This is a genomic window from Gemmatimonas sp. UBA7669 (assembly GCF_002483225.1).
Taxonomy (GTDB): Bacteria; Gemmatimonadota; Gemmatimonadetes; order Gemmatimonadales; family Gemmatimonadaceae; genus Gemmatimonas.
Genome location: NZ_DLHL01000001.1, coordinates 57672 through 115342 on the forward strand (window position 1 = coordinate 57672; position 57671 = coordinate 115342).

The 57671-nt window shown below is 67.2% G+C and carries 53 protein-coding genes (2 of these 53 cut by a window edge); 24 read left to right on the forward strand and 29 right to left on the reverse strand.

Annotation, left to right across the window (positions count from 1 at the left end; all coding sequences use genetic code 11):
- On the reverse strand, nt 1-942 hold the 5' portion of the coding sequence (locus tag B2747_RS00260) for an efflux RND transporter periplasmic adaptor subunit (RefSeq protein WP_291155214.1). 429 nt of this gene lie to the left of the window's left edge; only the first 942 of its 1371 coding nucleotides appear in the window; it begins with the start codon at nt 940-942; its stop codon lies beyond the left edge, outside the window.
- Between the two features lie 396 nt (nt 943-1338).
- Here B2747_RS00260 and B2747_RS00265 point away from each other — a divergent pair, with 396 nt between their 5' ends.
- Nucleotides 1339-2625, forward strand: coding sequence for an MgtC/SapB family protein (locus tag B2747_RS00265; protein ID WP_291155216.1), 1287 nt, complete (start codon nt 1339-1341; stop codon nt 2623-2625).
- Nucleotides 2626-2831: 206 nt separating this feature from the next.
- On the opposite strand, the gene B2747_RS00270 is transcribed toward B2747_RS00265, so the two are convergent.
- Nucleotides 2832-3200, reverse strand: coding sequence for a four-helix bundle copper-binding protein (locus B2747_RS00270; RefSeq protein WP_291155218.1), 369 nt, complete (start codon nt 3198-3200; stop codon nt 2832-2834).
- 318 nt (nt 3201-3518) lie between these two features.
- Here B2747_RS00270 and B2747_RS00275 point away from each other — a divergent pair, with 318 nt between their 5' ends.
- Both B2747_RS00275 and B2747_RS00280 read left to right on the forward strand, forming a co-directional pair.
- Entirely contained in the window at nt 3519-4223 is a 705-nt protein-coding gene (locus B2747_RS00275; protein WP_291155220.1) for a DUF305 domain-containing protein, read from the forward strand.
- Between the two features lie 40 nt (nt 4224-4263).
- Nucleotides 4264-5226, forward strand: a complete 963-nt coding sequence (locus B2747_RS00280; protein ID WP_291155221.1) for a DUF4396 domain-containing protein — start codon at nt 4264-4266, stop codon at nt 5224-5226.
- 33 nt (nt 5227-5259) lie between these two features.
- Here B2747_RS00280 and B2747_RS00285 read toward each other — a convergent pair whose 3' ends face one another.
- The 4 genes from B2747_RS00285 to B2747_RS00300 form a co-directional block, all read right to left on the reverse strand.
- The gene (locus B2747_RS00285; protein WP_291155222.1) at nt 5260-6750 is read right to left on the reverse strand and encodes a copper resistance CopC/CopD family protein; all 1491 of its coding nucleotides are present in this window, start codon (nt 6748-6750) and stop codon (nt 5260-5262) included.
- 62 nt (nt 6751-6812) lie between these two features.
- Entirely contained in the window at nt 6813-7979 is a 1167-nt protein-coding gene (locus tag B2747_RS00290; RefSeq protein ID WP_291155223.1) for a hypothetical protein, read from the reverse strand.
- Nucleotides 7976-8800, reverse strand: coding sequence for a copper resistance protein B (locus tag B2747_RS00295; protein WP_291155225.1), 825 nt, complete (start codon nt 8798-8800; stop codon nt 7976-7978). The genes B2747_RS00290 and B2747_RS00295 overlap by 4 nt, the downstream gene beginning before the upstream one ends.
- The gene (locus B2747_RS00300; RefSeq protein WP_291155227.1) at nt 8797-10809 is read right to left on the reverse strand and encodes a copper resistance system multicopper oxidase; all 2013 of its coding nucleotides are present in this window, start codon (nt 10807-10809) and stop codon (nt 8797-8799) included. Before B2747_RS00300 ends, B2747_RS00295 begins: the two co-directional genes overlap by 4 nt.
- A 249-nt stretch (nt 10810-11058) precedes the next feature.
- Between B2747_RS00300 and B2747_RS00305 the strand changes: the two genes are divergently transcribed.
- Entirely contained in the window at nt 11059-11508 is a 450-nt protein-coding gene (locus B2747_RS00305) for a copper resistance CopC family protein (RefSeq protein WP_291155229.1), read from the forward strand.
- A 39-nt stretch (nt 11509-11547) separates the two neighbouring features.
- Here the strand turns inward: B2747_RS00305 and B2747_RS00310 are convergent, their stop codons facing one another.
- Nucleotides 11548-12627: a M56 family metallopeptidase gene (locus tag B2747_RS00310; RefSeq protein WP_291155231.1), complete on the reverse strand. Its 1080-nt coding sequence runs from the start codon at nt 12625-12627 to the stop codon at nt 11548-11550.
- A 68-nt stretch (nt 12628-12695) separates the two neighbouring features.
- Entirely contained in the window at nt 12696-13196 is a 501-nt protein-coding gene (locus B2747_RS00315; protein ID WP_291155233.1) for a BlaI/MecI/CopY family transcriptional regulator, read from the reverse strand.
- A 210-nt stretch (nt 13197-13406) separates the two neighbouring features.
- Here B2747_RS00315 and B2747_RS00320 point away from each other — a divergent pair, with 210 nt between their 5' ends.
- Nucleotides 13407-14681 carry a type II restriction endonuclease gene (locus B2747_RS00320; RefSeq protein ID WP_343125838.1) on the forward strand — a complete coding sequence of 425 codons (1275 nt, stop codon included), beginning with the start codon at nt 13407-13409 and terminating at the stop codon, nt 14679-14681.
- A gap of 70 nt (nt 14682-14751) precedes the next feature.
- Nucleotides 14752-15246 (forward strand): YybH family protein, encoded by a 495-nt coding sequence (locus B2747_RS00325; protein ID WP_291155237.1) that lies wholly within the window; start codon nt 14752-14754, stop codon nt 15244-15246.
- Nucleotides 15247-15369: 123 nt separating this feature from the next.
- Here B2747_RS00325 and B2747_RS00330 read toward each other — a convergent pair whose 3' ends face one another.
- Complete coding sequence (locus B2747_RS00330; RefSeq protein WP_291155238.1) at nt 15370-16242, reverse strand: DUF4198 domain-containing protein; 873 nt, start codon at nt 16240-16242, stop codon at nt 15370-15372.
- A gap of 219 nt (nt 16243-16461) precedes the next feature.
- Here B2747_RS00330 and B2747_RS00335 point away from each other — a divergent pair, with 219 nt between their 5' ends.
- The 5 genes from B2747_RS00335 (at nt 16462) to B2747_RS00355 (ending at nt 20432) form a co-directional block, all read left to right on the forward strand.
- A complete protein-coding gene (locus B2747_RS00335; RefSeq protein WP_291155239.1) occupies nt 16462-16929 on the forward strand; it encodes a nuclear transport factor 2 family protein in 468 nt (155 codons plus the stop codon).
- Nucleotides 16926-17831 carry a DUF4198 domain-containing protein gene (locus B2747_RS00340; protein ID WP_291155240.1) on the forward strand — a complete coding sequence of 302 codons (906 nt, stop codon included), beginning with the start codon at nt 16926-16928 and terminating at the stop codon, nt 17829-17831. The genes B2747_RS00335 and B2747_RS00340 overlap by 4 nt, the downstream gene beginning before the upstream one ends.
- 248 nt (nt 17832-18079) lie before the next feature.
- Nucleotides 18080-19159: a sialidase family protein gene (locus tag B2747_RS00345; RefSeq protein WP_291155241.1), complete on the forward strand. Its 1080-nt coding sequence runs from the start codon at nt 18080-18082 to the stop codon at nt 19157-19159.
- Nucleotides 19160-19206: 47 nt separating this feature from the next.
- Nucleotides 19207-19707 carry a peroxiredoxin family protein gene (locus B2747_RS00350; RefSeq protein ID WP_291155242.1) on the forward strand — a complete coding sequence of 167 codons (501 nt, stop codon included), beginning with the start codon at nt 19207-19209 and terminating at the stop codon, nt 19705-19707.
- Nucleotides 19707-20432, forward strand: a complete 726-nt coding sequence (locus tag B2747_RS00355; RefSeq protein ID WP_291155244.1) for a cytochrome c biogenesis CcdA family protein — start codon at nt 19707-19709, stop codon at nt 20430-20432. The genes B2747_RS00350 and B2747_RS00355 overlap by 1 nt, the downstream gene beginning before the upstream one ends.
- A gap of 63 nt (nt 20433-20495) precedes the next feature.
- Here B2747_RS00355 and B2747_RS00360 read toward each other — a convergent pair whose 3' ends face one another.
- Genes B2747_RS00360 through B2747_RS00370 form a run of 3 tightly spaced genes read right to left on the reverse strand, consistent with a single transcriptional unit; the run spans nt 20496 to nt 21497 of the window.
- On the reverse strand, nt 20496-20984 hold the full coding sequence (locus tag B2747_RS00360; RefSeq protein ID WP_291155248.1) for a hypothetical protein: 489 nt from the start codon (nt 20982-20984) through the stop codon (nt 20496-20498).
- Between the two features lie 53 nt (nt 20985-21037).
- Nucleotides 21038-21217: a hypothetical protein gene (locus tag B2747_RS00365; RefSeq protein ID WP_291155251.1), complete on the reverse strand. Its 180-nt coding sequence runs from the start codon at nt 21215-21217 to the stop codon at nt 21038-21040.
- A gap of 19 nt (nt 21218-21236) precedes the next feature.
- The gene (locus B2747_RS00370; protein WP_343125834.1) at nt 21237-21497 is read right to left on the reverse strand and encodes a GDCCVxC domain-containing (seleno)protein; all 261 of its coding nucleotides are present in this window, start codon (nt 21495-21497) and stop codon (nt 21237-21239) included.
- A 203-nt stretch (nt 21498-21700) separates the two neighbouring features.
- Between B2747_RS00370 and B2747_RS00375 the strand changes: the two genes are divergently transcribed.
- The 3 genes from B2747_RS00375 (at nt 21701) to B2747_RS00385 (ending at nt 24344) form a co-directional block, all read left to right on the forward strand.
- Nucleotides 21701-22678, forward strand: coding sequence for a restriction endonuclease (locus B2747_RS00375; protein WP_291155253.1), 978 nt, complete (start codon nt 21701-21703; stop codon nt 22676-22678).
- A gap of 550 nt (nt 22679-23228) precedes the next feature.
- Nucleotides 23229-23561, forward strand: coding sequence for a hypothetical protein (locus tag B2747_RS00380; protein WP_291155255.1), 333 nt, complete (start codon nt 23229-23231; stop codon nt 23559-23561).
- Between the two features lie 111 nt (nt 23562-23672).
- Nucleotides 23673-24344: a response regulator transcription factor gene (locus B2747_RS00385; protein WP_291155258.1), complete on the forward strand. Its 672-nt coding sequence runs from the start codon at nt 23673-23675 to the stop codon at nt 24342-24344.
- Nucleotides 24345-24379: 35 nt separating this feature from the next.
- Here B2747_RS00385 and B2747_RS00390 read toward each other — a convergent pair whose 3' ends face one another.
- A complete protein-coding gene (locus tag B2747_RS00390) occupies nt 24380-24649 on the reverse strand; it encodes a hypothetical protein (protein ID WP_291155261.1) in 270 nt (89 codons plus the stop codon).
- Entirely contained in the window at nt 24646-25035 is a 390-nt protein-coding gene (locus tag B2747_RS00395) for a RidA family protein (protein ID WP_291155264.1), read from the reverse strand. Before B2747_RS00395 ends, B2747_RS00390 begins: the two co-directional genes overlap by 4 nt.
- A 93-nt stretch (nt 25036-25128) precedes the next feature.
- Here B2747_RS00395 and B2747_RS00400 point away from each other — a divergent pair, with 93 nt between their 5' ends.
- The 3 genes from B2747_RS00400 (at nt 25129) to B2747_RS00410 (ending at nt 27924) form a co-directional block, all read left to right on the forward strand.
- A complete protein-coding gene (locus B2747_RS00400) occupies nt 25129-26265 on the forward strand; it encodes an alanine racemase (RefSeq protein WP_291155266.1) in 1137 nt (378 codons plus the stop codon).
- Nucleotides 26266-26300: 35 nt separating this feature from the next.
- The gene (locus B2747_RS00405) at nt 26301-27581 is read left to right on the forward strand and encodes a Y-family DNA polymerase (protein WP_291155269.1); all 1281 of its coding nucleotides are present in this window, start codon (nt 26301-26303) and stop codon (nt 27579-27581) included.
- Between the two features lie 88 nt (nt 27582-27669).
- Nucleotides 27670-27924: a hypothetical protein gene (locus B2747_RS00410; protein ID WP_291155271.1), complete on the forward strand. Its 255-nt coding sequence runs from the start codon at nt 27670-27672 to the stop codon at nt 27922-27924.
- A 281-nt stretch (nt 27925-28205) separates the two neighbouring features.
- Here the strand turns inward: B2747_RS00410 and B2747_RS00415 are convergent, their stop codons facing one another.
- On the reverse strand, nt 28206-29828 hold the full coding sequence (locus B2747_RS00415) for a sensor histidine kinase (protein ID WP_291155273.1): 1623 nt from the start codon (nt 29826-29828) through the stop codon (nt 28206-28208).
- 82 nt (nt 29829-29910) lie between these two features.
- On the opposite strand from B2747_RS00415, the gene B2747_RS00420 reads away from it, so the two are divergent.
- Nucleotides 29911-31776, forward strand: a complete 1866-nt coding sequence (locus B2747_RS00420; protein WP_291155276.1) for a heavy metal translocating P-type ATPase — start codon at nt 29911-29913, stop codon at nt 31774-31776.
- Between the two features lie 60 nt (nt 31777-31836).
- Here B2747_RS00420 and B2747_RS00425 read toward each other — a convergent pair whose 3' ends face one another.
- The 3 genes from B2747_RS00425 to B2747_RS00435 all read right to left on the reverse strand — a co-directional run bounded on the left by B2747_RS00425 (nt 31837) and on the right by B2747_RS00435 (nt 35957).
- A complete protein-coding gene (locus B2747_RS00425; RefSeq protein WP_291155279.1) occupies nt 31837-32523 on the reverse strand; it encodes a PEP-CTERM sorting domain-containing protein in 687 nt (228 codons plus the stop codon).
- Nucleotides 32524-32821: 298 nt separating this feature from the next.
- Nucleotides 32822-33883: a GGDEF domain-containing protein gene (locus B2747_RS00430; protein WP_291155281.1), complete on the reverse strand. Its 1062-nt coding sequence runs from the start codon at nt 33881-33883 to the stop codon at nt 32822-32824.
- Nucleotides 33884-34166: 283 nt separating this feature from the next.
- Entirely contained in the window at nt 34167-35957 is a 1791-nt protein-coding gene (locus B2747_RS00435) for an acyl-CoA dehydrogenase C-terminal domain-containing protein (RefSeq protein ID WP_291155283.1), read from the reverse strand.
- A gap of 196 nt (nt 35958-36153) precedes the next feature.
- On the opposite strand from B2747_RS00435, the gene sppA reads away from it, so the two are divergent.
- Nucleotides 36154-38064, forward strand: a complete 1911-nt coding sequence (gene sppA / locus B2747_RS00440) for a signal peptide peptidase SppA (protein WP_291155286.1) — start codon at nt 36154-36156, stop codon at nt 38062-38064.
- Nucleotides 38065-38086: 22 nt separating this feature from the next.
- On the opposite strand, the gene B2747_RS00445 is transcribed toward sppA, so the two are convergent.
- The 3 genes from B2747_RS00445 to B2747_RS00455 form a co-directional block, all read right to left on the reverse strand.
- Nucleotides 38087-40270 carry a TonB-dependent receptor family protein gene (locus tag B2747_RS00445; RefSeq protein WP_291155289.1) on the reverse strand — a complete coding sequence of 728 codons (2184 nt, stop codon included), beginning with the start codon at nt 40268-40270 and terminating at the stop codon, nt 38087-38089.
- Nucleotides 40271-40327: 57 nt separating this feature from the next.
- On the reverse strand, nt 40328-41125 hold the full coding sequence (locus B2747_RS00450; RefSeq protein ID WP_291155292.1) for a hypothetical protein: 798 nt from the start codon (nt 41123-41125) through the stop codon (nt 40328-40330).
- A 171-nt stretch (nt 41126-41296) separates the two neighbouring features.
- Complete coding sequence (locus B2747_RS00455) at nt 41297-41839, reverse strand: hypothetical protein (protein WP_291155294.1); 543 nt, start codon at nt 41837-41839, stop codon at nt 41297-41299.
- A gap of 265 nt (nt 41840-42104) precedes the next feature.
- On the opposite strand from B2747_RS00455, the gene argJ reads away from it, so the two are divergent.
- Nucleotides 42105-43283, forward strand: coding sequence for a bifunctional glutamate N-acetyltransferase/amino-acid acetyltransferase ArgJ (gene argJ / locus B2747_RS00460; RefSeq protein WP_291155296.1), 1179 nt, complete (start codon nt 42105-42107; stop codon nt 43281-43283).
- Between the two features lie 314 nt (nt 43284-43597).
- Here argJ and B2747_RS00465 read toward each other — a convergent pair whose 3' ends face one another.
- The 6 genes from B2747_RS00465 to B2747_RS00490 all read right to left on the reverse strand — a co-directional run bounded on the left by B2747_RS00465 (nt 43598) and on the right by B2747_RS00490 (nt 52586).
- Nucleotides 43598-45148 carry an amidase family protein gene (locus B2747_RS00465; protein ID WP_291155299.1) on the reverse strand — a complete coding sequence of 517 codons (1551 nt, stop codon included), beginning with the start codon at nt 45146-45148 and terminating at the stop codon, nt 43598-43600.
- Nucleotides 45149-45202: 54 nt separating this feature from the next.
- Complete coding sequence (locus B2747_RS00470; protein ID WP_291155302.1) at nt 45203-46399, reverse strand: hypothetical protein; 1197 nt, start codon at nt 46397-46399, stop codon at nt 45203-45205.
- A 156-nt stretch (nt 46400-46555) separates the two neighbouring features.
- Nucleotides 46556-47611, reverse strand: a complete 1056-nt coding sequence (locus B2747_RS00475) for an LLM class flavin-dependent oxidoreductase (protein WP_291155305.1) — start codon at nt 47609-47611, stop codon at nt 46556-46558.
- Nucleotides 47611-48597 carry an ATP-grasp domain-containing protein gene (locus B2747_RS00480; RefSeq protein WP_291155311.1) on the reverse strand — a complete coding sequence of 329 codons (987 nt, stop codon included), beginning with the start codon at nt 48595-48597 and terminating at the stop codon, nt 47611-47613. Before B2747_RS00480 ends, B2747_RS00475 begins: the two co-directional genes overlap by 1 nt.
- A gap of 214 nt (nt 48598-48811) precedes the next feature.
- A complete protein-coding gene (locus B2747_RS00485; RefSeq protein ID WP_291155314.1) occupies nt 48812-50386 on the reverse strand; it encodes a methyl-accepting chemotaxis protein in 1575 nt (524 codons plus the stop codon).
- A gap of 133 nt (nt 50387-50519) precedes the next feature.
- Nucleotides 50520-52586, reverse strand: coding sequence for a M1 family metallopeptidase (locus B2747_RS00490; protein WP_291155317.1), 2067 nt, complete (start codon nt 52584-52586; stop codon nt 50520-50522).
- Nucleotides 52587-52706: 120 nt separating this feature from the next.
- Between B2747_RS00490 and B2747_RS00495 the strand changes: the two genes are divergently transcribed.
- Nucleotides 52707-53507: a carbon-nitrogen hydrolase family protein gene (locus tag B2747_RS00495; protein ID WP_291155320.1), complete on the forward strand. Its 801-nt coding sequence runs from the start codon at nt 52707-52709 to the stop codon at nt 53505-53507.
- 345 nt (nt 53508-53852) lie between these two features.
- Here the strand turns inward: B2747_RS00495 and ytxJ are convergent, their stop codons facing one another.
- Complete coding sequence (gene ytxJ / locus B2747_RS00500; protein WP_291155322.1) at nt 53853-54626, reverse strand: bacillithiol system redox-active protein YtxJ; 774 nt, start codon at nt 54624-54626, stop codon at nt 53853-53855.
- Here ytxJ and B2747_RS00505 point away from each other — a divergent pair.
- Nucleotides 54625-55542: a 3'-5' exonuclease gene (locus B2747_RS00505; protein ID WP_291155325.1), complete on the forward strand. Its 918-nt coding sequence runs from the start codon at nt 54625-54627 to the stop codon at nt 55540-55542. The genes ytxJ and B2747_RS00505 overlap by 2 nt on opposite strands.
- Here the strand turns inward: B2747_RS00505 and B2747_RS00510 are convergent.
- Entirely contained in the window at nt 55518-56276 is a 759-nt protein-coding gene (locus tag B2747_RS00510) for a hypothetical protein (protein WP_291155327.1), read from the reverse strand. The genes B2747_RS00505 and B2747_RS00510 overlap by 25 nt on opposite strands.
- Nucleotides 56277-56547: 271 nt before the next feature.
- Between B2747_RS00510 and B2747_RS00515 the strand changes: the two genes are divergently transcribed.
- The gene (locus tag B2747_RS00515; RefSeq protein WP_291155330.1) at nt 56548-57348 is read left to right on the forward strand and encodes a LytR/AlgR family response regulator transcription factor; all 801 of its coding nucleotides are present in this window, start codon (nt 56548-56550) and stop codon (nt 57346-57348) included.
- Nucleotides 57349-57385: 37 nt separating this feature from the next.
- Nucleotides 57386-57671, forward strand: the 5' portion of a protein-coding gene (locus B2747_RS00520; protein WP_291155333.1) for a sensor histidine kinase. Its footprint extends 818 nt past the window's final position; 286 of the gene's 1104 nt are visible here — the first part of the coding sequence; the start codon lies at nt 57386-57388; the stop codon falls past the right edge of the window.

Below are 57671 nucleotides of genomic sequence, written 5' to 3' on the forward strand. Positions count from 1 at the left end.
CGATCGAGGCACCGTCACGGCCACCGCGGTGCCCTGCGTCGCCACGCGAATGGTGGCATACATCCCAGGCTTGAGTGTGCCGTCGCCGTTGGGCATCTGCACCCGGATCCGCGCGGTGCGCGTCTCGGCGTTGAGCGTCGGGTAGAGGTAGGTGATGCGCCCGCGCCGTGCCACCCCGGCGAGTGCCTGGAACTCGAGCGTGACCATCTGGCCCAGCCGAATCGCCGACAAGTCGCGCTCGAAGACCTCGCCTTCGATCCAGACGACGCTGAGGTCGGCGATGCGAAAGACCGGCTCGCCCGCCATGATGCGCTGCCCCTGAAGCACGTTCTTCTCGATCACGATGCCGCTCGTCGGAGCCCGCAGGGTGAGCGTCTTGCGGACTTCCCCACTGCGCTCCAGCTCTGCAATCTCTTCAGCCGGGATGTCCCAGTACATCAGTCGCCGGCGCGCCGACTCGACGAGTTCGCTCGCCCCGCGTGCGGCATCCGGCGTGCCCGCGGCAACCTCTCGCGCCAGTCGGCGGGCCAGCAGCAGCTCCTCCTGGGCCGTCACGAGCATCGGCGAATAGATCGCGAACAGTGGCGCGCCACGGCGCACTGGTGCCCCGCTGATGTTGACGTCCAGCCGCTCGATCCACCCGTCGAGCTTCGGTGCGACGGTCGTCACGCGTGTCTCATCGTAGACCACCATTCCGACCGTGCGCACTTCGCCGGCGAGCGACTCGCTGAGCACCGGCGCGAACGTGACGCCGATGCGACGCGCCGCATCGGCCGACAACGTCACCGGGCTCGCCTTGCTCACCGCGGGCCCGCCGCCACCGTGGCCCGTGTGTCCTGCCGCCGTTACCGGTTCGGGCTGCCGACTCGCGAGCACGACGCCCACGACCGCCGTGGCAAGCAGCCCCACGAAGCCGAGGAGCCAGAGGACGCGTCGATGCAACGACGCGGGCCTGCCGAACGGCGCCGAGTCCGGGGTCCACGCTGAAGAAGGAGGATCTACGGGGCCGCGCGATGGCTCCGGCGCGGCCGCGTCGGTTTCGGAATGCATGTTCATCGGTTTCCTCCCGCCCCTGGATCGGGCGCAACGTCGTTGGCATCGAACAGGGTGCGCCCGAGGAGCATCTCGAGCTCCGCCCAGGCCTTCCCCTGGTCGGACTCGAGCGCATACAGCAACTCTGCTGGGCTCAGCCGGCGTTCAGCGACCGCTCAGCTGCAGTGACGACGTTCGAGAGGAAGTGTGATCGGGAGCGGCGCGAGTACCGGCTGACGACACGATCCTCGCCGGACCGTGCACCGGTACCGAAGACGCGAAGATTCCACTGCGGAGTGCGCGCAAATGACCGTCACGTGGACACTGCCGCTCCGTCTGCTGCTCGCCCTCGGGCTCGGGCTGGTCGTCGGACTGGAGCGCGAAACCGCCAAGTCCGTGCGTGGCCGCCTGGTGTTCGGCGGCATTCGTACGGAACCCCTTCTCGCGCTGCTGGGATTCGCCGCAGCGTGCCTGCAGCTGATGGGCGTACCGTTCGCCGTACCCGCAGGCTTCGGCGCCGTCGCATTTCTTGCGGCGCTCTCGTACGCGACGAAGTTGAGGACTCACCACCCGGAGCGCTCGCCGGGTGTTTCGAGTGAGCTGTCAGGGCTGCTGACATTCGTGGTCGGCGCGCTCGCCCTGCTCGCCGAACCGTGGCTCGCAGCGGCGCTCGGCATCGGAAACGCGCTGCTTCTGAGCGAGAAGGCCCGGCTCGCTGCACTTGTGCGACGGCTCGAGAAGCAGGAGTTCCTCGCGGCGCTTCGCTTCGTTCTGGTGACCTTCATCGTCCTCCCCATTCTGCCCGACCGCAGCTATCCACCGTTTGCCCTCAATCCAGCCGACGTGTGGCAGCTGGTCATTCTCGTCGCCAGTATCGGCTTCGTCGGCTACGTGCTCACGCGACGGCTGGGAGAACGACGCGGGCTGACGCTCGTGGGACTCGTCGGGGGTCTTCTGTCGAGTACCGTCCTCACGGTCTCCATGGCCCGCCGCGCACGCGCCGTTCCGGCCATTGCCGCTGACGCGCTTCGTGCCGCCGTGCTCGCAGCAAGCGTCATGTACGTGCGGCTGCTCACATTCGCCGCCCTGCTCGACGCTCGCGTCCTCCCCGCCTTGTCGTGGCGTCTCGCACTTCTCGGAGCGATCGGCGCAGCCCTTGCCCCACAGTGGGAGCGTCATGGCGTTCAACCGTCGACCGAAGACACGGTTGGGACCTTCAGCACACCGAGTCCGCGTCCTGCCTCCCCGCGCAACCCATTCGAACTGGGGCCCGCACTTGCCTTTGCCGCGGTCTTCGTGCTGCTGTCGGTCGGTACCGCGACTGTGCGGGCACGCGCCGGCAGCACAGGTGTGATGGCTGTCGCCGCGGTTGCGGGCGCGGTGGAAGTCGATCCGTTCATTCTGGCGATGCTGCGCGCCCCGGACGCGCCCGTGACGCAGGTCGTGGCTGCGATCCTCATCGCCACGCTCACCAACACCGTTGCCAAGGGCGCGTACTTCGCGGCGCTTGTCCCGGCCCGCCGCCGGGCGGCTACCTGGCGTTACGGAGTGTGGGCCTTGGCGCACGTGCCACTCCTGCTCGGGCTGCGCTGACCTGCAGCGAGCGTCGCATCCGTCACGCCGCGATCTCCCATCGATGCACCCGCCAATGCGCCCGCGCGTCGAGGCGATCCGCGTGCATGCGGCTGCGCGAAGAGAACGACGTCAATCGAGCAGCGAGCAGCCTGCCCGGCGCCACGCGTCGAGCCAGCGGCGTCCCATCCTGCCCTGGCTCGAACGCGGAGCGCCGTCACCCGAGTTCACGTTGCCATGCTCGCCATGCGCTCGCAGGATTCCGCGCACCGCCGGCACGCTTCGGCGCACTGCTTCATCATCGCGTCGCCACTGCCGAGCCGCTCGCAGGCGCGCTCACAGGCGCGACAGGCTTCCGCGCACACGGCGCACACCTGCGCATGCATGTGCGAGCCGCGGAGCATGAAGTCCGCGGAGGTATGGCATATCCTCGCGCAGTCGAGAAGGACCGTCTGATGCTCGACGCCGGCATGTTCGCCGCCGAGCGTGAGGCAGTGGGCCGCCGTCGCCGTGCAGGTGGCGTAGCAGTCGAGGCACTCCCGGATGCACTGCTGCATCTCGGCGTTCGACATGCCGTGCGAATGGTCGTGAGCCATGAGGTCTCCTGAGTGGGCGGCGGGTGAGCCGCGTGAGCCGCGTGCCTCGAGGTCTCGAGGTCGTGGCAGGTGCCCGACTGCCTGCAGGAAGCATGCCGCGCTTTATCCTGCATAAAACAACCTGCGCCCGCGATGTTGCCTTCCCGCGTGCGGGCTCGGCCGTTCTCGACGCCGACGCGCTGCTGTCGCTCGCAGTTTCGGCCGACATGCGCGACAGGGTATGTTTTATGCGCGCTGAAGTGTCGGTGCGCTCGCCTGCCCGCTGCAGGCGCCTTGTTCCGACGGTCTCCTCGATTCACTCCACCCCACGAGGCATCGATGCACGCTCCCACGGTCGCCCACACCACTGGTCCGGCGACGGATCACGGCATTCTCTCGTTCGCGCGACGCACCGCCCGCTGGAGCACGGTTGCACTGCTCGCGGTCGCCACGGCCTGCGGCCCCAAGTCCGATGACGCAGCCGCCGGCGCGAGCGCAGCCGCTCCCGGAGCCGGTCAGTCCACGACGGCGGCCACATCGGACACCGGCATGGCCGGCATGGACCACAGCAAGATGGCCGGCATGGCCCCGATGGGCGGTGCCACCGGCGATCCCGATCGCGACTTCCTGCGCATGATGAGCGAGCACCACAAGGGGATGATCGCGATGGCGCACCTGACCATCGAAGAGAAGAAGGGCTCGGCGACCGCACAGGCCGATGCGGAGAAGATCGACACGAAGCAGGATGCCGAACTCGACTCGATGGTCACGATGCTCGAGCAGCAGTTCAAGGATCCGTACGATCCGAAGATCATGCCGGACAACCAGAAGATGGTCGACGAGCTCAAGCCGCTGTCAGGCTCGGCGTACGACCGCATGTTCTACCACCACGTGGTGCAGCATCATCAGCAGGCGACCCAGATGATCGACCAGCACCTGCCGATGCTGAAGGATGCCAAGGTCAGGGCAATGGCCGAGCGCATGAAGCGCGACCAGACGCGCGAGATCGAGGAGTTCCAGCGCAAGGCGTCCGCTACCCCGTGAGCGACCGCGTGGCGCCGCTCGCACTGCAGGCGCATCCCACATGATCGATCGGGTGCTGCTCGTGTGGTTCATCCTCACCGCGCTGAGCACCGGCTACGTGGCGTGGGATGCCGTCACACGCAACCCCGAACTGCGCGTGATGAAATGGGGATGGGTCCTGGTCACGCTCTATACGGGCGTGATCGGGGCCGCAGTCTATGTCCTTTCGTGTCAGGAGCCATCCAGCGGCACGCACGAGCAGTTCGTGAAGCCGCTCTGGAAGCAGGCGCTGGGTTCGACGATCCACTGCCTCGCGGGCGATGCCACCGGTATCATCGCGGCGGCCGCCGTGACGATGGCCCTCGGCCTGCCGATGGGCCTCGACGTGGTCGCCGAGTACGTTTTCGGCTTCGCGTTCGGACTGCTGATCTTCCAGGCCCTGTTCATGCGCGAGATGTTCGGCGGGTCGTACGCGCTCGCGGTGCGCCGCTCGTTCATCCCGGAGTGGCTGTCGATGAACGCGGTCATGGCCGGGATGGTCCCCGTCATGGTCATCATCATGACACGTGACATGCGCGCGATGGAGCCTGCGTCGCTGCGCTTCTGGGGCGTCATGTCGCTTGCGACCTTCGTCGGCGCCATGATCGCCTATCCGGTGAACGTGTGGCTGGTCGCCGTCGGCCTGAAGCACGGGATGGGTACCGAGCGCGCCCTCGGCCAAGGCGGGTCGCCTCTGCACGACGGCTCCACGCAGCCCGGCAGCGCGCCGGTCGACCCGACTTCGCAACCCCATGCAGGTCACGCCGGCACGGTCAGGGCGGACGGCGGCGCATCGCGCGCCTCCGCCGCGGCGACCTCACCGCAAATTGCCGCCGTCAGTGCCCTATCGCTCGTGGCGCTTGGCGGCGGCGTTCTGCTCGCGGCGATGTACGGCGACCTCGCGATGAGCGGGCGCATGCCGTCGCACGCACCGCAGGACACGGTGCCCGCTGCGCCAATGCCTGCCGGCATGCGCCATCCGTGAGGGACGCACGCCGGCTCGCTGGGCAGGAAGACGCTACATTCCCGACATCGAGGCCATGTCCATCGGCGTCGGCGTCGCCACGAGCACCGCCGTCACGATGATGACGAGCACGCCGACGACGAGCTCGGTCCGCGCCGAGCGCTGCATGCGCGCCGTTCCCGCTGCGGTGCCGAGCGTCGGCTTCACGCGAAGCCAGTTGTAGGCACCGGTGAGGGCGACGACGGAAAGAATGGCGAGCTTCACCAGCAGCGTCCGCCCGTAATTCGATTGCCAGAGCGCCGCCACGTCCGGGATGTGCTGCCACGCGGTGAACACACCGGTCGACGCCACGAGCCCTGCGAACGCGAGCGCCGTCGGCGAGAAGGCGTTGAAGAGGTCGGCAACCGACGCCTCCCGCGCGTCGTCGGGAAGTCGCAGGGCCGCAGGAACGCCGGCGGCCACCACGACCAGCAGGCTCCCGAGCCATCCGCCTGCGCCGATCACGTGCAGCGTGTCCGCCACGACCGCCAGGCCGGCGCGCCCCGGAGTGGCCGCAGCGTGTCCGGAGAGTGCGGGGGTCACCGCCAGGACGACCACGCCGAACGCCGCGAGCCCCCACCCCCCTTGCCCGCGAATCGCCGTGCGGAAGCCGACGATCGCCACGACCGTGGCGAGCACCTGCAACAGCCAGCCGCGTCCCCACACGGTGTCGGTGAGCATCGCACGCACGAGCTGCGGATCGAACGTCGCATCCGGAGGATGCATCGCCACCGACTGCGCGCCGAGCCGCAGGAGCGCAGCTCCGCCGACGATCAGCGCGCCGAGCAGGCCGATGCGCGCGGCACCATGCCTGGAAGCGACGAGCATCGGAGCGTCTGGACCGCGCTTGCGGATCAGGAGGGGAAGCACCGCCGCCTGGAACGCGACGGCGCCGATGGCCATGAGCAGGCCGAGATACAACAGTGCCCGGATGGCGGCGTACGCCGGCGACTCGGCGTCGAACGAACTGGCCGATGGCATCGACGCCTGGTCATGGTGCATCGCGGAGTCGGCGGCGCCGGGTGCAGCCGGCGTCGGCGTTTGCGTCGGCGTTTGCGTCGGCGTTTGCGTCGGCGTTTGCGTCGGCGTTTGCGGCTCGCCGGACGCGGGCGTCCCGGGCGGCGGTGCCGCCGGCGCCCCTTCGGCGACCGTGAACGCGTACTGCCCTCGCACCGGATGGCCATCGTCGCCCGCGATCTGCCACGTCACGGTGTAGGTGCCCGCAGCCAGTGGTGCCTCGATGCTCGCGACCAGCGCGCGCCGCGAGTCCGCGGCGACACGCAGCGGGGACAGCGCGACGGCCGCACCGCCCGGCCCCCGCAACTCGAGTCGGCTGAAGGCCAGCGCCGGTGCCTCGGTGAAGGTCAACCGGATTTCTCGCGGCACGACGGTGAGTCGCTCGTTCGCGGCGGGCGCGGAGCTCTTGAGCGAACCGTGCGCCAGCGCGCGCTCGACTGGCGCAAGGAGCAGGACCGACAGCAACGCGAATCGGGAGACACGGCTCACGCCGTGTGGCACGTGTCGGCTCCGCGACCCTGACGTGCCAGGGATGACGTCTCGTGTGCGCATCAGGCGGGCGGCTTCCGCATGCCGGGCATCTTGCTGTGATCCATGCCGGGCATGGCAGGAGCGGGCTTGGCTGCGGGCTTGGCTGCGGGCTTCGCTGCCTGCTTCGCTGCCGGCTTGGCTGCAGGTCTTGATGCGGGCTTGGCCGCGGGTTTGCGGGCCGGCGTCGAGGAGGTCACTGCACCCGCCTCGCCCTTGTCCGCAGGCGATGGCGCCGTCATTCCCTGCATGCTCATGTCCATGCCCGTCATCCCGGGCATGCCGGCCATCATGCGCTGCAGGACGGGATCGGTCATCACGCGCTCGCGGATCACCGGGTCGGCCATCATGCGCATGTGGATCGCCATGAGCGTGGTGTCGCTCATCATCGACATGTTCATGCCCGACATGTTCATGCCCGACATGTTCATGCCCGACATGTTCATGCCCGACATGTTCATGCCGGCCGCGGTGCCTGTTGCTGCGCCGGTCGGCGTCGTCATCGTGGAGTGATCCATCGTCGAGTGATCCATCTTCGAATGGTCCACCGGCGCCGGCCGGCTGCCGTTCGGCGACGAGGTGAGCACCGTGTCGGTCCGCGGTGGAATCGCGCCGGTGCCCAGGGCGCCGCACGCGAGTGTCGTGGCCGCCGCGCCGGCCGACGTGCCCTGCACGACGACGTGGTACGAGCCTCCGCTCGTGAGCGGCGCATCGAGCGTCGCGCTCGCGCTGCCCGTGCCGGTCGCGTTCACGGTGATCGGTGCGAACGCACTGGCGGCGCCCGCGACGCCCTCGTCACGCGCACACGAGCCGCGACGCACCGACCACGTGCGGACCGCGCCGCCCTGATCGCCCGTCCACGCGATGCGCACGGTCGTGCCCGCGACGGTCGCCGTGCCGGACGCCGTGCGCGAGCCCAGCGGATCGGTGAGAAGCGCCGACAGCGTGCCGTTGTTCGCCGGCGCGGACATTCCCGCGTGGCCGGCATGGTCGCCAGCCGTGGACTGCGCCTGTAGCGCGCCGCTTCCCATGACCAGCAGGGCGGCGACGGAACCGATTGAAAGCGGTCGCATCGGAGGTGCCTCCGTGAGTGATGCAGGGCCAACTGGCCCGATCGAGTGAATGAGTTCGATGATGCGCGTCGCGATGCGCGTCGGGATGCTCGTCGCGATGCGCGTCGGGATGCTCATCGCCAGATCCGCAGGCCGGCGGTGATGGTGCCGACGCTGCGCCGTTCGCCGAGGCCGTGCGCCATGGCCGCGGTCGCGCCGGTGCGCCGCAGCATCGACACGCCGACGTACGGCGCGAACTTTCGCCGGATCTCGTAGCGCATCCGCGCGCCGATCTCGACGTCGTTGAGACCCGAGCCAACGCCGATCTCCGGCACGGCCTGCACCGCCGCGTTGACCTCGATCCACGGTTGCACGATGAGCCGCTGCGTGAAGAGGAGGTCGAACGACGACTCGACCTCGAGCGAGACGTCGCCCTTGTCGCTGACGAGCAGCGTGGGCTCCACCTCGAACCAGCCCGGCGCCAGGCCGATGAAGCCGATCGCGAGCATGCCGCGCGTGAGGCGACCACCGGGCTCGCGCCGCCCGGTCGATGGATCACCGAAGTCGACCGGCGCGATGACCGTGCGCGGTCGCGTGTCGACGCGTCCGCCGGCGACGAACGACCAGAACGGCGTGATGAGCCGTCCGTAGAGCGCATCGCCCTGCATCTCTCCGCCACCGGACATCAGCGTCGACTGCTCTCCCTGCACGCGCAGATACAGGCGGCGATAGTCGCCGCCGATCCAGCTCACCAGCTCCACGTCGATCGGGCGCTCGGGCTGGTTGGCGTGGACTTCCAGCTGTTCGGCGAGGATGAACGTGCGGATGACGCGATCGAGGTCCATCCCATGTGCGGCGCCACCGGCCTGCGCGTGGACGCGTGCCGGCTGCACGAGCAGGAGCGCGGCGATCACGAGACTCGAGCACATGACGCGCGCGCGATGCGTGACGACGCTCATGATCTCGCCTCCCCCTCGGTGGTCATCGGCCCGCCGGGCTCCGACACGTGGAACACGCGGAACATGCCGACATCCATGTGGAAGAGCACGTGACAGTGAAAGGCCCACGGTCCCGGATCCACCGGCGTCGCCAGCAGCGACACGCGCTCGGCAGGCTTCACGTTGATGGTGTGCACGTATGGGCACTCGGGCCCATGCCCGTTCTCGAGCTCCATGAACACGCCGTGCAGGTGCATCGGGTGCGCCATCATCGTGTCGTTCACGATGGTGAGGCGAATGCGCTCGCCGTGCTTGAGCGGGATCGGGTCGCGCGCATCGGAGAACTTGATGCCGTTGATCGACCACATGTAGCGCTCCATGTTGCCGGTCAGGTGCAGCTCGATCTCCCGCACAGGGGGCTCGAAGGTTTCGGCCGGCGTGAGCCGCTTCACGTCCGTCCAGACGAGCACGCGCCAACCATCTTCCCCGAGTCCGGCGCCAGGCTCCGAGAGCCGGCTCCGGGTTTCCATGGCCGTTCCGGCGCTTGCCGACCCGTGCGTGTTGTTGCCGTGCATGACTGGCTCGGGAATCGTGCCGGGCGCCCGGAGGTTCGAGGCTCGAATGATGGTGCCGTCTCGCAACTGTCCCTCGAACACACCGGCGCCTCCGGATGCCGTCACGCCAGGCATGCTGCTCATGTCATGGCCCGCGTGACCTGATGCCGCTGCTGCCGCTGGCTTGGTCGCAGCCGCGGGCATGTCCATGCCCGGCATGCTCGCATCGGCGCCGGGCTTCGACGCCGTCCCCGTGCCCGACATGTCCATCCCAGGCATCGACATTCCCTCGTGCCCGCCCATCCCCATCGCCATGCCCATGTCCACCATGTTGAGCGTGGGACGCGGCCGGCGGCGCGGGATCTCGGCGCTCATGCCGGCGCGCGGCGCGAGCGTGCCGCGTGCGTATCCCGAGCGATCCATCGACTCCGCGAAGATCGTGTACGCGCGATCCTCGGTGGGCTTCACGATCACATCGAATGTCTGCGCGATCTCGATGCGGAACTCGTCGAACGCGACGGGCTGCACGTGCTGGCCGCTCGCCTGCACGAGCGTCATCTCGAGGCCGGGAATGCGCACGTCGAAGTACGAACCCGCACCTGCATTGATGAAGCGCAACCGAACGCGCTCGCCTGCGCGGAACAGTCCGGTCCAGTTGGCCGCCGGCGGCAGACCGTTCAAGAGATACGTGTACGTCGAGCCCGTGACATCGGAAATGTCCGTGGGGGTCATGCGCATCTTGCCCCACTCCCAGCGGTCCGCGATGGTGGCCCGCAGCCCGTTCCGGTCGACGTCCCGGAAGAAGTCGCCGACGGTGCGGCGCTGGAAGTTGTAGTACGCCGACTGCTTCTTCAGGTTGTCGAGGATCTTGCCGGGGTCCTCGAAGGACCAGTCCGACAGCATGACCACATACTCGCGGTCGTACTGGAACGGCTCGGGTTCGGACGGGTCGATGATGAGCGGTCCGTAGTGGCCCAGCTGCTCCTGAAAGCCGGAGTGGCTGTGGTACCAGTAGGTGCCGTACTGCCGCAGCGGGAAGTCGTAGACGAACGTCTGCCCCGGATGGATGCCCGGGAAATTCACGCCCGGCACGCCATCCATGGCGTTCGGCACCAGCAGTCCATGCCAGTGAATGGAGGTGTCCTCACGCAACCGGTTCGTGACGTGAATCGTGGCACGCTCCCCTTCACGGAAGCGGAGCAACGGTCCAGGCACCGACCCGTTGATGGTCGTCGCCACGCTGCGCCGCCCGCCGAAGCCGAACGGCGTGCGATCAATGATGAGATCCACACGCGTGTCCCGACCGGAGACACCGGCCAAGGCGGCGCGGCCAGCGCCACGGTCGCTGGCAGGCAGCGCGTAGGCGGGCGCGAGGCGCTGCAAACCCGCCAGCGCGCCAACGGCGCCCGCCGCGTGCAGGAAACGGCGGCGTGTCACCGGGTGGGTAACGACGCCATCCGTGAAAGAGCGTTCCAAGTCGTTCATGGTACCAGGAATCGAGTTCGGGGGACACGTCGAGAAGTGCCGTCAGTCAGGACCTCTCGTCGGTCACGCTTTACCACGCATAAAATATGCGCGCAGGTACGCTGCTCTCGCTACGGTGCGCAACGCTTTGACATACCCCGCCGGCCAGCATAGCTTCCGGATGCTTTACCGCGCGTAAAATGCCGCGGTCACGAGGCCAGCGATGCTCCATGGCCTCCCCACGCCCTCCCGAGATTGCCAATGCCCTCATCCACGTCAGCAGCAGATACGCCTGTCGTCACCACCGTCCCCAGCCGCCGTCGCGCCGCGGTGCGCCTGCTGGCCGGGGTTACCGCCGGGCTGCTCCTCGCGCTGCCGATGACCAACGTTGGTGCCGTTCGTCACATCCGCCTCGTCAGCTCCAGCCCGGCCAAGGACGCCCACGTGATGGCGCCCTTGCGCGAGATTCGCCTGACGTTCAGCGGCAAGATCGCGGTCTCCACCGCGAGCGTGCAGCTGCTGGCCGCCGATAGCACGCGGGTGAAGGTCGGCGCGCTCACGGCCGTGCCGGATTCTGAGCGCGTCGCCGTGGCAAAGGTCTCGGAGCCGCTGAAGAACGGGACCTACACCGTGCAGTGGAAGGCCATCGCCGCGGACGGCGCGGCGGGGTCCGGGTCGTACAGCTTCATGTACATGGCCGCGAAGAAGTAACGTACGGCCGGCACGCGGCGGGAGCGCAGGATGGCTTTGCTACCGCCGCGTGCCGGGCGCCACGTCATGCGGGCAGGGCGCCCCTGGGGTGCGTGGATGCCCCGCGAGGCAGAACAGATGCTCCACGGCCCAGCCTTGATGCTGCGTGCAGTGGCCCGCATGGGGCGCCCCGTGTTCACTAGACGCCGGAAGGGGGTGGGCGACGGCGAGGCCCGAGCTCCATACCAGCAGGAGCCCCGCGAATGCCGCCGCGAGTGACCGCCGTGTCACGTGCGTGACCACCGGCGCCTCCTCGCCCACCAGGCGATGGATGCGTCGGTCGAGCAGCGCATCACGCTGGATGCCGATGACGACGCCCGATCCGCTCGACAGCACGCGCCCGCCCAACTCGGGATCCTGACCGGGGACCCGCCACGCTGCCAGCTTCAGGATCGCGGAGGCCAGCACCAGCGGCTGCCCCCGCACTGCCCTGTCGTCCGCCGCGATCTCGGCGTCGTCTGCCGCATCGGCCGCGAGGCGCCGCAATGCGGGCAGCCAGAACAACGCGCAGCCGACGAATCGCAGCACCGAGAGTCGGGCGGGATCGCGCCGACGTACATGTGCGTGCTCATGCGCGAGCACCGCGGTCAGCTCCTCATCGGAGAGCGCCTCAGGGAGACGGGACGCGACGTAAATGTGCGGCCGCACCCACCCAACCGTGAACGCGGGATTCGGCAGACCGTCGACGACGCGCAGCAACGTCGGCGGCACCCCGGCCGCCGCCGCCGCCGTCCAGAACGCATCGCGGTCTCGTGGTCGCACGGCCTCGACGGTGCCGAGCAACCGCCGAACGACCAGCCACGCTCGGCCGCGATCCCACACCGCATAGGTGAGCCCGGCGATCAGCAGTCCGTGAAACACCTCATGGACTGGCGCGAGCAGCTGATGCACTGCGATGACGCAGATCACCCAGACATGATCACGCCCTGCCAGCAACTGATCGAGGCGGGACCCAACATGATGCGCCAGCACCGGACTCGTAGCGAGCAGAATGAGGACGCCCGTCGCGAAGAGGACGAGTCGGCGATGGCGGCCCTCATGCGCGCCGGTGGCTTGGGCGGGACTGTCGCGGTGTGGCATGTCTCCTCCTGCGCTCGCTGCGAGGAATGGCGGCCGACCGAGGTCGCGTCGCCCTGCGTCGCCGCAGCTCAGCCCTTGAGCCGGCGCCGAATGAGGCGCGCGAGGTCTTCGAGCTGCTGGGGATCCTGCTCCGCGAGCACGTCGACCAGCGAGGAGGCCACCGCCTGCGGACCGAAAGAGAGAATGCCCTCGACCACACGCCGGGACGCATGCGCCATGAAATCGGCCTCCGTCATCACCGCCTCGAAATGCAACAGGCCATCGCGAGTCTTGCGGCGCAGCAAACGCTTGGCGACGAGCTTGTTGAGCACCGTGATCACGGTGAGCGCTGCGATGGCATGTGTTCGTGCCACGCGCTCGTGCACCACGCGCGCCGGCGACGGCACCCCCAATGCCCAGACGGCGGTCATCACCCGCGCTTCGAGGTCGCCCAAGACCTTCGCGAGGCCGTCCGCCGAGAGTCGAACGGTGTCCTGCAGCCGCAGCTCGGACGCGCGTGGCGCGCCCAACCCCCGGCGCTTCGTGGCCCCCGGCGCTTCCAACGTTGATGACTTACGTGGCTTGGACACGAACGACCCTCTGGCGGAAGAATGCTACTGCTGCCAACCTACCTGACGCTTTACCCGCCGTAAAGAGGCACCGGCTCTCGCGTGCTCCGGCGGTACCCCACCCTCGCCGTCCCGCCCCGTGGCTTACGACGCATCGCCCGCTCCGCGTTCATGAACACCGCCCATCGGCCCGCGCCATCGTCGCCCCCAGACATGGTCAATGATGACCCGATGCGTGTCCTGCTGCAACGCTGGCGGCACGATGCAGGAGGAACGTATCGCACGTGGTTCCTCTGGGAAGAGCGCATCAAGAACTTCCGGTCGATCCGGCGCGGTTTGCAGGAGGTGGTCGCCGAGATCGAGGCAGGCACCTTCGGCAACGCCTATCGCGGTTCATCACTCGAGACGGTGGTGCACTCCATCGCCGAGCAGCGCCAAATGTTCAAGGGGGCCGACCATGCGTGGCTGTGGAAGCCGAAGCTGCGCATCCCCGACATCTACGAGAGTCCGGCCAACCAACGTGCCTTCGGACGCTTCCTCGACACGTGTGTCTGCTGTCAGACGGAGGAGCACCTACTGGCGGCCATTCGGCAGCTCGACGCGCAGGGCATCAAGGGCCTGGGCCCGACGGCGGCGAACCTCCTGTACTTCCTGCACCCCACGATTGCGCCCCCCTTCAACACCGCCATCGTGAACGGCTACAACATCCTCAGCGGCGCGAACGTCAAGCTTGGCCGCTGGGAGGGCTACCTCGCGATGCGGCGCGGGCTGCTGGCGATGAACGCCCGGTACCGGGATCTGCTCTCCAACGATCTCGGGGCGCTCGCCGGCTTCGTGTTCGATGTGGGGCGGGGCCGATACCCTGCTCCCCCGCGCGCCGACGACGCTGCCGCGCGCACCGCATGGGCGGCTGACCTGGCGCTCGTGCGCGAGGAGTCGGTGCAGGACCGGCGACTGCGGACGGCCGGGCAGGAGCACGACCGTACCCACACGGAGGTGCAAGCCTGGCTCCGAGACCTCGGGCACGCTCTCGACTATGACGTCTGGATCGCGTCCAATGATCGCGCGCGGCCCTGGCAGCAGGGCCGGCTCGGCGACGGATGCCTGGAGTGCTTGCCGGTGGGCTTGGCGACCGCACCCGGGGCCGACGCGGTGCGACTGATCGACGTGTTGTGGCTGCACCGCGCCGGCAACGCCCCGGCGAACGCACGTGTCGCCGCCGCGTTCGAGGTCGAGCACACGACGTCGATCTATTCCGGGATCGTGCGCCTCCTCGATCTCGCGCTTGGGGCGCCGGAACAGGCGGTCGCCGAGCTGTTCCTCGTTGCGCCCGACGCGCGAGAAGCCGACGTGCGCGCGCAACTCGCGCGCCCGGCGTTCAGTCGCGTCGCGGACCTCCGGGTCCGCTTCCTCGCGTACGGCGATCTTGCGCAGCATCGCGAGACGATGGCCCGGTTCGGGACCGGGCTCAAGTCCGTCGAGGCCATCGCGCGCACGCTGTCGTGACTGGTCAGCACCGCGTTCTCCTTCCCTCTCCTTTCACACCACATCATCCATGAAGCGATCACCTACGGTTGTGCTGCTGCTGTCCGCCGCGTTTGCATCGGTTGGAGACGCACAACGTCCCACGAGTGCTCCTGCCGCGCGGCAGCGAAGCGAGGAGGCGGCCGCCACGGCGACGCTGCGCGCCGTGTTCGCGGCGTCCGAGCGCAACGACATGAAAGCGCTAGATACGCTGTACGCCGGCGACAGCCTCACGGTCGTCGAGGGCGCCGGGATCAATCGCGGCTGGACGGACTACCGCGATCATCACCTGGCGCCCGAGCTGAAAGAGATGAAGAACTTCCATTACCGCCCGGTGGACATCGAGATGCACGTGTCCGGGAACGTCGCCTGGGCGATCTTCCGATACAACCTCAAGGGCGAGATGGGCGCTCGCACGCTGGACAACGTCGGCCGCGGCACTGCGATCCTCGAGCGCCGTGGATCGGGCGCGGCGACGCGGTGGGTCGTGCGCCACACGCAGACGAGTTCGCGCGCGCGCCGGCCGAACGATCCGCCGGCCGGATGAAACCCAAGGCGCGCTGAATGCAGATCGAGCCGGTCATCGTGATGCAGCGATGACCGGCTCGATTTGTGTGTCAGCCGCGGTGACGATGCGGCAACATCGGACGACAGCGAAGCGCCGTCCCGCCTAGTGCTTCGTGCCGACGTTGAACACGAACGTCGTACGCGAGACGTCCCACTCCCTCGCGGCGCCGCCCGCCTTCCGGCTGGCGTATGCGGACCGCAGCATGACCGGACCGGCCTTCGCCAGCGGGATGTGCACGACGCCCTTCGCGTCCGCCGTGAACGGGACGCGGGTGACCGAGGCCGTTGCGGCTCCCGCGCTGTCGAGGCCCGTCGCGAGCTCGATGCCGATGCCGGCGACGGGGCTTCCGCTCCCGAGCATCCGCACGTGCAGCGTGTCACCAACCTGCACGTGCGATGGGTCGTTCACCGGGACGAACTCAAGGCGTATCCCGGCTGGCTTGGCGAAGGCGCGCGGTCCGCCCGTGCCGATCTCCACAATGGTGGCGGCGTAGCCGCCGTGCGTGAAGATGACGCTGTCGAGACCCGCAAACGCGTTCTCCCGCTCCAGGCGCGCGGCTTCGAGCGCCCCACCCTCGGCCTTGAGAAACCGAATGACGCCGGCTGGCGTCTCACGAAACACGCGCGGGGCCAGCCCGATCACGATCAGGTACTGGCCGGCGGCCGCGGGTTTGTGATGCAACTGGAGCGAGGTGCCCTGAACTCCCATCTCCGTGATCTTGGCCGACGAGGACGCGCCGATGATTCGTGCGTCGACGATGCGCTCCGCCGGCACCGCGGTCCCCGCCGGAAACTTCGTTCCGCCTTGTCGCACGTTGAAGTGCATCGTGGCATTCGCCGCGAAGGCGACGAGGTCGGGAATGATCCAGGTGTCGTGTGCCAACGCGGTCGAGGCGAGGGATACCATCGCGGCCGCCGCAGCAACGAGCGTGCGAGCGGTGGGCGCTGACGTGTGCTTCCGGCGGGTGGTGCGCATAGGGAAAGCCTTGGGCGGGGGTCTGACGGCTGTCGATGGTTGCTCGACTGACTTGCAGGATACGACGGGTTTTACGAGGTGTAAAGGCGGCGCGTCGGGAATCGCACTCCCCGGTGCACACGTACTCGGCGAACTGGGGCTCGTGCCGCTCGCGCGGAAGGCGTACTTTACCCACGGTAAAGAGTGCACCACTCCCGTCACTTCCCGCCCGGCGATCCCATGCACCCCGTCCTGCGCCTTGGCGCGCTCCCTGTCGCGCTGGGAGTCTGCCTCCTCGCTTCCCCGGTCGCCGCCCAGGCCACCCGCGCCGACTCCAGTGCCGCCGTGGCTGTAGTCGAGCAGTTCCACGCCGCCCTGACCGCCGGAGATTCTGCCCGTGCGGTGGCCGCCCTGGCCAGTGACGTGCTCGTCCTTGAGAGCGGCGCGATCCAGACCCGGACCGAGTATCTCGGCCACCACCTTGGCGCGGACATGAAGGCGAGCAAGGGATCCAAGGCGACGCGCACCGTGGTGCAGGTGCGGGTGATGGGAGACGCTGCGTACGTGGTCTCGAAGACCGTCTCGCCACCAACGGGTGCGGAGGGTTCGACGGGCTCGGAGATGGCAGAGCTGATGGTGCTTTCCAAGACAGCATCGGGCTGGAGCATCCGGGCCGTGCACTGGTCCTCGCGCCGGCGCCGCGCGTGACGCGCAGTGGAGCAACCGCGGGCAGACGCAGTGCTCAAGGCCGCATACTTCGGGCAGCCGCCGTCGTCGCGGCATTGCTCGCAGGTTCGACGTCACTCCTGACCGCGCACGATTTCTGGCTGGTGCCTGATGCGTTCGCTGTGACCCCGGGCGGGCGCATCGCGCTGCGTGGTCAGACGTCGAGCCTGTTCCCGAGCAGTCTGTCGGCCGTCACGCCGGATCGCATCGTGGCCGCGCGCGTGGTCACGGCCAACACGGCCGTTACGGTACGCGATGTCTCGGTGCTCGGGACATCGCTTCGACTTGCGCACCCGGCAGCAGCGGCTGGACAGCATCTGGTCGGCGTGCAGCTCGCGCCGCGGAACGTCCGCGAATCCCCTGCCAGCTTTCGTCGGTATCTCGATCTGGAGGGGGCGCCGGAGGCACGGGAGCGCTATGAGCGTGAGGGGCTGCTCCCCCGCGTGGGCGGGGACAGCATCACGCGCCGCTATGCCAAGTACGCGAAGACCGTGGTCGAAGTCGGCCGCGGGCCGCGCGCCTTTCAGCGGTTGCTGGATCACCCGCTGGAGTTCGTGCCGCTCTCCGATCCGTCGGCGCTCCGCGTCGGCGACACCTTGCGGATTCGGCTCGTGTTGCTCGGCAAACCGGCGACGTCGGCGCATCTCCATGCGGGCTCTATACCGGCCGGACCAACCGCGCTCACCGACACCGCCGCGGCACGCCGCGCCGCCGCGCGTGACGTGAAGCTGGAGACCGACGCGGGTGGCGTCGCCGCCATCGTGGTGACACAGCCCGGTCTCTGGAACATCCGTACCCTGCAGATCGTGCCCGCCGCGAAGGGCTCCGGGGCCGACTGGGATGTGCATTGGGCCACGTTGGTCTTCTCGGTCGCACGACGCTGACCGCCGACGCTCGCCTTCCCTTCAACCATAGGCATCCGATGAAGCGTCGTCTGCTTGTTGTGTGCACTGCGCTCGGCGCAGTGGCCGTCAGTATGGGCAATCGCGCCCCCGCGGATGCTCCGTCCGGCGCTACGGAGCATGGATCGTCTGGACGCGTGCTCCCGGCGCGCATCGACAGCATCGGGAGTCCCGCGGCCCCCGGAAGCGCGGAGCCGTACCTCACGGTGGGGCCAGACGGCCGGGTATACATGTCGTGGCTCGAGCCCGCGAATCCCGGCTACGCGCTTCGCTTCGCGGTGCACGATGGCACGCGCTGGTCGCCGGCCCAGACCATCGTCACGCGCAGCGACTTCTTCGTGAACTGGGCGGACTTCCCGTCGCTCGAAGTGCTCGGCGGCAACCGCCTCGCGGCGCACTGGCTGCAGCGCAATGGCACCGGCACGTATGCCTACGGGGTGCGCATCGCGCAGTCCGCCGACGGTGGCAAGACGTGGGGAGCGCCCGTCATCCCGCATCGCGACACCTCCCAGACCGAGCATGGCTTCGTCGCCATGTGGAACGAGGGTGGCACGCTCGGCGCGGTGTGGCTCGACGGCCGGAAGTTCAAGCAGCCAGGCCACGGCACGCCGGCGTCCGGCGGGCATGACGCCGGCAACGAGATGATGCTGGTGTCGACCACGTTGGACGCGAAGGGAGTGCGGGGGCCCGAGGTCCGACTGGATGAGCGCACCTGCGACTGCTGCCAGAACGCCGCCGTGATGACGAGCAGCGGGCCGATTGTCGCCTACCGCAACCGAACGACCGACGAGATCCGCGACATCTATGTCACCCGTCGAGTCGGCGCGAAATGGGTCGCCGGTGCCCCTGTTCACAACGACAACTGGAAGATTGCGGCGTGTCCGGTGAACGGGCCGGCACTCGCCGCGAGCGGCGCTCGCGTCGCCATTGCGTGGTTCACCGCCCCCGGGGACAGCGGCCGCGTCAACGTCGCCTTCTCCGACAACGCCGGCGCGACGTTCAGCGCCCCGGTGCGCGTCGACGGCGGGAGCCCCGCAGGGCGCGTGGACGTGGCGCTACTTCCTGATGGCGCCGCGCTCGTAACCTGGGTGGAGCGCGTCGGCGGCGACGTCGCCGCGGTGCGGTCCCGGCGCGTCGGGCGCGACGGCAAGGTCGGTGCGCCAATGACCATCGCCTCCAGCTCCGCGGCGCGCGCCAGCGGCTTTCCGCGCGCCGCGATCACTGGATCGAACGTGCTCTTTGCGTGGACGGTGCCCGGCCGGCCGTCGGCGCTGCGTGTTGCCCGTGCCTCGCTCGCGGAGTTTCGATGAGTTGTGGGGACCCAACGCGCCGGGCCACGGCGCTGTTCACGTTCGCATTGCTCGCGATCAGCGGCTGCACGTCAGCGGAGCGCAGCGGGAACGCCGCGGCGGGCGACGGCCGAGTGGAGGTTGGCTTTGCAGCTCCGGCGTACGCCACGGTGTCGCTTGACGGCGATTCGGTTTCGCTCGCCGGGCAGCGTGGCAAGGTCGTGCTGCTCAACGTGTGGGCGACGTGGTGTCACCCGTGCCGCACGGAGATCCCGGAGCTGCGCGCGATCCATGCGAAGTATCAGGCGCAGGGCCTGGAACTCATCGGCGTCAGCGTCGATACGGACGGCACCGACGAGGCCATCCGCACCTTCATGCGCGACTTCCAGATGACCTTCCCAATCTGGCGCGATCCGGACGAGCGGGTGTCGACACAGTTCCTCGTGGTGGGTGTGCCGGCGACGTTCCTGATCGACAAGGCAGGCGTCCTCCGCTGGCGAAAGACCGGCCCGATTGCGCCGGGCGATACGTCGCTCACGGCGGCTATCGAACGCGCGCTGGGCTCGTAGTGCAGTCCGCGTCCATTGGCGTCACCATCAGCTTCACCGCCGGCGTCCTGAGCTTCCTCTCGCCGTGCGTGCTGCCGCTCATCCCGAGCTACGTGAGCTTCATCACGGGCATGAGCCTCGACGACGTGCAGCGCTCTCGCCGGACGACGCTGCTCCACGCGCTGCTCTTCGTCGCTGGCTTCACCATCGTCTTCATGGCGCTGGGCGCCACGGCCACGGTGCTCGGCCGCCTGTTCCATCAGGAGCGCGATTGGGTGGGCCGCGTGGGCGGCGTGCTGGTGATCGTGCTCGGGCTCTACTTGCTGGGCGTCTTCAACATCGGCGCGTTCTCCCGCGAACGTCGCGTGCACATCGCGAACAAACCCCTGGGCTACCTCGGCACGGTGCTCGTGGGGATGGCGTTCGCCGCCGGGTGGACCCCGTGCATCGGCCCGATCCTGGGCGGCGTGCTCACCTACACGGCAAGTTCGGCGGACCTGAACCGCGGGCTGTTGCTGCTCTTCGCGTACTCGCTCGGGCTGGCGCTCCCGTTCCTGCTCGCCGCGCTCATGATCGACAAGTTCATGGCAGTCTTTCAGCGCTACAAAGGGGCGCTCGTGTGGATGTCGCGCGCGTCCGGGGTGTTGTTGATCGGGATCGGCATCCTGATGATCACCGGCAGCATGACCGTCCTCACGACGTGGCTGCAGCAGTGGACGCCGGACGCACTCCGCAACCGCATCTAGGGATCGGCGCGTCGAGCCGCTGACCGGCGTGGTGTCGCCTCCCTTCGCGGCTCGCGTTGCGCCTCAGCGCAACGTCTCAGGTGCGATCCGCTCCGCCCGAAGGGTGCGCTGCCCATAGGGCGTCAGGCCGCGGGGCTTGTAGATCGAGAGAACGGTGGTCACCAGCAACACGAACAGCGCGGCGCCCGCGTTCGCGATCAGTTGGATACGCACCTGCCGCTCGTCGCCTGCGGCGAGCACCCGCGTCGAGGCCACGTCGGCCAGGTAGCTGATCGGACGCATGCGCAGGAGCAGGATCGCGCTTGCCGGCACGGTGAGGACCAGCTTGGCAATCACCCAGTAGTGCCGGACCAGCCCCCACAGCGTCCCGAGTGACTGGACAAGGCCGGTCACCAAGGTAGCGATGCACAGTGGGACGATCACGGCCCACGCCGTCGTGTCCATCGACAGGTAGGCAGCGCGAACGCTCAGGGGGTCAGGGCTGCGGATGCCGGCGACCGCCAGCGCCAGAAAGGCGGCGACCGCGCCGAACCAGCCGAGCGAGGAGGTCACGTGCGCGGTGAGGGCGGCCTTCCGGAGCCACGGACCCATGGGAGCGAGGCGCATCACGATCCGTGACCGCGGAAGCCACCGCCGGCGAGGTGCATGACGACGAAGGCGAGCAGCAGCACGGCCAGCACCGCGGCGAACACCTTCACCCAGCGTGGCATGGGTGCGATGGATTCGTCTCCCCCGTCCTGGCGGGGGCGCTCAGTAGGCTCCGTGTTCGGACGCAGTGCAGCCATGGAAGCACTCCAGCGAGTGTTAATTGCGCGATGGCGCCACAGCGGGCGGGCGGCCGTCGGTCCCGGCCGGCACACAACACCCGGCACCCTGCTGAACCGGCGGACAGCGTACCGACCCGTACGAGCAGAACACGCAACAGTCGCCCGCCTTTGGGCGGAGCAGCGTCTGGCATCCGGCGCACGGGTGGAAGAAAACACAGGCGTCCGTTGGCATCTGCAGGACGTCGTGGTGTCGGCAGATCGGGCACCACATCGTTGACTCCAGAATGGTCGGTGGCATCGAGAAACCTACCACGGGCGTCGCCACCGAAAGCGCCCTCCGGGGCGGCCGGATCGCCACAGCAGGAAGGCGGACGGGAGACGACCCCGAAGGCGGCGCCTAGATTCTCAGGTGGCACGGCACATCGACGCCGTGCAGCAGCGGTGGACCAGGCGGCGGCGCGCTTCCTACCCACGGCGACATTCCACGAACCCACGGCGTTGATGACCACAGCATCGATGGATGAGGCGGAGGATTTCGCGTACCACTACCCACCAGAACTGTTGGCGCTGCTGATCGAGGTGATCCCGCGCCTCAGCCGCGCCAAGCGCGACGTGCTCCTGTTCTTCCGCGGTGCCGGGACGCCCGAACGGCTCTTTGCCGATCTCGCTGACCAACTCGCCACCGCGCCGGACGGCGTCCGCAAGGCGGATCTCGCGCGGACCGTGTTGACGCGGGTCAATGACGGCGGGGATCCTCTGCTCCGCGTCCGCAGCGAAATCGTCAAGCGCGTGTGCGAGTGCACCGACTTCAGCCGATGCTGGCCGGACGACCAACTCATCGCGCACGGGCTCGTGGCTCGGGTCCAGCACGTGGTGAACGTCAAGGACACCTTCACGCGCATCAACCTCGAGCGGCAGCGCGAACAGCAACTGCGGCGCGAGGGCATTGAGCGGACCGCCGCCGAGCAGGCCGACGCCCTGCGACAGCGCGCGATGGTCCAGCAGGCGTTCTTCGCGCTCTTCGGCGAGCCGGATGCGCACCGGCGGGGCAAAGCACTCGAAGGCGTGCTGAACGCGCTGTTCGCGCTCGATGGCCTGCTGGTGCGCGAGGCCTTCACCCTGCGCGGCAAGCCCGGCGATGGCATCATCGAGCAGATCGATGGCGTCGTCCAGCTCGACAGCCATCTCTACCTCGTGGAGATGAAGTGGTTGAACGCGCCCCTCGGGGCCGGTGACGTGGCCCAGCATCTGGTCCGCCTCTACCATCGCGGGGATATGCGCGGGCTGTTCCTGAGCTATACCCCGTTCACCCCGGCCGCCCTCGACGCGTGCCGGGATGCCCTGCACCAGCGCGTCGTGTCACTCGTGCTCCTCGAAGAGTTCGTCGGCGTGCTGAACCGCGGCGACAACCTCGCGGCCATGCTCCGCGCGAAGGTCACGGCCGCCATGATCGAGAAGCGCCCCTTCCTCCCGGTGTAGCGGCTCCCATCGCGTAGAGCCGGAGCACCGAACGACCGCTGTCGTGCCCGGGACGTCGTCTGCGTGAGGCGCGAACGTGTGCTGAGGGGCCGGGCGACCGCGGCGCAGTGGGCCGCCGAGACCTGAACTGAGAGCGCACACCCTTGGCGAGCAGTCCCCCTCGGCGCGCGCGCCCGAGGCAGGCGCCGACCTGCAGGGCCGCGTGGTGTCGGCTGCTACCTGTCCCTGCGATGTGTGACATCCAACCCGGCTCACCACAGCATCTACGCCCAACACGGGGCAACGCCGTGCTGTCCACCGAACACGCACGCGACCGCCTCGGACCGGACGCGGCCGAACCAAGTCCATACAACGGATCCTGGCACTGAAGGAGTCCGTCCGTTCCGTATCTGCGCCCCGTCCACCGCATACGGGCAGCGCCGTGCCGACGCACTGTGTCTCACGACCTCGTGCAGAGGCCGTGTTTCGCCGTCTCATCACAAATCGCCGTGTCCAAACCAGCTAAGCTATTGATTTGACATGCCTTCCTTGGGCGATTTGGACACGCGACATGGACACGCCCGGATATAACGGCAACGGCGGCAAGGTGGATGTGAACGGTGACCGGGCGAAGCGCGCCAAGCAGATCCAGGCCGGTGACACGGTACGCCTGAGGCAGGGCCCGATCGAATGGGTGCTGGTGGTGCGCGAAGCGGCGGGCCGGCGCGGGTCGGCGGACATCGCGCGTGGCCTCTACGACGAGACTGACGACGGACGCCGCAAACGCGAGACTGTGACAGAGCAACTGCGCAGCATGCCCACGGCGTTCTCCCATGGTGACAGCAAACCCGGCAAGCGCGACCGTCGGGCTCTGAGGCGCCTCAAAGGCGACGAAGCGTGGTAATCGGCTGCGGACCGTCACACTTCATGAATTGTGCGTCACAGTGGATGCGCGGGGGCCGTTTTTGGTTAGTGTTGGGCGCTGACGGACTCTTCCTCTTCTCTCTCCCTTCGCATGCGGATACTCGTCATCGAAGATGACCACCTCGTCGCGGATCTGATGCGGCAGGTGCTGGTGGACGACGGCTACACGGTGGACGTGGCGGCAGCGGCCGAAGAAGGTCGGCAGTTGGTGGCGGCGCAGCCCTACGACGCCATCGTGCTGGACCTCGAGCTGCCCGATCGCCACGGCATTCAGTTGTTGCAGGACTTCCGTCGGGAAGGCAGTACGATTCCCATCGTGGTGGCCACAGCGCACGACAGCAACGCGGATGTGGTCCGCGCTCTCGATGCAGGCGCCGATGACTACCTGCCCAAGCCATTTGCGAACGAAGTCCTCGCCGCGCGCGTGCGTGCCGCGGTGCGACGTGGCGGCGCGCGCAGCATGGAGAAGGTGCAGGTCGGTGATCTGACTCTGCACCGCGTGAATCACGAAGTGCAGTGTCACGGTCAGCTGCTCAATCTCACGGCGCGGCAGTACGCGCTGCTCGAGTACCTGGCCATGCGCGCCGGCGAAACCGTGCGACGCTCGGCGCTGCTCGAGCACGTCTGGCACCTCAAGTTCGACCCCGGCTCGAACGTGGTCGACGTGCACGTGGCGCAGTTGCGCAAGCGGCTGCGCGATGCCAACAGCACGGTGGACATTCGCACCGTGCGCGGCGAAGGCTACGCGCTCGACGTGACCTGATCGTCACCTGATTCGCTGACGCGACCGGGGTCGAATCAGGACTCCGACAACGCCCGGGAGACGAATTGCGTCATCGTCTCGCCGGGCGTTCGTGTGTGATGGGCCGCGGGCACGGTGAGCAGCGGGTCCAGCACGCACACACGCACGCTGCCGTCTCCCGTGGCTTTGGCCAATTCGGCCGGTCGGCTGGCCAGCCGCACCCGCCAGCCCGCCGCCCGCGCAAGGCGGTCAGCTTCGCGCCGCTCCTGGGGGCTGCCGCCGTAGAACACCACCACCAGCGGCAGGCCGTGCACGGCGAGGCTCACCCGGCTGCCTGTGGCACGGCCTGAGGCAGCACCGCAATGGCGGCGATCTCCACCAGAATGCCGCGCAACGACGCACCTACCACGGCGCGTGTGGGGAACGGCGCCGTGAACACCGTACGATATACCGCGTCGAAGGTGCCCCAGTCCTTTTCGTCGGCGAGATACACGGTCACGCTTACCACATCGCGCAACGTGGCGCCACCAGCCAGAAGAATGCGCTCCAGGTTGGCGAGCGTCACGCGTGTCTGTTCTTCCACCGTGCTGCCCTCGATCTGCCCGGTGGCGGGATTGCGAGGGGTTTGTCCCGACACGAACAACAGCCCATTTGCGGTGCGGACGCCCGGCGAGTAGGCTCCCGCAGGCGGCGGCAGGTCCGGCAGCACCACCGGAGTCCAACTCCGGGTGGTGTCAGAGTTCGCAGGCCGGGCAGGGACAGCGTTCTGGTCTGGCGTCATTATCTCGGGTGGTGGAGGATAGCGGTGGGAACATATCTCGAGCAGCTCGAGACGCCGGTACCGATCGTTGATCTCGATCGGCTCACGACCAATCTGGACCGGATGGCGGCCTACGTCACCCTCCACGGTCTGCAAGTGCGTCCGCACGTCAAGACGCACAAGTCGCCACGCATTGCCGCCGAGCAGTTGCGACTGGGCGCGGTGGGCCTCACCTGCGCCACGCTGCACGAGGCGGAAGTCATGAGTGAGGTCTGCGACGACCTGCTGATCGCCTATCCCCCCGTGGGGGCCGCGCGCCTGGAGCGGCTCATGCGTCTGCCCGACCATGTGCGGGTGCGCGTGGCGGCAGACGATCCGGCCTCATTGGACGCGCTGGGCGTGGCCGCCAAACTCGGACGCCGCATTGTCGATGTGCTGGTGGAAGTGGACCTCGGCATGCACCGCGTGGGCGCCACCTCGCCAGCCAAGGCCCTGGCGGTGGCGCAACAGGTGGAGCGGGCTTCGGCGCTGCGTTTTGCGGGGCTGCAGTTCTATCCGGGCCACATTCGCGCGCATGTCGATGAGCAGGCGCCGCTGCTGCGGCAATTGTCGCAGGATCTCGCGCAGTACATCGAGGTACTCACCGACGCCGGTCTCGCGCCGCCCACGGTGAGTGGTGGCTCGACTCCGGCTGCGTGGCGCATGCACGAAATTGCCGGCGTCACCGAGGTCCGTCCTGGCACCTACGTGTACAATGACCGCACGACGGCGCAGATCGGGGCCTGTGACTGGGAAGACTGTGCGCTCACCGTGCTGGCCACGGTCATCAGCACGACGGTCAAGGGTCAGGTGGTCATCGATGCCGGCACCAAGGCGCTTGGGCGCGAGCCACTGCGCGCCGAAGGCGAGGGCTACGGCGCGGTGCTCGAGCATCCGGATGTCGTGGTCTCGCGCATGTCCGAAGAACACGGCATCCTCGACCTGTCCAAGTCCTCCTGGCGACCGCGTCTCGGCGAACAGGTGCGCATCGTGCCCAATCACGTGTGCATCGTGGTGCATCAGTTCGACGAAATCATTGGCGTGCGCGGGCATGTGGTGGAGACGCGCTGGCCGGTGGCCGCGCGCGGGCGCGCATCCAATCAGACGCTCGAATCGCCGGCCGGCCGTCCGCGGGCGGTTTGAGTGCACGACCGCGTGAACGTCTGAGCAACGCGGGCATGACGGCGCGTCGCATTCTGCTCGTGGACGCCGACGCGTTTTTTGTGGCCGTGGCGCGGCAGGTGGATCCGGAGGGCGCGGGCAAGGCGCCGCTGCTCATCGTGGGCGGGCGTCCGGGCTCCCGTGGCGTGGTCTGCTCGGCGTCGTACGAATGCCGCGCCTATGGTGTGCGCTCGGCCATGCCCATTCAGCGCGCCCTCAAACTCTGCCCGGAGGCCACGTGTGTGCCGGTGCCGCGTCAGGCCTGCAGCGCGCGCAGTCGAGACATCCAGGCCGTGCTGGCGCGCTTTGCGCCGGTCGTGCAGGCCTCGAGCATCGACGAGTGGTACTGCGACCTGGGCGGCACGGAGGCGCTCTACGGCCACGAGCCGCTCGATGTCACGGCGCATCGCATTCGGGACGCCGTGTTCGAGGCCACGGGGCTGCGGGTGTCCATCGGCGGCGCCACCTCCCGTCTGGTGGCCAAGATGGCCGTCGAGGTGGCCAAGCCCAAGCCGGGAACGGGCGCCAGCGGCGTGCACTGCGTGCCTCCGGGCACGGAAAGGGCCTTTCTGGCCCGTTTCCGCCTGTCGGACATCCCGGGAGTCGGTCCGCGCTTCGCGGAGCGTCTGGCGCGCATGGGGCTGGTCACGGTGCCCGATGCCCAGGCCTGGCCCGAGGAAGCCCTGGTCCAGCGCCTGGGAGAGCGCGGCGGGCAGTGGCTGGCCCGCCGGGTCCGCGGCGAGGACGAGAGTGTGGTGTCGTCGCGCGATCGGCAGAAGCAGGTGAGCCGAGAGAGCACGTATGGCCGCAATCTGGAGGACGACGAAACCATACAGCGCGAGTTGCTGCGGCTGGCGGTGCGGGTCAGCGCCGACCTGCGGCGTCAGGCGCTACGGGCGCGCACGGTTACCGTCAAGCTGCGCACCCCCGACTTCGTGACCCGTACGGCGCAGCGCTCGCTGACCCGTTTTGTGGACTCCGAACGGGCCGTGTCTCGGGTGGCCAGCGAATTGCTGGGCCAGTTGCGCGCCGGACGGGGTGGGCCGGTGCGTCTCCTGGGGATTGCCCTGTCCCACTTTGACGACGAAGACGTCCCGCTGCCGCCAGCCCTGGCCCAGTTGGGCCTCTTTCAGGACCCGAAGGCCGCCGCCGCCCCGGAGGCGGTGCCTGACGAGGCCAGGGAGCAGGCGCTGACCCGGGCACTGGACCGCATCCGCGGGCGTTTTGGCAGCGATGCCATTCTTCCCGCCCGTCTGTTGGACCGGGCGCCCGATACCGGGCCAAGGGTGGAAGAATGACCGGACAGGCTTTACCTTGCGCGTGCTGCGGCGGACCCAGTGGTCTGGCCGCCCTCTCCATCAAGCCGGATGTTCCTCGGGGTTCCAGATGAGTGCTACTCAGTACGATCCGAACAAGTTGGGTTGGGGCGCGGCCCTCGTGACCTGTGTGCTGACCGCAGCGCTCGGGTTCGGCGCGTACACGATCCACAACAACACCTACCGTCATCCGCGCGATCCGATGGCCAAGCAGGTGTATTATGAGCGTGACAACGCCAAGCACGCCGGCGGTGGGGAGCATGCGGCGACGGGCGAGTCGCACGGAGCCGAAGCGGCGCCCAAGGCCGAGGGCGCGGCGCACTGAGGAGTTCGGGTTGTGATGGCAAGACGCCGCGGTCAAATGACCGCGGCGTTTCCTTTTTTGCGTGAGGTTGTGCCGAGCCGGAATTGTTCTTTGCGCGATCCACTGCTCTGGGCCGTGCGCCGTGGGCTATGAGTGTGCGTGGTGTCGCGTCGGGATCACGCGATCCGCAGCTTCCGGATAGCGTGATGCGGCAGCATGAACCACGCACACTCATAGCCCACGGCGCACGGCCCACAGCAGTGGACCGGGGCAGTTGACGCAGTTCAGTCGAGATTATCCCCCTACCTCACCGGCAACGTAAACCAGAACGTCGCCCCCTTCCCCGGCTCCGAATCCACCCCGATCTCGCCGCCGTGCGCCTCGACAATGCCCTTGGCGATATACAGCCCGAGCCCCGAGCCCGCACGCAACAGCCGCGGCGCCTGCCAGTAGCGTTCGAACAGGCGCGGCACGTCGTCGGGCGCCACCCCAGGTCCCGTGTCACTCACCGCGACCCGCACCGCGTCATCGTGCAGCGTGGCCGACAGCACAATGCGTCCACCTGATGGCGTGAAGCGCACCGCGTTGCCCAGCAGGTTCGACAACACCTGCTGCAGCCGCTGCCGGTCAGAGAGCAACTGCGGGAACGGTCGGTCGATATCGCGCACCAGCGTGAGCCCGGCATCGGCGATGACCGGCTCGAACAGATCGGCCGATTCCTTGAGCAGGTTGGCCAGCATCACCGGACGCTGTTCCACGCGCAGTCGACCCGCCGAAATGCGCGTGACATCCTGCAGATCCTGAATGAGCCCGTCCGCCTGACGGGCGGCCGCGCGAATCGCTTCCACCTCATCGCGCGCCATGAGTGGCACGTCGTCCTGCACGTCATCGGTGTCGCGGCCGAGCACCGCGCCGGTGAGCATCACAATCGCGTTCACCGGGTTGCGGAGATCATGCGACACGATGGCCAGCATTTCGTCGCGCTCCCGCACCGCGCGTCGCGACTCCTGATACAGCCGCGCGTTCTCCAAGGCGAGCGCCGCCAGTCCGGCGAACTGATCGCCCACATGCATTTCGTCGATGGCGTGCGACGCGCCAGGCCTGGTGCGCACGAGGTGGAGCGCGCCGATGGCGCGCCCCCCCGCACGCAACGGCACGAGCAACACCGCACTCGCGCCCAGTGACTCGGCGCGCGCGCGCGATTCGGCGTCCGGGAAGTTGGCCTGCAACCACGCGCCCATGTCGGTGACCCGCTGCGCTTCCATTTCGTGCGCGACCCGCGCGCCGCTGGCAATGCGCGGCTCATCGGGCACGGGCTCGGCATGACGCATGACCAGCGCCGCCGTGTCCTCGTGGCGATGTGGATCCATGTGCGTGGCGGCGGCACGCCTGATGGCCCCATCGGGTGTGAGCAGCTCCAGCAGGCTCCAGTCGCCCAGCAGCGGCACCGGCAGTTCGGCAATCGTGGCCATGGTGGACTCCACGTCGAGCGAGGCGGCCAGCACCCATCCTGCCGTAGCCAGCAACTTCTGCCTTTCCTCCCAGCGGCGGCGCTCACTTACATCACGCAGCGTGACCATGAACGTGCGCTCGCCGTTGATCGTCACGCGCGCAATGGACGCCTCGGCGGGAAACTGCTCGCCGTTCTTGCGCAGCCCGGCAATCTGCCGACGATCAGCCATCGTGCGTGCGTCGCTGGGCCCCTCGGCGAACGTGCGCATGTGGCCACGATGTACCGCGCGGGAGGCCATGGGCAGCAGGCGATCGAGCGCCTGCCCCAGCATCTCGGCCTCCATCCAGCCGAAAATCTGTTCCGCACCGCGGTTGAACCGCACGATGCGGAAATTGTCGTCCAGCGCGATGATGGCGTCGGATGCGATATTGACGACGGCCGCGAGCGCTGCATGCGAGTGCGAATCGGTCATGGACGACAATCAGGCTGGGGGAGAGGCGTTCTGCCAGTCGTTCGGCAACGATTTGCATCGTGCAGGATCAACCAGCAATCACATGCCACGATCCATTTTACGAGGTCTGTCTCCGCTTCCGCCAGCCGCGCTCGCCTTTCTGCTCGTGGGCGGCGTGCTGTGGATGCTGGACCGCGGCAGCGCGTGGAGCCACCACATCTGGTTGGCTGGCCTGGTGCTCACCGGCCTGCCGGTGGCCTGGCGCACGCTGCGTGGCATGCTGCGCGGCGAGTTTGCGGCCGATGTGGTGGCCATGCTCGCCATTGTCGGTGCCGTGCTGCTGGACCAACCACTGGCGGGTCTGGTGGTGGTACTCATGCAGACGGGGGGCGAGGCGCTGGATGCCTACGCCGTGGCGCGCGCGTCGGACGCCGTGGAAGCGCTGGAAGCCGATGCGCCGCGAACCGCACACCGGCTGGTGAACGGTCGTGTGCAGGACATTGCCGCTGAAGACATCGCGCTGGACGATGTGCTGCTCGTGCGGCCCGGTGAGTTGGTGCCCGCCGACGGCGTGGTGACCGATGGGTCGTCGCATGTCGACACGTCGCGACTCACGGGCGAGCCCGTGCCGCGGCGTGTGGGCGCGGGTGCGCAACTGCAGTCGGGGTTCGTCAATCAGGAAGGCGCGCTGCAGATGCGCGCGCTGCGCCGATCGCAGGACAGCCAGTACGCGCAGATCGTGGAGCTCGTGCGCCGCGCGCAGGGATCCAAGAGTCCGCTGCAGCGCACGGCGGATCGCTGGGCGGTGTGGTTTACGCCGCTCACGCTGCTGGTGTGCGTGGTGGCGTGGTGGGTATCACGCGATTGGTCGCGCGTGCTGGCCGTGCTCGTGGTGGCCACGCCCTGCCCGCTCATTCTGGCGGCGCCGGTGGCCATCATTGGTGGCATCAACCGCGCCGCGCGGCGTTCCATCATCGTGCGCAGTGGCGCGGCGCTCGAGGGCCTGGCACGCGTGAACATGCCGGTATTCGACAAGACGGGCACGCTGACCATCGGGCAGCCTCGTGTTACGCATGTGCAGGTGAGCGAAGGCGCTGACACCTTGCTGGCCCTTTCGCGCGTGGGGGCCGTGGAACAAGGCTCAGGGCACTTGCTGGCGCGGGTGCTGGTGCACGAAGCCGAGACGCGCGGCGCGCCGCTGCGTGTGGCAAGTGCGTTGGTGGAAACACCGGGGCGCGGCGTACAGGGCGTGGTTGACGGCATCGTGGTGGCCGTGGGGGCGCTGCCCTACGTGCGCGAACAGTTTGCGGCGCATCACGAGGTGCTGGCGCGACTCGATACGCTGGATGACGGAGCGGACGGATTGCGGGCCTGGGCCGGCATGTCCGACGGCGCGGTGGCGCGCATTCAGTTTGCAGATACGCTGCGCGAGGATTTGGCGCCGATGTTTCGTGAACTCGCGGAGCTGGGCTTTGCGCCCGCGCTGCTGTTGAGTGGTGACAAGGCGGTCAACGTGCAGGCCATCGCGCGCGCGGTGGGTATCGCCGAAGCCGAGGGCGATCTCACGGCGGAGGACAAGGTGCGGCGTGTGGCTGCGCTCGAGGCCGCGGGCCATCGGGTGCTGATGGTTGGCGACGGCACCAACGATGCACCGGCGCTGTCAACGGCCACGGTGGGCGTGGCACTCGCCGGCCACGGCGGTGGTGTGGTGGCCGAGGCGGCTGATGTCGTGCTGCTCATTGATGATCCCACGCGTATTCCGGAGGCGGTGCGCATTGGCCGGCACGCGCTGGGCATCGCGCGTCAATCGATCTTTGTGGGCCTTGGCCTGTCGCTGGTAGGCATGCTGTTCGCCGCAGCGGGCATGCTGCATCCGGTGGCGGGTGCGCTGGTGCAGGAGGCCATTGATGTGGCGGTCATTCTCAATGCGCTACGGGCGGCGCGGGCGCCGGGAACTGCGGGAGCCTGAAACACGAAGCGCCGCCCGGTTGGGCGGCGCTGGTGTCTTGGGGATTACGTGGAGAGTTGCTCAGGCCTTGCGGCGGCGGGCAACGAAGCCCAGGCCGGCGAGGCCGGCGGCGAGCAGGCCGAGTGACGCGGGTTCGGGGACCTGCTGAGTCGTTACGATTGTGGCAGCGAGATACTCCGGTCCGCCAGCGATGTCAGAAAAGGTTCCGCCAGCACCAAGTCCACCGTTCGGGTTTGCCGCGATGAAGTTGTCGAAGAGGCCCCAGGAGGACTGCGAAATTCCAAAGACGAGTCCAAGCGCGCCAAGGCCCTGTCCACCGGTGTACGTACCCTTATCGTCTTCGATCAGGTCGAACTGAACAAAGGTTGTGGCATCAGCCCACAGCCGGAGGTTGAGAGACAAAATGTTCAGATCGCCATCACTGCCCGGCTCATTGCCGTTCAGGATTAGCCTGAAGGTGGAGCCCTGCAAGTTGACAAACTCCGAGAATGAGCGGAACGAGCCCTGAGAAGGGCCAAGGCTCACACCGTTGTCAGCCACGCCACAATTGGTGGTCGAGTTGCCCCAGCCTACGCAACCCCCTTCGGTCGTGCTGTTTCCCTTACCCTTGAAGGTGACAATGACCGACTGACTCCCAAAACCGTTTCCGAGATCAACGATCTCGCCTGTGTAGAACATCGATCCTTGCGCGGCGGCAGTCTGCGACCAAACGGTGAAAGCAGCTGCGATAACGAGTTTCTTGAGCATTGTTCGGATCCCGAAGGGGGGTGGAGTGATTCCCGTTACACTTCAATCCCCGTGCCAATCCATCACATAGATGATGCACGCTTAATGTTGTGTAAACCATTAATTTTCAACATTTTACACTCTACAGGGCAACCAAGAACAATGAAGATCTCTTCACCATTTACATTGATGCTGCAGGCGAGCCACACCACGTGTCAGTTCCGAGCCACAGTCCGCACAGTCGAGGCAAAAATGCAACGGGTGGCTTTCACGCAAAACTGCGGAGCCACCCGTCCAAGAAGATGCGCTTGGCACCGACTCACACCAGCGGCACCAACCCCTCCGCGATGCACACCCGCTCGCGCCCGTTCTGCTTGGCCTTGTACAGGGCCTTGTCCGCCCGCGCCACCCACTCCTCCACATCCTCGTGGATCTCGAGCTGGGCCACGCCCACGCTCGCGCCCACCGAGAACTCCATCGCCGGATGCGGCGCCGGCATGGCCGCCAGCTGCTCCTGCAGCCGACGCGCCAAGGTCTGCGCCATCTTCCAGTCGGTGTTGTGCAGAATGGCCGCAAACTCGTCGCCGCCCAGTCGGCACAACACGTCGCTCTGACGCAGGAAGGTCTTGCCCAGTGCCTTGCCCAGATTCTGGATGGCCTGGTCGCCCGCCTGATGCCCGTACATGTCGTTGACGAGCTTGAGCTTGTCCATGTCCACCATCAGCAGCACCACGGGCTGACGGCCCAGCGAGAACATCTGCAGCGCACGTGGCGCCATCACATCGAACAGCTTGCGGTTGCCAAGCCCGGTGAGCGCATCGGTGGTGCTTTCGCGCCGCGCCTCTTCGAGCTGCTTGCCCAGTCGGTCGAGCTTGGTGGCCAAACTCACGTACTGTTCCTGCTGCTGCTCACGGCGCTCCTGCAGTGCGCTTTCAATGGCCAGCACGGCGCCCAGCACTTCCTGCTTGATGGTGCCCGTCTGCATACGCTTGAGCGCGCCCTTGGCCCGCTCCATCTGTTCTTCGGTGGTCTGGTCGGCATGGTGATCGACCTTCACCGCATTGTGCACCGTCTCCACGCAGGCCCACAGGGCATCGCGCAACTCACTGATGCTCGCGCTCACATACCGATGTTCATCGCGGCGCTGATCCGTCACCGCCCGCACCACACCCGTCCAATCGCGCTCATGCACGGCGGCCGATCCGCGCTCGTGCTCGTCCAGCGGGAAGCCCAGCGTGGCATGGCGATGCCAGCGGGTCAGCTCACGCGACGTGTCCTCGCCCGATCGATCGGGCAGATCCAGAGGGTAGCGGGAGAGGGCGGTGAGAATTCCACCCAAGGCATCGAGTACCAGGCCAAGACTCTGCTCGGCAGATGCCAAGCTGTTGCCGGATGGCGAGCCGTTCGACGCAGGCGCAGCAGATGATACGGACAGTTGGGGAGAGCCGTTCGCGCGGTCCGAGCTTCCTCGCTCGGACGAAGGGCGCGGCTCCATGAGCTTCTTGAAAAACATGGGTCGTGGTGAGGGTTTGTCATGAGAATCGACACATCCTCCCAAGAGCTTGAGCCTTTGCTCCCACCCTCACCACGGCTTGCCACACCTCAGCCTGCGAATTGCTCACACCACCGGCACCACCGTCACCGAGGCGGCCAAAAAGCCGCCGTCAGAACTCACTGGCCTCAAATGCCATGATGGGCGCCGCCCCTGCCTGCATGGCCGTGAGCAGCGTGCCACACTCGGGCAGTACGCGCGCGAAGTAGAAGCGCGCCGTCTTGAGCTTGGCCTGATGGAACGCGGCGTCACCACGCCCCGCAGCCAGGGCGTCCGACGACACGGTGGCCATGCGCAGCCACTGCCAACCCACCGCCACATACCCCATGAGATGCAGGTACTCCGTGGCCGACGCGCCCGCCTCGTCCGGGTTGGCAAACCCGCGCTCGGCCAGCAGCATGGTGGCCTTCTGCAACTGATACAGCGACGCGCCAAGCGCCTTGGCGTGATCGGCCAACGCATCGTTGGTCGCCGCCGCGTCGATGTCCGCCTTCACGAGTTCGAAGAAGCGACGCACCAAACGGCCGCCTTCCATGGGCAGCTTGCGGCCCACGAGGTCAAGTGCCTGCACGGCATTCGTGCCCTCGTAAATCTGCGCGATGCGCGCATCCCGCACGTACTGCTCCACGCCATACTCGCGGATGTAGCCGTGACCACCCAGCGTCTGCAGCGCGATATTGGTGTTGTCGAAGCCCTTGTCGGTGAGAAACGCCTTGATGACCGGTGTCATGAGCGCCACCATATCCTGCGCATCCTGACGTACCGACGCATCGGGATGGCGATGCTCGAGATCAATGCGCACGCCCACCCAGTAGGCCAGCGAGCGCATGCCCTCGTTGAAGGCCTTGATGCGCAGCAGACCCTTGCGCACATCGGGATGCACGAGGATGGGATCGGCGGGCCCTTCGGCGTTCTTCACGCCGGTAAGCGCCCGTCCCTGCAGGCGCTCCTTCGCATAGGCCAGCGCATTCTGATACGCCACCTCCGACAGACCCAGTCCCTGCAGACCCACCGCCAGGCGCGCGCTGTTCATCATGACGAACATGGCGCGCATGCCCTTGTGCGGCTCACCCACCATCCATCCCGTGGCGCCGTCGAAGTTGAGCACACAGGTGGCCGAGGCCTTGATGCCCATCTTGTGCTCGACACTGCCGCAGGTCACGCCGTTGCGCGCGCCCACACCACCATCAGCTGTCGGCAGGAACTTGGGCACCAGAAACAGCGAGATGCCCTTCGTGCCACTCGGTGCGTCCGGCAACTTGGCCAGCACGAGATGCACGATGTTCTCGGTGAGATCGTGCTCGCCCGCCGAGATGAAAATCTTCTGACCCGTGATGCGATACGTGCCGTTCTCGGCCGGCTCGGCCCGGGTGGTGAGAATGCCAAGGTCTGTGCCGGCGTGCGCTTCCGTGAGACACATGGTGCCGCCCCACGAGCCGTCGATGAGCTTGGGCAGGAAACGCTGCTTGAGTTCATCGGAACCATGACTCATGAGTGCGCTGTACGCGCCGTGTGACAGACCCGGATACATGCTGAAGGAGAGGTTGGCCGAGCACAACATCTCCTCCATGACAAAGCGCACCATCTCCGGGAGTCCCTGGCCTCCGTACTCGCTGGTGGCGGCCACGCCGGTCCAGCCGTCGGCCGCATAGCGCGTGTACGCCTCCTTGAAACCAGAGGGCGTGCGCACCTCACCGTTCTCAAAGTGCACACCTTCGATGTCCCCCGGCTGATTGAGCGGAAACAGCACGTCCTCGCAGAAGGCCGCGCCGCCCGCCAGCACCTCGTCGATCATGTCCGGTGTGGCGTCCTCGAAGCCCGGCAGACGGGACAACTGCGCGATGTCGTGGACCTCGTGCAGGAGGTAGCGGATATCCTGGAGGGGAGCGCGGTAGCTGGGCATGACGGGCCTCGGGCAGGGGTTCACTGGTCCTGTCTCTCACGCTACGTGCCGTTCACGAGGGCGGCAAGGGGTTTTGCGACGATTCCGTCATGTTTTTTTCCTGACCCCGGGGCGGCACCCTGTCAGGACTGCAACCCCTGCCCCGTCGGGCGCAGCCCCTTAGACTGCAGATGACCCTTTCGGAGACCTGCCCCTCATGAAGCAGTTTTTCACCGCCCTGGCGGCGAATCTGGTGACCATTGCCGTGTGTGTCGTGGGATTCATTCTCATCGGCGTGGGACTCATTGCCTCGGCCGGAGCACGCGCGCCCGTCGAGGTGCGCCAGGGCTCGGTGCTGATCGTGGATCTCGACCGCCCGCTCAGCGATCAACCGGCGCGCCTCGAAGCCAAGTCGTTGTTTGACGACGCGCTGCAGCCGGGTGGCATGGCGCTGCCCCTGCGCGCTGCCACCATCGGCATTCGCGCCGCGGCATCGGACGATCGCATCTCGGCGCTGCTCATTCGTGGCAATGTGGCCAGCGACGGCACACGCTCCGGGTTCGCGGCGCTCAAGGAATTGCGCGCGGCGGTGGACAGCTTTCGCGTGAGCAAGAAGCCGGTGCACGCCTATCTCGTCACACCCGACACGCGCAGCTATTACGTGGCCTCCGCGGCGAGCACCATTACGCTCGACCCGTTCGGTACGCTCATGTTGCCCGGCCTCGCGGCCGAGCCGGTGTTTCTTACCGGCCTGTTCGAGAAGTACGGCATTGGCATGCAGGTCAGCCGCGTCGGGCGATTCAAGGCCGCCGTGGAGCCCTTTACGCGGCGCGACATGAGCAGCGAGAACCGCGTGCAGACACAGGCCTACCTGAACGACCTCTGGAGCGAGGTGAAGTCAGCCATCGCGCGCTCGCGCGGCATTGACACGGTGGCATTGCAGACGCTGGTGGACACGCAGGGGCTTCTGCTCCCCGCTGACGCCGAAGCCGCCAAGCTCATCGATCGCCGTGCCTACTTCGACGTGGTGCTCGACGAACTGCAGCGCACCGCAACCGGGGGAACCAACAGTGGCACCGACAAGACGTCGGCCCGCGACAGTGCCCGCTCCTCGGACCTGGACCTCCTGCTCGACCGTCCGGCGCTTCCTCAGATCACGCTCGAACAGTACGCGCCGCTGGCCATGGCCAAGGAGCGACTCTATAGCGCGAGCCAGGTGGTGGCCGTGGTGTACGCGGAAGGCGACATCGTGGACGGCGAAGGCGGCGACGGCACCATTGGTGGAGCCTCGCTGTCGCGTGAACTGCGCAAGCTGCGCCGCAATGCCAAGGTGAAGGCGGTCGTGCTGCGGGTGAACAGTCCGGGCGGCAGCGCCATTGCCTCTGAGCAGATTCAGCGCGAACTCGCGCTCATCAAGCAGCAGAAGCCGGTTGTGGTGTCCATGGGTTCGCTCGCCGCCTCCGGTGGCTATTGGATTTCCACGGCAGCGTCTCGTGTGTTCGCCGAGCCCAACACCATTACGGGTTCGATTGGCGTGTTTGCGCTGGTGCCCAACATCCAGACGCTGGCCAACCGTCAGGGCATCACGTTTGACACCGTCAAGACCGGACGCTACGCCGACCTGTTCACCATTGCTCGTCCGCGCACGGACGCCGAGCTGGCGGTGCTGCAGCGCGGCACCGATGCAGTATACGACGCCTTCCTGCAGCGCGTGGCCGACGCGCGTGGACTCGCGCTGGATTCCGTGCGCGCCATTGCGGAAGGCCGCGTGTGGTCTGGCGTACGGGCGCAGCAGCTGGGACTTGTCGACTCGCTCGGCAGCCTGCCCAGCGCCATCAAGAGTGCCGCGTCACTGGCCAAGATCACCGGCGACTATGACGTGCAAGAGTTCCCGCGTCTCAAGAGTCCCACCGAGCGTCTGACGGAGCTGCTGGAAGACAAGCCGGCGCCCGTGGCGGCGCGCCACACCGCGGCCGACATGGCCGAGGCGGCGGCGGGAGCCATGGGTGGCAACTCAGCCGCCGCGCGCCTTGGGCGCAGTTTCGTGCGTGAACTCGAGGTGCTGCTGCGCTACAACGACCCGCGCGGTGTGTATGCGCGCATGCCGTACATCCTCGGCATTCATTGAGGAGAGCGGCACGCAACCGGTCTCAGTCGCGACGCACCTGCATCACGAATGCGAGGCGTCGCGGCAGGCCGGGCTCGAAGAAACGGTTGCGCGTGGCGTTGATGACCAGCGACGACGCGTAGCGCCGGTCGAACAGGTTTTCGACGGAGAGCGTGGGTTCAAGCGTCACGCCAGCCCAGCGGGATGACGAGGCGCCGAGTCGCATGTTCCACACCGAAAATCCGGCGCCCTGCACTGTGCCGGCATCGTTGGCGGCGGCCGCACTGCTGCCTGTCCATTCCAGCGTGGCAAAGGCCCCGCGCGCCCGTGCGGTGACAAACCCCTGCCCGTAGTGTTCGGGCACACCGGGAATGCGTTGACCGGCAAACGACGTCGTGCCGACATCGTAGCGATCGAAGCGGAACCGCGACCAGGTGTACGACGCGCCGACATCAATCATCGACCACGCCAACCGCACGGCCGACTCGGCGCCGCGCCGTGTGGTCTGGCCTGCATTGCGAAAGGCACGACGACCAGGCTGGTTGGGCACATCAAAGGGCACAAGCTCGTCCTGCACCACGGCCTCGAACAGCGCGAGATCGGCGCGCACGCGCTGCCCCAGCAGCGCCTGGGTTCCCACTTCCATCGTGCGTGTACGCTGCGGTTCGAGCGTTGCGTTGAGTCCTGCGGCACCCGTTTCCTGATTGGTGAGCTCGGTGACCGTGGGCGTTTCAAACGCCGTGGCAAGGTTGCCGTAGAGCGACCAGCGCGGCTGGGCCCGCCAGGTCACACCGAGCATGGGGCTCACCGCGCGCAGGCTGCGGTCACCCGAGTCGTCGACGTTGCTGGCCGTGATGAAGCGATCGCGCACACCGAACTGCACCTGATCGAATCGCAGAGCCGTGCTCACGAACACCTGCCGCGGCGCTTCGATCTCCACCCGGGCGTAACCACCCAGGTTTGCGGCGCGCTCCTGCTGATCGAGTCGCGTGGCTCCACGCTCATTGCCCGGCACCGGGCAGCGCGTTGACGGCGGGGCGCTGGGCAGTTGCTCCGCGCAGTTTTCGTAGTTGTAGCGTTCGTCCACGAGACGCTGCGCATCGACACCCGCACCCAAACGAAGCGGCCAGGGTGTGGACGGCAGACGCCAGGAGCCATGTACGCTGCCGCCCATCACGGCCCTGTCGACGGCCACCATGGCAAAGGGCAGCGGATTGTCGAGCATACGTGTGCCGCCAAAGAGCGACGCCCGAAGCTGTCCGTTGCCCACATCCCGCTCGGCCATGAGCGCCAGTTGCGTTTGCTGCACCGCCTTGCGCGAACGCCGCGTGATGTTGAGCGAATCGGGCAGGCGCGGATCGCGCGACAGTTCAGCGGCCGTCAGAGCGCCGGTGTTTTCTGCGCGCGGCGCGTCGTACACCGTGCCTTGCAACTCGAAGCGCGTGCCGCCGACTGTGGTGAGGCCTCGCGCAAACACGCTGCTGGCGTCGAAGCGCGACCACGCGCGCGGACCGTCGCCCGCGGTGCGTGTGAAACTGGCCAGCCACTGACTCTGCTGCAGTACACCGCTCGAGTCACCCAACGCTCCGCGCAGGCTGCCCGAGGCCTGCACATTGGCCCGCTGCAGGCCTCCGCCGTTCCACCATCGCGCCTGCAGGGCGAGGGGCAGAGTGGATGGCGCACGCGAGCGCATATCCACCACACCACCGGCCGCATTGCCATACAGCGCGGCCGCGGTTCCGCGCACCACATCCACACGGTCCACCGTTTCGAGATCGATCCAGTCGATGGGTGTCTGCCCGTCTGGCAGCGAGACCGGTACGCCATCACGCAGCACCCGCACGCCGCGCACGCCAAAGGCCGATCGCGCACCGAATCCGCGAACCGCAATGCGCGAATCCTGGGAAGGATTGCTGCGGTCCTGCACCTGAACGCCCGGCACCGCGAGCAGCAAGTCGCTTACGCTGGTACGGCGCTGCGCGGGGCGCGCAGGCAATGGCGCTGTGGTCAGCGCAAAGGGCAACTCGAAGGGTGATCGCGCGGCGTCACGCGTGACAGAGACACGCACCGTATTGAGGCGGCGCGCCGTGGAGTCGTCGGCCACACTGTCGCGTGTTGCCACCTGCGCGACCAGTGGGACGGGCGCTGCCAGCGCGGCAACCACCGTGATGCGCCGGAGCAGAATGAACGGACGCAGGTTGGGCCGGAAAGTCGGATTGGAAGTCACGCCTGCAAATATCGCGCGACACCCAGCCTTGCGGGTATGGGACGGCGGGCCGGTCGCTCAGCGCAGCGGCTTGGTGCAGTTCGGCGTGCGGTCGTTGGGGCCGTCGTCAAAGAGCTCGCCGGTGCGTGAACAGATCACGCCCGTCTCCACATCACGCAGCGAGACGAACCAGTGCGAGGCCGTGGAGTTGGACTGCACCATACGCTGGCCTTCGGGCACTTTCATGCCGGCGGCCTGCAGCTCAGACCACGACGCAAAGCGCCGATTCAGCACACGGAAGGTCTGCTGACGATCATTCACCTGCGCCAGCGTGCCGGTGAGCGCCGTGGTGCGCCGTTCGACCGTCATGTTGCCGCGAACGGTTACCGAGGCCACGGCCACCGTGAGCAGCGCAAACGTCGCCAGCAGGCTCGTGACCAGCATGCTCTCGTTTCGCGAGCGGGTGCTGGCCTGGGCGACCACCTTGGCCTTTGCGGAGGAGCGGGTCTTGGCCGCCGACTTGGACGCCGGCTTGCTGGCCGTCGAGGAAGGCGCCGGGGTTGGCAGCTCCACGGCGCCCGCCACCACGCGCGGCTGCGGCGCGCCGGCCTTCGGCCCGGTGACATTGGCCCAGGGGTCATTGAGCCGCGCGGCACCGCCAGGCGCCGGCTTTCGCTCGCGGCCGCTGCGTTCGTTCTCCGCATGCATGTCCTTCCACGTGCGACGCGGCGCGGCCATCACCGGCACGGTCTCCTTGGGGATCTCGTGCGGCACGCGTGGCTTGAGATCCACGGGCGCCCCCAATGGCCGAGACGCCGCGCGGAAGCGATCCGCAGCGAGCGTGGACGGTCGGCGTTTCGGGGGCGTGGTGGACATGAGATCATGCTATTTCCCTGACGACGGAACGGAAATAGCGACACCGGCATCAGCGTCACACTGCCGGCATATTTTTTGGACACGGTCCCGACTGTCAGGCGTTACAATCGGGACCGCTCCCGCCCTCGCGGCTCGCGATCAGGCGTCCTTCAGGCCTACCTCAGGCGCGGTTCAGGCGGCGCGGGCCTGTAGCGTCTGCCGAAGCCGCTCGGCCACCGCCTGACGCTGCGCCGGTGTTCCTACACGCAGCGCGTCGACTCCGGCCAGCAGCAGATGCATGCGGGGGTCCTTGGTGGCCACCTTGGTGAGGCCACTGAACAGGGGTGCGAGCGACTCGCCTCGGACCTCGCCGCCTTCGGCCGCCCACACAAAATTGCGCGGCTCGGCGCCGCCACTCGTCGCCCCGCCGCCCACGGCCGCCGCCAGCTCCGGGTGCGCGAAGGCCGTGGGATGGCCGCTGCGTTCGGGGCCATGCACGGCCGGGAACGCGAAGCGCACGCCATGCTCGAGGAATTCCATGAGCGCATCGATGCGCACGGTGCGGCTGCCCGGCCCGCAGATCCCCGCCAGCTGCAGTCGCGCTACGCTGCGATGCACCGCGCTGGTGCTGGTGGCAAGGGCATTGGCGAGCGGCTCGTAGCGATCCTCGGGCACCAGCACGAGACGGAGCGCGACGGCGATGTCGAACGGGCGGAGCGACGGTTGAGATGGCACGGTGAACCTGGGGTGGGAGACAGGCATATGGGGAATGCTCCCAAAGTATGGAAGATCGGAATTTCCATGTTGCGACTTGTGGCAGTTATCCGTCCCGCATTTTTAACCATTTGCCACTACTAAACGGCCTTTCCCGTACCGTTCGGAACGTCTGACCATACAGCAGCTAAGGAGTTCTTAATTGTGGTAAAGCGTTGCCAGCACGGCGCTTGCGCAACCCATTGGCTCACTGGCGAGAGATGGCCCGTTCTGTCAGCTTTGCAGCATGACCGAACCCGTCGTCTTTCATGCCACGCCGCGCTTCCCGCGTGGCTTTCGTTGTGCCAGTCGGAACGTGGGACTCAAGCCCACCGCGCGCGACCTGACGCTGTTTGCCAGCGACCGTGATGCGGCCGCTGCCGCCGTGTTCACCCGCAATCACTTCCCGGGCGCGCCGGTCATTCTGGGTCGAGAGACACTGCGCAGTGGTGTGCTGCGCGCCGTGATTGCCAACAGCAAGGTGAGCAATGTGGCCACGGGTCAGGCCGGCGTGGACCACGCGCGCCGCATGGCGGCCGCGGCCGCGCAGGAACTCGGCACGTCACCCGACAAGGTGCTGGTCTCCTCAACGGGGGTGATCGGCGTGCCGCTGCCCATCGAAAAGATCGAGCGCGGTGTGGTGGGGATGTCCGCCGACCTGCAGGACGATCCCATGGTCGGCGCCGAAGGCATCATGACCACCGACTCGCATCCCAAGGCGCTGTCGGCGTCGGTTGGTGATGCGACCATCACCTGGGTGGCCAAGGGCTCCGGCATGATCGAGCCGAACATGGCCACCATGCTCTCGTACATCTTCACCGACGCGGCGCTCGATGCCGCCACGCTCGACCGTCTGCTGCGCGAAGCGGTGAGTGGCTCGTTCAACATGCTGTCGGTAGACACGGATACCAGCACCTCGGACACCTGCGCCATTCTGGCCAACGGCGCCGCGGGTGCGGTGGACGAAGCGGAGTTTCTGCGCGTGCTGCGCGAAGGCTGCACGCGCATGACGGAAATTCTCGCGCGTGATGGCGAGGGCGCGGAGCATCTGCTGCGGGTGAGCGTGCGGGGCGCGCTCAACGCCACGGAAGCGCGTGTGGTGGCCAAGTCCATCGTGAACTCGCCGCTGGTCAAGACCATGGTGCACGGCGCCGACCCCAACGTGGGGCGCCTGCTCATGGCGGTGGGCAAGTGCTTCAGCTGCACCATCATGCCGTCGTCCACCGATGCCTGGATCAACGGCTTTCAAGTAGTGGGACGTGGTGAGCGTCTGGCCTTTGACGATGCCGTCGTGCGCGAAACGCTCTCGCGCGAAGTGGTGGACATCGAGGTCGCACTCGGCGTGGGCGAGGGCTCGGCCACCGCCTACGGCTGCGACCTCACCAAGGGCTACGTGGACGAGAACGCGGCGTACTACAGCTCCTGAGTGGCCGGCCCTCTTGGCGTTCGCATGATAGTCAACCGCTCACGCAGAGAAGGGGAGAGCGCAGAGTTCGCAGAGAACCGCGGTCGGGGTTGAACTGCCTTGTCGCGGATGACACGGATGGAGCGGAAACAGCACGGATTGAACAGCAGTCAAGAGTTGGCGGAGTGTTCATGCCTTACCCTCTGCGGCCTCGGCGCCCTCTATTCCTCTGCGTGAGCTGTTGTCAGTCTCAGCTCACGCACCGGAGCCCGGGCACGGCGAGCAGTCAATCCGTGCTGTTTCCGTTTGTTGTCCGCGAAATCCGTGATAATCAGTTACGGACGCGGCGCCTTCCAATGACGCGTGGCCTGCTCGTAGTCGTAGCCGAGCTGGATGAGCCGGTACTCGCTCCACGCGCGCCCCATGAAGGTCATGCCCGCCGGAAGCCTGCCACCACGCGTGTAGCCCATGGGCACCGTGATGGCGGGAAAGCCCGTCATGGGTGAAAAGAGCTGGCTGTTGTCACCGTGCGGCGTGTTGAGATCGCCGATGAGCCGCGGCGGATTGCTCCACGTGGGATACACGACCGCATCAAGCTTGAGTGTATCGAGCGTCGCTGTGAACGCCACGCGCAGCGCCGCGCGAACCTGCTCGCGGCTCTGGCATCCCGGTGCCGCTTCGGGCAGTTGCGTGGCCTGCGCCGCATCGCGCAGGCGCGGCTCAACGGTCGGGTGATAGCGACGACTGCGGATGATGTCGTCCAGCGTCTTGACGGGCGCGTTGGGCGCGCGCGCCGCAAAGTAGCGCTCGAGATCGGCCTTGAAGCGATTGCAGCCACCCTGCTGCCGCCGCAGGATGCTGTCGAGTGAATCCACAAGCACCGTGTCGATCACCACGGCACCGGCCGCCCGCAGATCACGTACGGCGCGCTCGAACACCGTGCGCACCTCGGCGTCGAGCGTGGGGCGCTCATAGGCCTGACGCAGCACGCCAATGCGTGCCCCACGCAACGCGCCGCGCGTGAGTGCCGGGAGATACGACGCCGGCCGGCGGCTGTCGGCCTGGGCCGTCACCGTGTCGGCCGGGTCGCTGTGCGCAATCACGTCAAACACGCGCACCGCATCAGCCATGCTGCGCGCCATTGGCCCCGCAATGTCCGCACCCTCGTTGAGCGGAATCACGCCAGCACGCGAGGTGAGCCCCATGGTGGAGCGAATGCCCACCAGCGCCTGATGTGCCGAGGGCCCGCGAATGCTGTTGCCGGTGTCGGTGCCCAGGCCAAGTGTGCCGAAGCCCATGGCCACGGCCGCTGCGGTACCGCCGCTGGAGCCCGCCGTGACCCGGTCGAGGGCGTAGGGGTTGCGCGTGTAACCGGGCAAAATCGAGCTCACCGTTTCGTAGGGCGTAAAGGCCCACTCGGCGAGATTGCTCTTGGCCAGCACGATGGCGCCGGCGGCCTTCACCTGCGCCACCATGGTGGCATCCTGCGGCGGCTTCCAGCCTTCGAGCGCGAGTGACCCGCCAGTGGTTTGCAGGCCGCGCGTTTCGAAGTTGTCCTTCACAATGAGCGGCACGCAGTGCAGCGAACCGCGCGCTGCACGAGTGGCCTGCGCGCGATCCAGCGAGTCGGCGGTAGCCAGCGCCTCGGGGTTGAGCACGACAATGCTGTTGACGGCCGGCCCCTGCTTGTCGAGCGAATCGATGCGCGCGAGGTAGCGCTGCACCAACTGTCGGCACGTCAGCCGCCCGCTGGCAAGCGCCGCCTGCACCGTGGCAATGGATGCCGTGTCGACAGGGAACGAGCCGACCGGCGCACGCTGCGCCTCGAGTGGGGTGGCGAGGGCCACGCAGAGCGTAACGGACAGACCACGAAGTTGGGTGCGCATGCAGCAAACATGGCACCAACTCCGCGCGATGTCAGCTCAACCTGCCTCTGTCCGTCATCGCTGCTCCAGCCAGGGCCGCTTGGTCCAGACGAGAATGGTGCCGCATCCCGTGTGGGCGCTCAAATCAAAGACAGGCGGGATGCCGACGGGATTGTTGTAGACCTCGACAGCGGCAATGGTGGACGGTGGTGCCATGGCGTCGAGGTCCTCCATCGTCAGACCATCAGGGGGAGCACTCCTATCGAGGGAAGAAGCCATCCTGAAGTACATGCCATCGATGAACATATTTGGCACGCAGCGCGCCCCGATGAAGCCCCTCAGCCTCGGTGCGCGAGATCGGCCGGTACCTTCGAAGAACACCCCGCGCATGCCGGCCAGAATATCCGATAGCGACTGCGCTCTCACCGAGGTGGCCTCGTCGACCTTGAAGAAGGCACCCATGCCCACCCGACGACGACTCTCAAAACCTTCGTACGCGCCCATGACGCCAGCGGTCGCCGTGCCCGACGCGGTCGCATCGGCCTTGATGCTCACACCGCGCAACGCCTGCACCGGCCGCTCACCGTTCACACTGTCCCGTGACGGTGGCAGCAGCGCCACACGCGCCACGCCCAAGCCGCCCAGAGTCAGGGCGCTTTGCCCCACGGTATCGCGGCCTGCCACCGCTGTGAGTTGCACTCGGGGTGTGCTCGGCACCCCGCACAACAGAAAGGTGCCGTTGGAGTCCGGCGTGAGATCCACCTGACGTGGTACGCGATTGAACGCCCTGTTCTCGATGACCATATCCGTCCATTCCGCGCGGACACTGACTGGGGCACTCCCCTTCGCGGATGTTGGCGCAGGCCGAGGCACGGTGCCAATGACCAGCCCCGCACCTTCCGGTGCCTCGCTGCCACACACCAGGCGATGCAATCCGCGCACCGCGGGCACCGTGTAAACCACCCGGGTGTCCCAGATACCCACCGTGACCGGCGCGGGGGGCAGCGTGAGATCGAGCGAGTCAAGCACGGGGTGCAGCAGGGCCAGTCGGTAGTTTCCTGCCGGCACACTGTCAAATACGAACTGTCCGACGCTGTCCACATTGGCGTAGCGATTGCCGGGCATGAGCACCATGGTGCCGCCGGCAAGCGCGCGACCTCCATGCAGTGAATCCACCACCGCCCCCATCAATCGCGCGGGCGCACTGGTCTGCGCCTGTGCGGCATTGGGCGCGGCGGCCATGCACACACCGAGCCACACCAACCGGCTCATCTTTGCGAACCGCGTGGACCACCGTACTGCAGCAGGTGGCAGGACAGGGCGCGACATGCGCGGCATTGGACTCTCCAAAGGGTGGGATGTTGACCACTACCCCGGAAGGTGGTGCAGGTTCACGGCCTGCACCACCCGCGCACGTTCAGCCAGGCATTACGCGGCGTTTGCCACCCGTCCCCGTACCAGCGGAATCACGGTTTCGGCAAAGCGCTCCATCTCTTCGAGCTGTGGACTGCATTGCAGCAGCAGCAGGTCCACCCCCGCACGCTCGTACGCCCGGATGCGATCAGCCACCTGCTCCGCCGTGCCCACCAGATTGGCGCGCAGCCCACGATTGGACACGGAGTAGTCCTGCAGCGAGACCTGCTGATCAAGCTGCGTGTTGGCAATCCAGTCCTGATAGTTGCCGAAGCCCGGCGAGCCAGGCTGCACGTTGGTAATGCGCGCCAGTTCGCGCTGCGCCTCGGCTTCACTGTCACGCACGATGACATACGCGGCCATGCCACAACGCATGGGCGCCAGCCCAGCACGCGCGCGGCGTTCCTGCATGTCGGCCACCTTGGGCGCGATACGCTCCGCGGGATCACCGTGCATGACATAGGCATCGCACCGGTTCGAGATCAGCGTGCGCGCCGCCTCCGATTCGCCGCCGGCATAGAGCACCGGATGCGGGCGTCCGAAGCTCGAAACCGGCTTGGGTTCGACGACAAGGTCCTCGACCTGATAGTAGCGCCCCCGATACGTGGTGGACGGCTGCGACCACGCACCGCGCAGCACCTCGAGCCACTCCGACGTGCGCGCATAGCGGTCGTCGTGTTCGTCGAACTGCGAGCCGTAGCGCCGCGCCTCATCCTTCCACCAGCTTGACACCACATTCAGCGACAGCCGGCCGTTGCTGATGCGGTCGATGTTGGCCGCCTGCTTGGCCAGCGTGGCGGGGTGATGAAACGTGGGACGCACGGCCACCATGAGCTCGAGGCGGTGCGTCACCGCGGCCAGTGCGGCCGCCGTGCTCCACGCATCAAGCGCCGGCGCCTCAATGCCCTTGATGTCGTTGAGAAAGAGCTCGGCGATGAGAGTAAGGTCGAAGCCGATCTCCTCACTGCGCCGCGCCAGACGCTGTACGTACGGCCAGCTCGCGTCCATGCCCTCGTCGGGCACATTGCGCAGCCAGCCGCCGAATACCGGCAACCAGTAGCCGAAGCGCATCAGACCGACGCTCCCGAATTGGCCGTGGCAAAACCGGCGCGCACTTCGAGATAGTCCACCAGCTTCGCGAACGGGTCGAAGCCCACCACGTTCACTGCATCGGCCACGAAGTTGGACAGCGCATTCACGTCGTAGAAGTAGTGCTGACCGTCGCGGTCATCGACGAGATACTCGATACCTCCCACATCGATGCCGGCCGCCTGCGAGATGCGCTCCACCTGCGCGATGATGTGCGCCGGCGGATCGGCGCGCTCCACCCGCATGCCGGTCTTCGGCGCGTCCACGGCGCAGGCGCCACGCACCAACTCCACGCCATTTGTCGTCTGACAGGCGTCCGCCGGGCAGAGATCAAACGAACCCACGGCCGGATACACGTTGATGGCGTAGAGAAAGCGACCGTTGAGCGTTTCCACGCGCGTGATGTGGCCACCGCGCAGCGGCGCGGCTTCCTGCACCAGGGCAGTGCCGTCGACGCCAAGGTCCACGGTGCCGGCAGATACCGCGGCCTGCAGTGCGTCGGGCGAGTCGTACTTCACAATGCCGGCGCCGCTGCCGCCCACGTTGGCCTTCACCAGCACCGGATAACGCAGGCCTTCGGCGGCCGTTACCGCCTGGGCCGGGTTGTTGATGACACGGCTCTTCGGAAACGGCAGGCCCAGCGAACGCAGCAGGTCGAGCTGTGTCGCCTTGGACAATTCGTTGGCATAGGCCTGCACGCCGTTCACCACCGGCACCCCCAGCGACTCCAGATGACGCAGGTAGTGCAGTGTGTGAAAGGTGGTCTGCGCATGGCCACGCAGATAGGCCGAGGGGCTCGCACGATTGAAGACCAGCGAGTACGGTACCTCGGTCTCACTCGGATCGAAGACATGCGACGCGGCATCCAGTCGCTCGTACGGCAACCCGCGCGCGTCCAGTTCGGCAAACAGCGGCCGGAACCAATCGGGATGCTCGTGATACACGGCAATGGGGCGAAGCTCGGACATACGGACTCCTTGCGGAGGTGACGCCGTCCCACAACGACAAAGCCCGGGCAGTTGAGCCGCCCGGGCGTCGCGTTTTAGCTCGTTGTTTTACGTGGCGGCAATAGGCGGCAAAAGACCACGGATCGGTTGTCTCCTAAAGTGACAACCGCCCCGGCATTTTGTCAAGCACTGAGACTCTTGGCGCACGCCTACTTTGCGCAGCGCCCTGACTCCGTCAGGCCACTCGGCGACGGCGGGCGTCCAGGGACAACGCATCGGGACCGCGCGCAGCCTGGTCCCGTGTGCGGAAGGCCTGGACCAGCGCCGACAACTGCGCGGCCTGCCCCTGCAGTTCCTCGGCCGAGGCGGCCGACTCCTCGCTGGACGCCGCCACCTGACGCGTGATGTCGTTCATCGCGTCCACGCCGTGCTGCACCTGCCGGACATCCTCCACCTGGCGGCTCGAATCCGCAGAGAGTTCGTCGAGGGAATGGCGCATGTGCAGCACGTCGTCACGCACCGCCGTAAGCGCATCACGCACCTGCTGCTCACGCGACACGCCGGCGTCGACATTGCGGATCTCCTCTTCGATGAGCGTGCTGGTTTGCCGCGCCGCTTCAGCAGCGCGCAGCGCGAGCGCCCGCACTTCGTCAGCCACCACCGCAAAGCCACGCCCCGCCTCACCGGCCCGAGCCGCTTCGACGGCGGCATTGAGCGCCAGCAGGTTGGTCTGGAACGCAATCTCGTCGATGGTTTTCACAATGCGTTGTGACGCATCCGCCGACTGCTTGATGCGCGACATGTCCTGACGCAGCGCATCCATGGTGTGGTAGCCGGCGGAGGCGCGATCCGCCGCCGAGGCCGCGCGCTCGCGGAGCTCATCGGTCTGCTGGGCCGCATGCGTCACACGGCGGGTGAGATCCTGCAATGCCGTGCCAATGGCATGCGCCTGCGCGGCCTGGGTGGATGCCCCATTGGCCAGCGAGGTGCTGCCGTCGGCCAATTGCTGCGCCGCGTGATTGACATGCTCGGCCGCCGTGCGCACCTGCCCGATGGTGTGCGCGAGTTCGTGCACGGCGCCGCCGAACGCCTGCTGCATGCGCGCAAAGTCACCGGCGTACTGGCCGGTCATGCGCGCCTCGAGATCACGAGTGGCCACCGCTTCGAGTGCCAGGCAGGCCGCGTCGAACGGAGCGCGCACGGCATGCAGCACGCCATCCACGCCGTGCAGCACATCGGCGTACATGCCCTGCACACCCGCATCATTGACGTGAACCTGCAATTGGCCTTCGCGGGCCGCATCGGCCACACGCGTGATTTCCGATACCGTGGCGCCGATGGCCTGCTGCGCGGCGGCACAGGCCTCGAGGGACTGTCGGCAGGCTTGCGCCATGTTGTTGACGGCGCTCGCCACGACACCCAGTTCGTCCGGCACGTCATCGTGCAACACGCCATGCGTGTCGGGCGGCACGACCACGCGTTCGCCGCGTGCCAGTGCCCTGAGCGCGGCGTGTACGGGCGCGACTCCATGCTCCTGCAGGTGCGCCACGTGCCGCGCCACACGCTGCAGCCGTTGCTCGAGATGCACGGCCACCTGGTACGCGAGGCTCAATACGGCCAGCAGAAAGAGGCCGGTGACCGCGAGCAGCAGCGAAACGCCTGGCCCGGAAAACACAGCCGTGTGGGCCTGCGGGGCGCGGGCCTCAAGCGCCCACAATGCCGCTGCGGCGACGGCCAGAATGCCCGTGGCACCAAGCACGGCCACGGCGCGCAGTTGCGCACGAAGCGTCCGAATTTCCAGAAAGGACACGGAAGATAAGGCGGGAGAACCTGCCGGCCGGGCGCCCTCGCCCCTGCCGGGAGCGCAGCGCTGGGGCTGTGCTCCGACAAGGGGGTATCGGACGCTGTCTTATGTCACTTGAATCGCCGGTCCGAACGGCCGGTCAGGGGGTAGAGGTCCGACCGGTGGCGGCCGCCGCGGGCCAGACGTTGTCGCTCGGATTGCGATCGGGGAAGCGCCGCTGCGGGTCGAGTTGCACCTTCTCGATGGAACGGCCACCGAACACGAGATTCACCGTGTGCTGACGACGGCCGTCGAACCACACGTCCACCGGCACCGTTACCCGCGCCGTGCTGTCGTTGAGCATGACGGCATTGCGCATGGGGCGGATGGCCGGCCCCGTCTTCGCGAAGGTCACGTCGAGCACGATGGGCGCTGGCATGTTGCCGTCCTGCGCCACGGTGACGGCCGTGTTGAGGCCCTGACGCTTCACACTCGCGAGCCGGTGATTGACGGCGTCCGTGCTGAAGAGCCAACTGTACCAGAACCAATCGAGATTCTGCCCGAGCGCCTTGTTCATGAAGAACATCCAGTCCCATGGCGAGGGATGCTTGAACAACCAGGCGTTGGCAAACTCGCGGTGCGCGCGCTGTACGGCCGAATCCCCCACGATGCCGCCGAGCATGGACAGCATGAGCGGCGTCTTGACGTAGGTGGTGAAGCCGTAGCGTGTGGGGCCGCCATAGTTGGCGTTCCACATCATCGGCGCTTCAGCCTCGTCGCCACTGGTGCGCCCATAGCTCTGCCCCAATCCGTCGAGCACCGGCGGCTTGCCCTCAGCGTCGGCGTCGGAGAGGATGTTCATGTACTGATTGAAGCCCTCGTCCATCCAGCCGTACCACGTTTCGTTGTTGCCCACCACCATGGGCCACCACATGTGCGCCGTTTCGTGATCGGCGGCGCCCACGTTGGAGTTGATCACCATGGGATATTCCATGCCGGCACTCGGTCCGTCCTGCAGCGTGAGCTGCGGGAACTGGTACGGGAACCAGAGCTTCGAGTAGAACTCGAGGGCATGACGGGACACCTGTCCCGCACGCGCGTACAGATTCGCACGCGCCGGCAGATACACCATGTGAACCGGCACGGCGCCCTTGCCGGGGATCGTGGCCCGCGTAGCCTGCCACACGTACTTCTTTGCCGTGGCCCAGGCGAAGTCGTTCACCGAATCGGCGTGGAAGCGCCACACCAGCCGGCCCGTGCTGCTCGTGGCGGTGGCCTGACCCGGTCCCACTTCCGTCGGACCGACAATGGTGGTGATGTCATCGCTGCGCAGCACGGTGGCGAGACGCTCACGTGCCGTGGGTGTGAGCACCTGTTCGGGATTCTGCAGCAGACCGGTGCCGCTCACGATCCAGCCGTGTGGCACGTCAATGCGCACATCCCAGGTGCCGAAGTTGTTGTAGAACTCCGAGGGCCCGAGATAGAGCTCGCTGTCCCATCCGCGCAGATCGTCGTACTTGGCGATGCGCGGATACCACTGCGTGGGCTGAAACAGGGTATCAGCCCAGCGTTGCGTCATGCGATGTCCCGTGCCGGGGCCACCGGGCAGCTTGTGCGACCAGTCCACTTCCAACACGGCCTTCGCGCCCGCCTTGATGGGCGTGGCCAGACGAATGCGCGCGTTAGTGGAGCGGCCGTTGAGCAACGTATTCGCATTGGCCGCATTGGCCGCGGCCGCCTGCTGCGTCTGAATGGCGCGTGCACCTTCCGCCCCGGCGCCCACCAGCTTGTTGGAGCTGATGTCCACCGGCTGGCCGTTGATGCTCATGCGCGAGAGCACCATGCCGTCGGTGACTTCAGCCGGCACCCAGGGCGCCGCGTGCGGCGCGTTGCCCAGAAAGTGATTGGGATCGAGACGCAGTCCGATGACGGGCAGCGAATCGGGGCTGGTATTGTGAATGGTGATGCGCGCCTTGCCCGTGAGCCGCGACGAAACCGGGTCGAGCGACACGTCAATGTCGTAGTCGGTGCGCAGCTGCCAGTAGTTGCGGCCGGGCCGTCCGGTGCTGTCGCGTGTGCCCGCCTCGAGCGCACGACGAATGGCGTTGGTGATGGGGACATCGCGGCGCACCGCACGCGGCGGCGCGCTCTGGGCAATGGCGTGACTGGCGCACAACAGCGTCGCGGCCGCGGCCGGGCCCAGCGCGCGCAGGAAAGACTGGCTCATGGATGTGGGGGTTGAGGCTGCTCAACGCTACACAGAATGGCGCGACATGGACAGCGGGTGCGTGTTCCACGTCGTTCCTGACGACTCGACTTCGGCACGCGCACGCCGTAGGCTTGCAGCATGCCTGTGCTGCGTCTGGCCCTTGCCACCCTGCCCTATCCGGATTCTCGGGACGACGCGCTGCGTCGCGCCACAGCCGCCATGGACGAGGCGGGAGCCGCCGGTGCGCAGCTGTTGGTGCTCCCCGAGTGTTATGTGCCCGGCTACCGACGGCCGGGCCGACATGTGGCGCCCCCCGACGCCGCGTGGCTCGACGCGGCATGGCACTCGCTCGCCCGCCATGCGGCCGCGTCTCGCGTGGCGGTGGTGGTTTCCACAGAGCGCGTTTCACCCACCGGCCGTCCCATTCCGACGGCCGTGGTCATTGATGCCACCGGCCATGTGCTGGGCATGCAGGACAAGGTGCAGATCCCACCCGAAGAAGAAGACACGTATGTGGGAGGCGACGCACGGCGCGTCTTTGTGCTTGGCGACGTGACGCTGGGCGTCGTGATCTGCCACGAAGGCTGGCGCTACCCGGAGACCGTGCGCTGGGCCGCGCGCGCCGGGGCGCAATTGGTGGTGCATCCGCATTACAGCTGGGCAGAACCCGGAAGCCACATTCCGCGCGAGTTCGGCGAGCCGGCCAATTCGTTTCACGAGAAGGCCGCCCAATGCCGCGCCGCCGAGAACACGGTGTGGTTTGCCACCGTGAACTACGCGGAATCCAACGCGCCCACCACCTCGGCCATCATCGACCCCGAGGGCGTGGTGGTGGCATGGCAGCCCTACGGACAGGCAGGGCTGCTGCTGGGTGACCTTGATGTGGCGCGCGGCACGGGCTTTCTCGCCAAGCGATTGCGCGCGCTGCCCGACAATTGAGCGCCACGCGAACTGCAGCAGACAAATGAATGGCTCTCTCCCGGTGAGCTGTTCGCGATCTCGCGGTGGCAGCGAGTGTCGATGCAGCAGCAGGACCGTCAACAGCTCACGCAGAGAACTGCCGGAGAACCGCAGAGAACGCAGAGCAACGGATCGCTACTGATGGATCCTCATATCTGATCCGTGTGGTTTCCGCCCAATCCGCGTCATCCGCGACAAGGCGGTTCAACCCCGACCGCAGTTCTCTGCGAACTCTGCGCCCTCTCCTTCACTGCGTGAGCTGCTGGCGATTTCGCCTTGGGGACGAGTGGCAGAGCCCACTTCAAACCACAAGTGGCCAAATAATCAGGCCACGTGCTGCGCTTGCGCGACCGCGCGGGCCAGTCCGTCGGCCGTGATGCCACCGTGTGAAGCGTGCCACAGTACCTGTCCCCGCTGCACGACAATGGCCTGCGGTGACTCGTGGCGAACGCGCAGCCGATCTTCGAGCGCGTCGGAGAGCGCGCGTTCGTGTTGCACCACCACCAGACGCGTGGGCACCTGCGGATGCGCCTGCACAAAGGCGTCGTAGCGGCGCTTGACCGACTGCGAGACCCCACAGGTTGCCGAGTGCTTGAAGATCACCAGCGGCTGCTCGGCGGACACCAGCGCGTCGAGCTCGGGATCGTAACTGGCGTTGGAGGTTGCCGGCGCCGCGGCCACCGTGCGGGCAGCGTGCGCGGCAGGGTGCGCGGCAGCGTGAGCGGCAGCATGCGCTGTTCCGTCCCGCGTCCCGTCCAGTTCACCGCGCAGCACCGCGTCGAGCTGCGCAGCGTAGGTGCCGTAGGCCTGCGCGCCTGACTGCCGGGCCACCAGCACGCCGCGGTGAAATACGAGCACGGTGGGCAGCGCCCGCACGTCGTAACGCGTGACCGTCTCGAGATTCTGGTCCGCATCGAGGGTCAACACCCGCGCGCGCCCATGGTAGGTTTCAGCCAGACGCGCGAGCACCGGCTTCAGGGTGACGCAGGGGGCACACCAGGCGGCCCAGACATCCACGAGTACGGGCAGCGGCGACTCCAGCACGTCGGTGCTGAACCCGGCGTCCGTGACCTCGGCAAGGAACTCGACATCGCTCATGACTGAGAAGATAACTGATCGGGCCACCCTGGAAGCCATGGCGGCCCAACTCGAGGCCTCCAAGGACTACCGGGTGCTGCGGCGCTTCGTGCCCCGGCCGGCCTACGAGCAGCCGACGCCGGCCAAGGTGCACCGAGGTCTCATTGTCGATGTCGAAAGCACCGGGCTTGATACGGCCAACGACGCCATCATCGAACTGGGTCTGGTGGCCTTCGAGTTCGACACGCAGGGCCGCGTGTACGGCGTGGACGAGGCGCGCAGTTGGTTCGAGGACCCGGGGCGCCCCATTCCGGCTGAATGCGTGGAACTCACGGGCATCACCGACGAGATGGTGCGTGGACAGCGCATTGACGACGCGGCCGTGGAACGCGAGATCGCACGCGCAGTGCTGGTCATTGCGCACAATGCCGGCTTTGATCGGCGCATGCTGGAGCGTCGCTTCCCCGGCTTTGCCGACAAGCACTGGGGCTGCAGCATGCAGGAGGTCCCCTGGCCGCGCTTCGGTTGCCGGGGGTTAAAGCTGGAGTATCTGCTCTTCCGCGCCTGCGGGGAGTTTCACACCGGGCATCGCGCCGGCGACGACTGTCTCGCCACCCTGCACGTGCTGGCCATGCCGCGTGACGGCGACGTGTCGCCCTTGCAGTTGCTGCTGGAACAGGCGCGGCGTGTGACGCATCGGCTCTGGGCGATTGGCACACCCATCGAACTCAAGGACGTGCTCAAGAGTCGGGGCTATCGCTGGTATCCAGGTGGCTCGCGCACGCCCAAGAGCTGGTACCGCGATTGCAGCGCGCAGGAACTGGAGGTCGAGCAGTCCTGGCTCCGGGAACACGCCTACGACGGACGACCCAATCCGCCGTGGCGTGTCGATCGCTACACGGGGAAGGAGCGTTACAGCGAGCGCATGGGCGGCTGACGCCGGCGACGCGCGCCCATGATCATGAGGCCGAGCATGGCGGCACTCAGCGACCAGAGACCGGCCGGCTCGGACACGTAGACGGGGACAGTTGGGGTGCCGTCGATGGTCGCAATCTGCTCGGCGGTGAGCGCATCGTCGTAGAGTCCGATGTATGACACGACACCGTCACTGGCTTCGGCCTGCGTGCGATTGTCGTCCATGAAAAAGCGCAGGGGATCGATGGCCGACTGCACGCCAATGCCCGCAGCATCGAGCACCGCGAATTGCTGCACGCCGTTGACGTAGGCGCGCAGCATGCCATCAGCGGAGCGCGTGAGAACCGTTACCGCGAACTGCCCGTCGACGTACACCGGGGTGGTATTGCGGGCCACGTCGTACCACCGTGCGGCACCGTGATGTGAGTAGTAGCCATCATCGATTCGCCCGCCGTCGAGATCGAGGATCTTGTTGTAGTTGCGGTTGTCGTTGAACGACGAGCGCAGGACCACGGACCACGACGCCCCGAGATTAACGTTCAGGGACAGGCCCTGATTGTGCTGGAAGCGATAGCCGTCCTGGGCGATCTGACCGCCGTGGGACACGAGGGCAGTGCCGCCGTGGAGATCCTGCAGTGAGTGGGTGAGGGCGTATTCGTGCGTTTGCGCGTGGGCAATGGACGCAGGCGCCAGCGCCAGAAGCGCGTGCAGGCAGAGGTGGCGCGTCTTCGCGCCGACGATACGATGAAACAACATCGGGTATCCGGTTCTATGGGAGCAGGCCCCGCGGCAGCCGTTCGAGACGGCGCGCGAGGGTCATCTGTCCGATGACGAATGCGCTACCCGCTTCGTGGGCCCCGGCGTCACAAACGTATACGTTTTGGTGCCGCGCATTTCGAACCGCTGGTGGAGACGGTACCTCGCGCCTGCGCCGTCGTCCGCGTGCCCTGCGCCGTTCGTCACAGCCGCTTGGCCGTTCACCACGGCCGACTCGCGCCGCCCCCCGTCTTTGGGCTAAGCTTGCCACATGACACCCTCCATTCGGCGCGTGCTGGTAGCCGACGACGAACCGCTGTCCCGCGAACGGCTGGCGGACCTGCTGCGTGTGCATGCCCCCGATGCCACGGTGCGCGATGTGGGCAACGGGCAGGCCGTTCTTGATCTGGTGCCCGGCTGGCAGCCCGACGTGCTGTTGCTCGACATCCAGATGCCCGGTCGCAGCGGCCTGGATGTGGTGGCCGCGCTGGACCCGGCACAGATGCCGCTCGTGGTGTTTGTCACCGCCCACGACGAACACGCGGTGCACGCCTTCGAGCTGTCGGCGGTGGACTATCTGCTCAAACCCTTTGACGACGCCCGGTTTGCGGCCATGTGGCGACGCGTTGAAGAACGGCGCACGGCCGGCCTGGTGGTGGCGCAGGCTCGTCTCCTCGCAGCATTGGCAGGCGGGCCCGAGGCTTCGGTGCGCAGCGCCACACCGGCGCAGCCACGTTTCATCGACCGCATCGTCATCAAGCAGGACCAGCGCACCCGCGTGGTGATGCTGCAGGACGTGCAGTGGATGGAGTCCGACGGCAACTACGTGCGCCTTCACGCGGGACGCGACGTGCATCTCGTGCGCGAAACGCTCAGCAGCCTGGAATCCCGACTCGACCCGCGTCGCTTCCTGCGCATCCATCGGCGCACCATCGTGGACATGCGCGCCATGAAGGAAATGCAGCCGTGGTTTGGCGGCGACCTCGTGATGATCCTCAAGGACGGCACCAAGCTGCGTGTTGGACGCAGTATGCGAGCGAACGTGACGCGGCGCATCGCCGGCGAGCTGTAGGGCGCCGCGTGTCACGCCGCCACATCGCCACCGCCTCATGAGTGAATGGGCGCTGCGGCGCCGCCTGCTGCTGTTCTGGCTCGTTCCGGCGGCCATGGGCACCCTGGGCTTTCAACTTGTTCCATCGCGGCTCAACCCGGATCTGTCGCTGACGGCGTTGATCGCGGTGCAGTTGGCCATGTGGGGAGCCTGGGCACTCTGGACCACGCTCACCTGGGTGCTGGGCGACCAACTGGCGCGGCGCCGCGCCTCCCCATGGGGGCAGGGCGCCGCGTATGTCGCATTCGGCGCCGTGGTCATTCTTTGTCAGATCCTCATCCAGG

Excerpts from the sequence above, each read along its gene's own strand:
- B2747_RS00265 (WP_291155216.1), top strand. The coding sequence starts at position 1,339 with ATGACCGTCACGTGGACACTGCCGCTCCGTCTGCTGCTCGCCCTCGGG.
- B2747_RS00270 (WP_291155218.1), bottom strand. The coding sequence starts at position 3,200 with ATGGCTCACGACCATTCGCACGGCATGTCGAACGCCGAGATGCAGCAG.
- B2747_RS00275 (WP_291155220.1), top strand. The coding sequence starts at position 3,519 with ATGCACGCTCCCACGGTCGCCCACACCACTGGTCCGGCGACGGATCAC.
- B2747_RS00280 (WP_291155221.1), top strand. The coding sequence starts at position 4,264 with ATGATCGATCGGGTGCTGCTCGTGTGGTTCATCCTCACCGCGCTGAGC.
- B2747_RS00290 (WP_291155223.1), bottom strand. The coding sequence starts at position 7,979 with ATGAGCATCCCGACGCGCATCGCGACGAGCATCCCGACGCGCATCGCG.
- B2747_RS00295 (WP_291155225.1), bottom strand. The coding sequence starts at position 8,800 with ATGAGCGTCGTCACGCATCGCGCGCGCGTCATGTGCTCGAGTCTCGTG.
- B2747_RS00305 (WP_291155229.1), top strand. The coding sequence starts at position 11,059 with ATGCCCTCATCCACGTCAGCAGCAGATACGCCTGTCGTCACCACCGTC.
- B2747_RS00310 (WP_291155231.1), bottom strand. The coding sequence starts at position 12,627 with ATGCCACACCGCGACAGTCCCGCCCAAGCCACCGGCGCGCATGAGGGC.
- B2747_RS00320 (WP_343125838.1), top strand. The coding sequence starts at position 13,407 with ATGCGTGTCCTGCTGCAACGCTGGCGGCACGATGCAGGAGGAACGTAT.
- B2747_RS00330 (WP_291155238.1), bottom strand. The coding sequence starts at position 16,242 with ATGCGCACCACCCGCCGGAAGCACACGTCAGCGCCCACCGCTCGCACG.
- B2747_RS00335 (WP_291155239.1), top strand. The coding sequence starts at position 16,462 with ATGCACCCCGTCCTGCGCCTTGGCGCGCTCCCTGTCGCGCTGGGAGTC.
- B2747_RS00345 (WP_291155241.1), top strand. The coding sequence starts at position 18,080 with ATGTCGTGGCTCGAGCCCGCGAATCCCGGCTACGCGCTTCGCTTCGCG.
- B2747_RS00365 (WP_291155251.1), bottom strand. The coding sequence starts at position 21,217 with ATGGCTGCACTGCGTCCGAACACGGAGCCTACTGAGCGCCCCCGCCAG.
- B2747_RS00370 (WP_343125834.1), bottom strand. The coding sequence starts at position 21,497 with ATGCCACCGACCATTCTGGAGTCAACGATGTGGTGCCCGATCTGCCGA.
- B2747_RS00375 (WP_291155253.1), top strand. The coding sequence starts at position 21,701 with ATGACCACAGCATCGATGGATGAGGCGGAGGATTTCGCGTACCACTAC.
- B2747_RS00380 (WP_291155255.1), top strand. The coding sequence starts at position 23,229 with ATGGACACGCCCGGATATAACGGCAACGGCGGCAAGGTGGATGTGAAC.
- B2747_RS00385 (WP_291155258.1), top strand. The coding sequence starts at position 23,673 with ATGCGGATACTCGTCATCGAAGATGACCACCTCGTCGCGGATCTGATG.
- B2747_RS00405 (WP_291155269.1), top strand. The coding sequence starts at position 26,301 with ATGACGGCGCGTCGCATTCTGCTCGTGGACGCCGACGCGTTTTTTGTG.
- B2747_RS00410 (WP_291155271.1), top strand. The coding sequence starts at position 27,670 with ATGAGTGCTACTCAGTACGATCCGAACAAGTTGGGTTGGGGCGCGGCC.
- B2747_RS00415 (WP_291155273.1), bottom strand. The coding sequence starts at position 29,828 with ATGACCGATTCGCACTCGCATGCAGCGCTCGCGGCCGTCGTCAATATC.
- B2747_RS00420 (WP_291155276.1), top strand. The coding sequence starts at position 29,911 with ATGCCACGATCCATTTTACGAGGTCTGTCTCCGCTTCCGCCAGCCGCG.
- B2747_RS00425 (WP_291155279.1), bottom strand. The coding sequence starts at position 32,523 with ATGCTCAAGAAACTCGTTATCGCAGCTGCTTTCACCGTTTGGTCGCAG.
- B2747_RS00435 (WP_291155283.1), bottom strand. The coding sequence starts at position 35,957 with ATGCCCAGCTACCGCGCTCCCCTCCAGGATATCCGCTACCTCCTGCAC.
- sppA (WP_291155286.1), top strand. The coding sequence starts at position 36,154 with ATGAAGCAGTTTTTCACCGCCCTGGCGGCGAATCTGGTGACCATTGCC.
- B2747_RS00450 (WP_291155292.1), bottom strand. The coding sequence starts at position 41,125 with ATGTCCACCACGCCCCCGAAACGCCGACCGTCCACGCTCGCTGCGGAT.
- argJ (WP_291155296.1), top strand. The coding sequence starts at position 42,105 with ATGACCGAACCCGTCGTCTTTCATGCCACGCCGCGCTTCCCGCGTGGC.
- B2747_RS00465 (WP_291155299.1), bottom strand. The coding sequence starts at position 45,148 with ATGCGCACCCAACTTCGTGGTCTGTCCGTTACGCTCTGCGTGGCCCTC.
- B2747_RS00470 (WP_291155302.1), bottom strand. The coding sequence starts at position 46,399 with ATGAGCCGGTTGGTGTGGCTCGGTGTGTGCATGGCCGCCGCGCCCAAT.
- B2747_RS00475 (WP_291155305.1), bottom strand. The coding sequence starts at position 47,611 with ATGCGCTTCGGCTACTGGTTGCCGGTATTCGGCGGCTGGCTGCGCAAT.
- B2747_RS00480 (WP_291155311.1), bottom strand. The coding sequence starts at position 48,597 with ATGTCCGAGCTTCGCCCCATTGCCGTGTATCACGAGCATCCCGATTGG.
- B2747_RS00490 (WP_291155317.1), bottom strand. The coding sequence starts at position 52,586 with ATGAGCCAGTCTTTCCTGCGCGCGCTGGGCCCGGCCGCGGCCGCGACG.
- B2747_RS00495 (WP_291155320.1), top strand. The coding sequence starts at position 52,707 with ATGCCTGTGCTGCGTCTGGCCCTTGCCACCCTGCCCTATCCGGATTCT.
- B2747_RS00505 (WP_291155325.1), top strand. The coding sequence starts at position 54,625 with ATGACTGAGAAGATAACTGATCGGGCCACCCTGGAAGCCATGGCGGCC.
- ytxJ (WP_291155322.1), bottom strand. The coding sequence starts at position 54,626 with ATGAGCGATGTCGAGTTCCTTGCCGAGGTCACGGACGCCGGGTTCAGC.
- B2747_RS00510 (WP_291155327.1), bottom strand. The coding sequence starts at position 56,276 with ATGTTGTTTCATCGTATCGTCGGCGCGAAGACGCGCCACCTCTGCCTG.
- B2747_RS00515 (WP_291155330.1), top strand. The coding sequence starts at position 56,548 with ATGACACCCTCCATTCGGCGCGTGCTGGTAGCCGACGACGAACCGCTG.